We start from the raw sequence: 56,508 nt of genomic DNA, 5'->3' as shown, positions 1-56,508 counted from the left end.
ACCTCGGCAACATGCCGGGCGCCCTGGAGCAGCTCGTCCAGCTGGGCGCGGCGCACCCCTTCATCCTGGTGATCCCCGAGCTGTACCCCGGCGGGGTCAACACCGACTGCACCGACACCCCCCAGCGCAAGGTGGCGAGCTGGCTCGCGCAGGACGTGCCGGACCTCGTCTCCAAGAACTTCCGCACCCTCCCCGAGCCCAAGGGCTGGGGGCTGATGGGCATCTCGACCGGAGCCTTCTGCGCGGCCAAGCTGCCGCTGCAGTACCCGAAGGTGTTCCGCGCGGGCGCGGCCCTGGACCCGGATCCGCTGACCGGGGACCCGGACGTACTGGCCGATCCGCTGCTGCGCGAGCGCAACAGTCCGATGTGGCTGGTCGAGCACGCGAAGAACGCGGACGTCGGCCTGTTCCTGGCCACCTCCGCGCAGGACAAGGACAGCCCGGTGCGCCAGCTGAGCGCCTTCGCCAAGGCGGCCGAGGGCTCCGGGGTCCGGGTCAAGACCCTGATCCGGCCCCAGGGCGGGCACAACTTCCAGACCTGGATCGGGATGTACCCGGACGCCCTGGGCTGGCTGAGCACGGAGATCTCCCCGCCCTCGGCCCCCGGCGCCTGAGCCGACGGCCGCCCTCGCCCCCGCCCTACGCGCTCACTCCCGCACCAGGCGGACCGGCAGCTTCTCGACGCTGTTGCCGATGAAGCTGCGCTGGTGCGGGAGTTCGCCCTCGGGCACGGCCAGGTCGAGGTCCGGGAAGCGGGTGAAGAGGGCTTCCAGGGCGATCGTGGCCTCCAGCCGGGCGAGCGGGGCGCCGACGCAGTAGTGGGCGCCGTGGCCGAAGGAGAGGTTGCGGGCCGCGGTGGGGCGGGTGACGTCGAACCGGTTCGCGTCCGGGCCGTGGAAGGCCTCGTCGCGGCCGGCCGCCGTGTACCCGGCGAGGACCGGGGTGCCCTGCGGGATGACGGTCCCGTCCACGGTCAGGTCCCGGGTCGGGTAGCGGAACGGGAACCAGCTGACGGGGCCGTCGAAGCGCAGGGTCTCGTCGACCACGTCCGACCAGCTCGCCTTCCCCTCCAGGACCAGGGCGAGCTGGTCGCGGTGGGTGCACAGGGCCCGGACCGCGTTGCTGATCAGGTTGAGCGTGGTCTCGTGGCCCGCGACGAGCATCAGCCGCATGGTGCCGATGAGTTCGGCCTCGCTGAGCCGGTCTCCGTCTCCCTCGCGGGCGGCTATCAGCGCGCTCGTCAGGTCCTCGCCCGGGTCCGCCCGGCGGGCGGCGGCGATGGCGCCGAGCAGTTCGACGAGTTCCCGTACGGCCGCCATGACCTCGGCCGGGGTGGTGTCGGTCGCGATGATGACGGTGTTGGACAGGGTGTGCAGCCGTCCCCGGTGCTCGGGATCCACTCCGAGGAGCTCACAGATCACGCTCATCGGGAGCGGCAGCGCGAAGTGCGTGCGCAAGTCGGCCGTCCCGTCCGGGGATTCGGCCGCCGCCCGGTGCAGATCGTCCAGTAGCGCTGCCGTCAGCTCCTCGACGCGGGGGCGCAGCCGCTCCACCTGGCGGGCCGTGAAGGCGTTGCCGACGAGGGAGCGCAGCCGGCGGTGGTCGGCGTCGTCGGCGGTGTGCATGCCCTGGGCGTTGGCGAAGACGCGCAGCGGCCAGTCCTTGGCGATGGTGCCGTCGTGCAGGGCGGGGAAGTGACGGGCGTCCTTGGCCACGTCGGGGTGGGCGAGGAACTCCTTGAGCGCCTCGTGGCCGAGGACGACGGCCCCGGGCACCCCGCCGGGCAGGACCACTTCGGCTACGGCGCCCTGGGCGCGCAGCCGGGCGTTGAGGGCGTGCGGGCAGCCGCCGGCGGGGTCGATGACGTACGCGCTTGCGTGATCGGGGGACAAGCCTGATCTCCTGACGATATGGACGGAACTCGGCCAACAGTGCGGCCTGGGGGGCCCGTTGTTCAAGCCCGCCCACCTCCCGTCTCACCACGGGTCCGGCGCGGCCCGGCCGCGCCGTGTCGGCCCGGCCGCCGCGCGTGCGCCCCGTAGGGTCGGGTCCATGACTCAATCAGGACGCACCCTCGAAGGCAGGGTCGCCCTGGTGGCCGGAGCCACCCGGGGCGCGGGCCGGGGCATCGCGGTGGAGCTGGGGGCCCGGGGCGCGACCGTGTACGTCAGCGGGCGCAGCACGAGGGGCCGGCGCTCCGAGTACGACCGGCCCGAGACGATCGAGGAGACCGCCGAGCTGGTCACGGCGGCGGGCGGACAGGGCATCGCGGTGGTCGCGGACCATCTGGTGCCCGCGCAGGTCCGGGCGCTGGTCGGGCGGATCGACGCGGAGCGGGGCCGCCTCGATGTCCTGGTCAACGACATCTGGGGCGGCGAGCGGCTCTTCGAGTGGGAGAGCACGGTCTGGGAACACGACCTGGACAACGGACTGCGGCTGCTGCGCCTCGCGGTGGAGACCCACGCGGTCACCAGCCACTGCGCGTTGCCGCTGCTGCTGCGCGAACCGGGCGGACTGGTCGTGGAGATGACGGACGGCACGGCGGAGTACAACGCGACCCGCTACCGGAACTCCTTCTTCTACGACATCGCCAAATCGGCCGTGCTGCGCATGGCGTTCGCCCTCGGCCACGAAGTGGGCCCGCGCGGTGCGACGGCGGTGGCCCTGACCCCGGGCTGGCTGCGCTCGGAGATGATGCTCGACGCCTTCGGCGTCGGCGAGGCGAACTGGCGGGACGCGCTGGAGAAGGTCCCGCACTTCTGCATCTCGGAGACCCCGTCCTACGTCGGCCGCGCGGTCGCGGCGCTGGCCGGCGACCCGGAGGTGTCCCGCTGGAACGGGCAGTCGCTCTCCAGCGGACAGCTCGCCGGGGTCTACGGGTTCACGGACCTCGACGGCAGCCGGCCGGACGCCTGGCGCTACATGGTCGAGGTCCAGGACCCGGACCGCCCGGCGGACGCCACCGGCTACCGCTGAGCCCGGCCTACTCCCCCTACTCCCCCTACTCCCCTACTCCCCTACTCCCCCGCTCCCCGATCCGGGCCGGCCCGTCGAGGAGACTCGAGCGGGGCGAAGAACCTGGCCACGTCCTGCTCGGCGACCTCGCCGAGGGTGGCCGGGGACCAGCGCGGGGTGCGGTCCTTGTCCACGACCTGCGCCCGGATGCCCTCCACCAGGTCGGGTGAGGTCAGCGCGTGGCAGGAGACGCGGAACTCCTGGTCCAGCACCGCCTCCAGCTCCCCGAGGGCGGCGGCCCTGCGGACCGCCTCCAGGGTCACCTTGAGGGCCGTCGGGGACTTGGCGAGGATCGTCTCGGCGGCCTCCTTGGCCGCCGGGTCGCCCTGCGCGTGCAGCCGGTCCACGATCTCCTCGACGGTGCCGGCCGCGTAACAGTGGTCGATCCAGCCCCGCCACTCGGCGAGCGGGCCCGGCCCGACGGCGGCGGCGTGGCGCGCCAGCACCTCCTCGGCGGGGGCGTCCGCGAGCTCCGCGGTCAGTGCGGGCAGCCGGTCGGCCGGTACGAAGTGGTCGGCGAGCCCGCACAGCAGCGCGTCGGCGGCGCCCACGGCCGAGCCGGTGAGGGCGAGGTGGGTGCCGAGCAGGCCGGGAGCACGGGCGAGCAGGTGGGTGCCGCCGACGTCCGGGACGAAGCCGATGCCGGTTTCGGGCATGGCGACGCGGGAGCGTTCGGTGACCACGCGGACGCTGCCGTGGGCGGAGACCCCGACCCCGCCGCCCATGACGATGCCGTCCATGAGGGCGACGTAGGGCTTGGGGTAACGGGCGATGTACGCGTTGAGCCGGTACTCGTCGCGCCAGAACTCCGCCGAGGCCCGCGTCCCGGCCTTGGCGTCGTCGTGGATGGCCCGGATGTCCCCTCCGGCGCACAGCCCGCGCTCCCCCGCACCCCGGATGAGCACCTGGTCGACGCCCCGGTCCCGCTCCCAGCCGGCCAGGGCCTCGGCGATGCGCAGCACCATGGGGTGGGTGAGGGCGTTGAGGGCCCTGGGACGGTTGAGGGTGATCACGCCGGTCCGGCCCTGGACGGCGCACAGGACGGTGTCATCAGGGGCGTCGGCGCGGGTGTCGTCTTCGATGTCCACACCGGCCAGTATGGCCCCGGCAAGATCCGGAGGACGCAGCACTAGGACGCGGACAGGGCCCGGAGGTAGTCGGACAGGGCCGCTGCCGTGCCGGTGAGCGGGAAGCGGGCTCCGAGGTAGCCGTCGGGGCGCACGAGGAAGCCGGTCGGGCCGTCGGGGCGGTAGAGCCGGGCGAACTCTCCGGCGGCGTCCCGGTATCCGGGCACGGCCGCGGTGTTGGCCACCGTCTCGCACGCGCCCTCCGGGGCCTCGAGGGCGAGGACGCCGATGGTGTGCAGCCCGAGCCCGAGCCCGGTGGGCGGCCGGTCCGCGGACCGGGTGGCCTCGGCGGCCGCGGCCAGGGCGGCGGGGTCGGCCCCGTACAGGAGCACCACGTGCGCGGTGCGGTCGCGCAGGACGTCGAGCAGGCGCAGCGGGTAGGCGGCGAGCGGCAGGGTCAGCCCGGCGCAGTCGGGGGCCCGGTCGCCGGGCTGGGGCGCGTCGGCCGGGCCGGACGGGGCGCCGGCGAGCGGGCCGCCCCGGTAGGAGATCAGGAGCTGGGCCTCGCGGAGGATCACCGTCCGGGGGTCGTCCGGGTCGCTCTCGATGCCCTGCGTGCTGTGCCGCAGGGTCCGGCCGACGACCTCCTCGCCGACGGGGCGGCGTTCGGCGTCGTAGCCGGCGAGCAGGGCCGGCCCGGCGGCACCCTTCAGGACGAGCGCGAGCTTCCAGGCCAGGTTGCAGGCGTCCTGGATCCCGGTGTTCATGCCCTGGGCGCCGGTGGGCGGGTGGATGTGGGCGGCGTCGCCCGCCACGAAGACCCGGCCCTCCCCGTAGCGGTCGACGATGCGGTGGCTGATGCGGAAGACCGACGACCAGCGCATCGTGGAGACGGTGGCCGGGCGCGGGGCGAGCCGGTCCACGACGGCCTGGACGTGCGACAGTTCGGGAACGCGTCCGTCGCCCTCCGCGATGCCGTGCGCCACACCGTCGCCCCGGGCCGCGCCGTCACCCCGGGCCGCGCCGTCACCCGAGCCGGGTCCGGACGTCGGCGCCGCCTCGGCCGAGAGCTCCGGCGGGACCATCATCGACATGCGGTAGCGGCCCTCGCCCGGCAACGGGACGCAGATCAGCGCGTCGTCGGTGGACCCGTCGGCGGCGAAGTGCGTGGACCGCACGCTGTATTCGTGGGGCAGGTCCCAGTCGGCCACCACGTCGGCCAGCATGAACTCCTCCTGGAAGGCCCCGCCTTCGAAGGTCAGCCCCAGCCCCTTGCGCACGGTGCTGTGCGCTCCGTCGCAGCCGACGAGATAGCCGGTGCGCACCTCCTCCTCGGCGCCGGAGGCCGTGCGCAGCCGGGCGGTGACCCCGTGCTCGTCCTGGGTGAACGACAGCAGTTCCGTGCCGCGTTCGATGACCGTGCCCAGAGCGGCCACGTACTCCTCGATGAGCCGCTCGGTCTCGTACTGCGGCAGCGCGGCGAACCCGTACGGCACCTCGGGCGGCAACTCCATTTCCAACCGCGCGACTTGCCGGCCGTTGACGTAGACCAGCTGGCCGAGCAGCGGAACTGCGGCCTCGAGGACCGTGCGCGCCAGGCCCATCCGGTCCCAGATCTCCAGGGTGCGCGGCTGGATGCCGATGGCCTTCGCGTACGGGAGCCTGGCGGGCAGGCGGTCGATCAGGCGGCAGCTCACACCGTGGCGGCCGAGCTCCGCGGCTGCGCTCAGTCCGACCGGGCCGGCGCCCGTGATCAGTACTTCGGGTGTGCGGGTGTGAGCCACGGGTGCCTCCCAGCGCCTGGCCCCGGAACGGTCTCCTCCACCATCGTCGCCTCTCGGTGGCCGCCCTGCGAGCCGGGTGGCCCGCTGCCCGCGCCGACCCCCTTGGCATGGGCCCCCGGCGTGTGTCCGAAGGCCCGGCGGAAGACGTCGATGAACGCGCTCGCCGAGGACCAGCCGCAGCGGTGCGCGACCGCCGTCACCGGGGTGTCGACGGCCAGCAGCCGCAGCGCGTGGTGCAGCCGCAGCTGGGTCCGCCACTGGGGGAAGGTCATGCCCAGCTCGGACCGGAACAGCCGGCTAAGCGTCCGCTCCCCCGCTCCGGCCCCCGCGTGCGCGGCGAGCTCCGCCAGCCCGCGCGGATCCGCCGGGTCGGCGTGCAGCAGGGCGCACACGGCGGCCAGCCGGGGATCGGCGGGGGCGGGCAGGTGCAGCGGCTGCAGCGGCGAGGCCTTGAGCTGGTCGAGCAGCACCCCGAGCATCCGGCGGCGCTGCGCGCTGCCGTCCTCGGGGGCCCGGGTGTACTCCAGGATCAGCTCGCGCAGCAGGGGGCCCACGGCGAGCACGGCGGGGGCGGTGAGGGAGAGCGGGTTGAGGTGGACCGGCAGGCCCACGCAGTGCAAGTCGGCCCGGCCGAAGGCCCGGTGCTCGTGCACCGTCCCGGCCGGGATCCACAGTGCGCGGGTGGTCGGGGCCACCCAGGTGCCGGCGTCGGTGGTGATGGACAGCACGCCGGAACCGGCGTAGCAGATCTGGTGGTCGTCGTGGCGGTGCGGATCGATGCCCTGGTGGGTGTCGAGTTCGCGGATGCTCGTCGCGGCGCGGGGGGTGTGGCGGATTTTCTGCATCACCCGGCAATTTATCGGAAGCGGGCCGCCCCCGGCGAGAGCGATTCTCAGTCGGTGACCTCGAAGACAGCTCCGCCCCCGCCCCCCGCCCGCTCCCCCGACCAGGCCCCCGTCCGCTCCGCGCCCCGCTCCCCCGCCCGGCTGCGGACGGCCGCCTTCTCCGCGGGCCACTCCTGCGTGGACGTCTACCAGGGCGCCGTGGCCGCGCTCGTCCCCTTCCTCGTCTCCGAGCGCTCGTACGGATACGCGGCCGCCTCCGGCATCGTGCTCGCCGCCTCCCTGCTCTCCTCGGTGGTCCAGCCCCTCTTCGGGGCGCTGACCGACCGGTGGCCGATGCCCTGGCTGATCCCGCTGGCCACCGCGGCCGCCGGGCTGGGCGTGGCCCTGGTCGGGCTCGACGCCGGATACGCGGCCACGCTGGCCGCCGTCGCCCTGTCGGGGCTGGGCGTGGCCGCCTACCACCCGGCGGCGGCCCGGATGGTCCGGGTGACCGGCGGCTCCGGGCACGGCGCGATGAGCTGGTTCGCGCTCGGCGGCAACATCGGCTTCGCCTGCGCGCCGCTGCTGGTGGTCGGCGCCCTGGCCCTGCCCGGACCGGCCGGGTGGTGGCTGCTCGCCCTCCCGGCATCGCTCGGCGTATTCCTCAACTGGCCGCCCGCCGGAGCCCGTTCAGCGTCCGGCCCGAAGCCCGGCTCCGCGCCCGGCGACCGGCCGTCCGACGACTGGCGGGCGTTCCTTCGGCTCTCCCTGGTCGTGGTGGTCCGCTCGGTGGTCTTCATGGGTCTGAGCACCTTCATCGCCCTGTACGTCCGCGAGCGCGGCGGCAGCGCGACCGCGGGCGCCGTGGCCCTGTTCGCGCTCTTCGCGGGCAGCGCCGGCGGCACCCTGCTCGGCGGCCGGCTGGCCACCCGATGGGGGCGGGTCACCACCGTCCACCGCTCCTACGCGGCGGCCGTGCCCGCCATCGCGGGCATCCTCTTCCTGCCGCTGCCCCTGGTCTACGTGTGCTCCGCGCTGGCCGCCGCCGCGCTGTACGTGCCCTTCTCCCTCCAGGTCACCCTGGGCCAGGACTACCTCCCGACGCGGATGGGCACCGCGAGCGGGGTCACCCTGGGCCTGACCGTCAGCGTCGGGGGTCTCGCCAGCCCCCTCATCGGCGCCGCCGCCGACGCCGCCTCCCTGTCCACGGCGCTCCTCCCGCTGGCCGCCCTCCCGCTGCTGGCCTGGCTCCTGGCCCGCGGCCTGCCGGAGCCTGCCGCCGCGAAGGAGATCCCGGCCTGAGGGCCGTGCCGCGGTCCCGGCGGGTGTCCGGCCCGCCGCTGGGCGACCTGGCCTAAGACCCCGCCCGCGCGTGCGCGGCGAGGCGCTTCGGCTCGCGGGGCGGGGCTAACGTCGGGGCGTTCCGTGCCGACCAGCCTCCTCGGAGGGCGCCGTGTCCCACCGCCCAGTCCGCACCCGAGTCCGCGCCCTGGCCGTGGCCGGGCTGCTGTGCGCGCTGACCGCCGCCGCCCCGGCCCGGGGATCCGCCCCGGCCGCCACCGCGGACGCCGCGGGCACCGCTCCCGGACCTCCGCCGGTCACCGTCGTCGCCGCGACGCCCGGGAGCACCACCGCACTGGCCGGCTACGCCGTGCAGTCGACGGCCCGGGTCCCCGAGACGGCGGCGGCCGTCTCCACGCCCGGCTACGGGGCGGGCGGCTGGTACCCGGCCGGGCCGCGTTCGACCGTGCTCGCGGCCCTCCTCACGCACGGCACGTACCCCCATCCCTTCTACTCCACCAACCAACAGAAGATCCCCGCCGCCGAGTTCACCGTGCCGTGGTGGTTCCGGTCCGATTTCACCGTGGCCGACACCGCCGCCCGGACCGCCCTGGACTTCAGCGGGGTGATCTCGTCCGCCGACGTGTTCGTCAACGGCCGGCAGGTCGCCGCCGCGTCCACGGTGACCGGCGCGTACACCCACCACGAGCTGGACGTCACCGCCCTCGTCCGGAAAGGCGCCAACACCGTCGCCTTCCGGATCCGGCCCAACAACCCCCACAAGCACCTCACCACGGGCTGGCTCGACTGGCTGCAGCCCCCCGCCGACGCGAACATGGGGATCGTCCGCGACGTCCTCGTGCGCCGGGGCGGCCCGGTCGCCCTGCGCGATGCCCACGTGGTGACCGGCCTGACCCTGCCGGCCCTCGACTCCGCCGACCTCACCGTCAAGGCGAAGCTGCGCAACGACTCGGCCGCCCAGGTCACCACGACGGTGACCGGCACGCTGACCGGCCCCGCCACCGGCGCCCCGGACCCGGCGTTCGCCCCCTTCCGCCAGGACGTCACGCTGCGCGCGCACGAGACGAAGACCGTCACCTTCGCCCCGGCCGGCCACCCCCAACTCCACCTGAAATCACCCCGTGTGTGGTGGCCGGCCGGCATGGGCGCGCAGGACCTTTACGGCCTGCACCTGACGGCGACGGCGTCCGGCACGCTCTCCGACGCGGCCGACGAGACCTTCGGCATCCGCGAGCTACGGGCCCCGCTCAACTCCGACGGCGCCCGCCAGTACCGGATCAACGGCCGCCCCCTGCTGATCAGGGGCGGCGGCTGGTCGCCGGACGAGTTCCTGCGCTGGGACCGGACGTACGTGGAGGACCGGCTGAAGTACGCCCTCGACCTGGGGCTGAACACCCTGCGCCTGGAAGGGCACCTCGAACCGGACGAGTTCTTCGACCTGACCGACCGCTACGGGATCCTCACGCTGCCGGGCTGGCAGTGCTGCGGAAAGTGGGAGGGGCAGGTCAACGGCACGGAGGCCGGGGAGCTGTGGGAGGAGGACGACTACCGCGTCGCCGCCGCCTCCATGGCCGCCGAGGCCGCCCGCCTGCGCCGCCATCCCAGCGTGGCCTCCTTCCTCATCGGCAGCGACTTCGCGCCGGACGCCGAGATCGAGCGCGGGTACGTGGACGCGCTGCGGGCCGCCGACTGGCCCACGCCGGTGGTGCCGGCGGCCAGCGCAGCTTCGGCGCCGCTGACCGGCGGCTCGGGGATGCGCATGACCGGCCCCTACGACTGGGTGCCGCCCGGCTACTGGTACGACAAGCGCGAGGGCGGGGCCACCGGCTTCAACTCCGAGACCAGCGCCGGGCCTTCCGTACCCACCCTGGACACCCTGCGGCGCATGATGTCCCCCGCCGAGCTGGAAACCCTCTGGCGCGACCCCTCGGCCCGCCAGTACCACCGCTCCCCCTCCAAGACCTTCGCCACGCTGAAGCTGTACGACGAGGCGCTGACCGCCCGCTACGGGGCCGCGAGCTCGCTGGAGGACTACGTCCGCAAGGCGCAGCTCGCCCAGTACGAGAACGTACGGGCCCAGTTCGAGGCGTACGCCCGCAACGCCAAGGACACCAGGGCGCCTTCGACCGGGGTGGTCTACTGGATGTTCAACAGCGGCTGGACCTCCCTCCACTGGCAGCTCCTGGACCGCCATCTCGACCAGGGCGGCGCCTACTTCGGCGCGAAGAAGGCGAACGAGCCGCTGCACGTCCAGTACTCCTACGACGACCGCACGGTGGCCGTGGTCAACCGCCGCCACGAGCCCGCGACGCAACTGACCGCGCGGGTCACGCTGTTCACCCCGGACGGGGTGGCGAAGTACGACCGCACCGCGCGCGGTCTCGCGGTCGGCGGCGACGGCGCGAAGACGACGGCGCTGACCCTGCCCGCCTCGGTGGACGGGCTGCCCACGACCTACCTGGCGCGGCTGGTCCTGAGCGACGGCGAAGGCCGGGAGCTGAGCCGCAACGTGTACTGGCTCTCGACCCGGCCGGACGTCCTCAACTACCCGGCCACCGACTGGTACTACACCCCGACCACCTCCTACGCGGACCTCACGGGCCTGCGCTCGATGCCCGCGACCCGCCCGACCGCGACGGCGTCCACGACGACCCGGGACGCTTCGGCCTCCACGACCACGATCACCCTGCGCCACGCGGGCCCGGGCAGCACCCCGGCCCTCCTCGCGGACGTCCACCTGGTCGACGACAAGGACCGGCCCGTCCTGCCCGTCCGCTGGTCGGACAACCGGGTCAGCCTCTGGCCGGGCGATTCACTCACCCTGACCGCCACCTACCGCACCGCCGACCTGCACGGATCCACCCCGCACCTGAGGATCTCGGGCTGGAACACCCCCACGACCACCATCCCGGCCCCGCAGAACAAGTAAGTCAACCTTGCAAGTTTGCCTGTCTATCCTCTAGGGTCGGAGCATGCCAGCAGAACAGACCGCCGAGGAACTCCAACTCGCCCTCGGCATGCTGCTCCGGCAGGTGCGCAACGCCGTCGGCGGCGGGGTGAGCCTGTCGCAGATGTCCGTACTGAAGCGACTCGACCGCCTCGGCCCGACCACGGCCGCCGATCTGGCCCGCGCCGAGAAGATCCGGCCGCAGTCGGTCATCGCCACCGTCAACGCCCTCCAGAGCGAGGGCTTCGTAGCCCGCACCCCCCACCCCACCGACGGCCGGCAGCTGCTCATCGAGCTGACGCCCCGGGGCCAGAGCCTCGTGCAGGAGCGCCGCAAGGCCGGCCACGACCGCGTCGCGGAGCTCATCTCCGAGCGGCTGACCCCCGCCGAGCAGGAACTACTGGCGGCGGCGGTCCCGCTGCTGCGCCGACTCGCAGAGGACTGACCACCTCACCGAAGGAGCCCCCCATGACCACCAGCCTGAACCTCGACGGCGGCACCGCCCTGGTCCTCATCGACCTCCAGAAGGGGATCCTGGGCCTCCCGACCACCCGGCCGGCCCCCGAGATCCTCAAGAACGCCATCGCGCTCGCCGAGGCCTTCCGCGCCCGCAAACTGCCCGTGGTGCTGGTCAAGGTCGCCTGGTCCCCCGACGGCGGCGACCTCCCCACCACCGACGTCGACCGCCCCGGCCCCGCCGCCGCACCCCCGGCCGCGTTCTCGGAGATCCCCCGGGAGCTGGCCGAGCTCGGCGACGTGGTCGTCACCAAGCGCCACTGGGGCGCCTTCACCGGCACGGAACTCGACCTCCAGCTCCGCCGCCGCGGCATCCACCGCATCGTCCTGGCCGGGATCTCCACGAGCATCGGCGTCGAGTCCACCGCCCGCACCGCCTGGGAGAACAGCTACGAGCTGGTCTTCGCCGAGGACGCCACCACCGACACGGACGCGGACTCCCACGCCCACGCCTTCGGCAAGATCTTCCCCCGCATCGGCAAGGTCTCCACGACCGAGGACATCCTCGAAGCCCTGGACTCCTGACCCCAACTCCTCACCGCCCGGGCACACTCAGCACGTTCCACTGCCGCGCGGTACGAGGACGGCTCCATCGGGCACGGCGAGATGCAGATCGGCGACACGGTCGTGCTCGCCTTCGACCGGCGGGCAAACTGGCCGGCGATGCCTTCGCTGCTGCGGGTCTACGTTCCCGACGCGAACGCCTCCATCGCCGCCGCGGTCGCGCACGGGGCCCGGGTGGTCACGGAGGCCTCCGACAGCGCGTGGGGGGACCGCGGCGGCAGGGTGCGCGACCTCTTCGGGAAGCACGCCCCGGCCCCGCGCTGAGAGTTCGCCGGGAACCGGAAACCGGAACCGGCTCGCGCAGTTCCTCTCCGGCCGAGCGGGGGCTGTCGTCGCCCACGACAGCCCGGGCACGGTCGGGCACAATCGGCCACAGGCACAGGCACAGGCAGGCACCACGACCATCCGGAACGACTTCGTCATCACGGGGGAACGATGGGACGACGCTGGCTGATCACAGGATGCTCCTCCGGACTCGGGCACGCCCTGGCCACCGCCGCGGCCGAGGCCGGTGACGAAGTGGCGGTCACCGCTCGCAAGACCGCCGATCTGGCGGAGCTGGCCGCCGCCTGGCCCGGCCGTATCCTCCCGGTCCCGCTCGAACTGCGCGACGCCGCCTCCTGCGAGGAGGCCGTCCGCACCGCGGCCGGCCGCCTCGGCGGCATCGACGTCCTCGTCAACAACGCCGGCGTCGGCCTGTTCGGCGCGGTCGAGGAGCTCTCGGACGCCGAGGTGCGCGACCAGTTGGAGATCCTGGTCGTGGGCCCCTGGCGGCTCGCCCGTCTCGTGCTGCCGCTGATGCGGGCCCAGGGGCACGGCCACATCCTCAACGTGTCCTCCATCGTCGGCCGGATGGCCTTCCCCGGTCTGGGCGCCTACATCGCCGGAAAGCACGCCCTCGAGGGCATGAGCCAGGCACTGGCCGCCGAGGCCGCCCCGCACAACATCCGCGTCACCGTGCTCGAACCGGGCATGTTCGCCACCCGCTACGGCGCCGCCCTGGCCGAGGCGGACCACCGCATCCCCGCGTACGACGGCACCAACCTCGACACGCTCACCGGCACCCGCGGCCTCGCGGAGAACCCCGAGACGGGCCGCCCCGAGGACTTCGCCGCCCAGGTCCTCGACATCGTCGCCTCCACAACGCCCACCCCCCTGCGGATCCCGATCGGCCACGACGCCTACGGCTACCTGGACCTGGCCGAACAGGCGTCCCGCGAGGACTATGCCGCCGCCCGCGTCCTCACCCAGGCACCGCCCCCGGCCTGACCGCCGTGCCCGCGCGCGGCGGTCCGTGCCCGCGCGGCGCGGTCCCCGACCGCCCCGCGCGGGCACGACGGATCACGTCAGAGCCGAGTGGTCAGCAGCAGTGGCTGCGGAAGCTGCTGGTCCACATAGTTGGCCGAGCCGCTGACGGTCACCTCGCGCCCGGTGACGGAGATCTTCCACGGCGAGTACGACATCCCGTCCGCGTCCGCCGGGAACCCGAGCGACGTCACGCGCGTACCGGACACCTGCAGCGCGTAGCCGCCGTCGTCGTTGGCCACCCGCCCGACGGCGACCACGCCGTCCCGCGTCGCGGCCACGCCCATCATGGCGCCGGCTTCGGCCGGGGCGTCCATGCGCGTCCACTTCCGCCCGTCCCAGTGCATGATCAGCGCGTGGCCGCGGTCCTTGTCGTCCAGGATCGTGCGTCCCGCCACCCACACGTCCTGCGGCCCGTTGGCGACGACATCGTTGAACTCGCCGTACAGACCGCCGTAAGGCGGTGTCGGCATCGCGGTCCAGGAACGCCCGTCGAAGTGCAGGACCACCGGCCGGTCGTCGTCGCCGTAGCCGCTGCCGACCGCCCAGACGTCCCTCGGGCCGGACGCCGAGATCGCGTTGAGCCCCCAGTTCGCGTACATCTTGGGCAGCTTGACGATGTTCCAGGCGTGCCCGTCCCAGTGCTGTACGAGACCCTCCATATGGTCGATGACCTGGGTGGGCCCGCCGTCCGGATCGGGGATCCGCTCGTCGAGGATCTGCGCCCAGCCCGCCGCCCACGTGTTGTTCGGCGCGACCGCCGCGACCCCCAGCAGGCCTCCGCCGAGCGCCTTCTCCGGCATCGGCGCCGGCTCCAGCCGCCACGAACGCCCGTTCCAGTGCTGCGTCATCACCGGTTCGCCCTCCCAGCCGGCGTCACCGACCAGCCACGCGTCCCGGGCCGAGTCCGCCGCGATGGCGTTGATCCGGCCGACGGCCCCGGGTGCGGTCGGGACCTCCTTCCACGGCCCGTCGCTCCGGTCGTCGTGCGTGAAGAGCGCGGGCAGCAACGCGTCGCCCCCACCGTCCTGGGATATCCGGAAGCCGGCCGTCCAAGTGGTGTGCGCGTCGGGTCTGACCGAGCCGCTCAGAACGGTGTCCTCACCCGGCACCTTGGCCTGGTTCCAGCGGGGCGCCGGCGCCTCCGACACGGGATCCGCGGCGGCGGTCGTGGACAGCCCACCACCGAGGACGAGGACGGACGCGGCACTCACCAACATCGATCGGGTTCGAACGCCGACAGCCATGTCGCATTCTCCAGACTCGGGGCGCAGCGCCCCGTCACCCGCATGACGCCCGACCCGTCGCGAAAGGTTTCACCCTGCGGGGGACTTCGTAGCAGATCTAATGCAGCGTCAAAATCCGTCAGAGCAAGCCGAGTTCCCCGACGCGCAGGCCCGCGTGGAAGCGGCTCTTCGCTCCCAGCCGCTCCATCAGCTTGGCGCTGATCCGGCGCGTGGTCCGCAGCGAGACCCCGAGGCGCAACGCCACCGCCTCGTCGGTCAGCCCCTGCGCGAGGAGCTTGAGCACCTCGCGTTCCTGGCGGCCGAGGTCCTCGCCATCCACCGGGACCGACTCCATCAGGGGGGTTCCGGTGACCCACAAGTGGTCGAAGAGCACACACAGTGCGGCGACCGTCCCGGGACCGCGGAGCAGGACCGCGCCCTCCTCGCTCCGCTCGGGGTTGGCCGGCACCAGGGCCGAGGTCCGATCGGTGATGATCATGCGCAGCGGGAGCGCGGCGACGGTCCGGGTCTGCCCGCCCCTCGCGTTGAGCCACCGGGCGTACTCGACGCTCGGTGGATGGCTGCGGACGCTGTCGACGTAGAGGGTGCGCAACCGCACGCCGCGTTCGAGCAGCCGCTCGTCCAACGGCTTGGCCGCTTCCAGGTTCTCCTCCGTCTGCGCCCCGCCGGGAGAGAGCGCCGAGAGCTCCTCGCGGACGTGCTCCACGAGCTCCGCCAGCCGCGTCCGTACGGCTTCGACGCCGATCAGGTGCTCGACGTGGGGGTGTTCGCGCGTGCCGTGCAGATGGGCGAACCGGGCGATCAGCGTGGCCGCGGCGTCCCGGCTGCGCTCGATCTGGTGCTGCCGCTCCAGCAAATCGGCTTGCTGGCGCGCCAGTAGGGCCTCCAGGCCGTACTCGGGGCTGATCACCTGTACCGGACCCGCCGTCAACGGGCGGGCGCAGCAGGGAGAGGGAGGCGAGCCGGTCCATGGCGGCGCGCACTTCGGCGGGGTCGGTTCCCGTCTGGGCGGCGAGCCGGGCCGCTCTCGCCGCCCACGCCCCATCCACCGGCCGCGCACGTCCCGGCTTGGCCCTCGCGGCGACCGCCGGGCCCGTTCCCCGGCGCGTCGCCGCCCTCCTCGGCGAGGGCACCGAGGCCAGGGCAGCCCGGCCCCTCGCCCGACGCGCTGCGGCCGTCGCCCTCGCGGCCTGCCTGGCGCTGGCCACCGAGGTCTTCGACGCCCGTGCCACCAGTGAACACGGCGGATTCAGTGCAGCGTGCCGTCCGCGGCGCGGGGCGGTCCAGGTGCGCGGCCGGTGAGCCGCGGCGCAGCCCCGCGTCAGGCCCCGGCCGCTCTGGCGCCCGCGATCACCTCGGGCCGCAGCAGGGCGGCGAGCCTCTCGGCCGGCAGCAGGCCCCTCTCCAGGACCAGCTCGGCCACACCCCGGCCACTGGCGAGGGCTTCCTTGGCGATGTCGGTGGCGGCCGTGTACCCGATGTGCGGGTTCAGGGCGGTCACCAGGCCGATGGAGTTCTCTACGGTGGCGCGCAGCACCTCGGTGTTGGCGGTGATGCCGGCCACGCAGCGCTCGGCGAGGGTGAGGCAGGCCGCGCGCAGGTGGGTTATGGACTTCGACAGAGAGTGCAGGATGACCGGCTCGAAGGCGTTGAGCTGGAGCTGTCCGGCTTCGGCGGCCATGGTGATGGTGATGTCGTTGCCGATCACCTCGAAGGCGACCTGGTTGACGACCTCGGGGATCACCGGGTTGACCTTGCCGGGCATGATGCTCGAACCCGCCTGCACCGGCGGCAGGTTGATCTCGCCGAAGCCCGCGCGCGGCCCGGAGGACAGCAGGCGCAGGTCGTTGCAGGTCTTGGAGAGCTTGACGGCGATGCGCTTGAGGACGCCGGACATCTGGACGAAGGCGCCGCAGTCCTGGGTGGCTTCGACCAGGTTGGCCGCGGTGACCAGGGGCAGCCCGGTGACGTCGGCAAGGTGACGGCGGGCCGATTCGGCGTATCCGGCGGGGGCGTTGAGACCCGTGCCGATCGCGGTCGCGCCGAGGTTGATCTCAAGGATCAGCTCGACGGCCTCAGCGAGCCGGCTGCGGTCCTCGTCGAGCATGACGGCGAAGGCGGAGAACTCCTGCCCGAGCGTCATCGGCACGGCGTCCTGCAACTGGGTGCGGCCCATCTTCAGAACGTCGCGGAACTCGACGGCCTTGCGGGCGAACGTGTCCTGGAGGACGGCCATGGCTTCGAGCAGGCCGCGCACCGCGGAGACGGTCGCGATCCGAACGGCGGTCGGGTAGACGTCGTTGGTGGACTGGCCGAGGTTGACGTCCTCGTTGGGGTGCAGGTGCCGGTACTCGCCCTTGGCGTGGCCCAGCAGCTCCAGCGCCCGGTTGGCGATGACCTCGTTGGCGTTCATGTTGGTCGAGGTGCCGGCGCCGCCCTGGATGACGTCGACGACGAACTGGTCGTGGAGCTTGCCGCCGCGTATCTCCTGGCAGGCGGCGACGATCACGGCTGCCTTCGCGGGTTCCAGCAGGCCGAGTCCCTCGTTGGCGAGGGCGGCGGCCTCCTTGACAGCGGCGAGGGCGTCGATCAGGTGCGGGTAGGCGGAGATGGGCGTGCCGGTGATGGGGAAGTTCTCGGTGGCCCGCAGGGTGTGGACGCCCCAGTAGGCGTCGGCGGGGACGTCGCGGTCTCCGAGCAGGTCGTGTTCGCTGCGGGTGGCGGCGGTCATGGGTGTGCGGCCCTCTTCCTGAGGTGGGTGGGTCAAGGTGGTGAAAGGGGATGGAGTCAGGCGGTGGCGGGGACGCCGGGCGGGTTCAGCGCCGCCACCGGCCGGATGCCGCCGACGGGCCGGCCGCCGCCGGTCATCTGCTCGCCCTCGAACCCGGCGAGCAGCCGCGGCTCGACTCCCGCCCGGGCGAGGGCTGCGGCCGTCACCGGGATGCGGGCCCGGTCCGCCCCGTCGGCGATCTTCACTGCGACGGCCCGGCCGTCGGGCAGCGCGGCCACCTGGACGCCCTCGAAGCCGTCCTTGGCCAGTAGCCCGGGCACCGCGCGCATCAGCTCGGCCGTGTCCCGCCCCGTGCCGGAGGCCATCTCCGGGTGGACGCGCAGCGCGTCCGCCACCCGGCGCTCGGCGGTGTCCGGAGCGGCGGTGGCGATGCGGGCGGCGGCGCGGGCCAGGCCGTGCAGGGACACTGCGAACAGCGGGGATCCGCAGCCGTCGACGGTGACGTTCGCGATGTGCTGGCCGGTGAGTTCCTCGACGACCTCGGCGATCGCCCTCTGAAGCGGGTGGCCCGGGTCGAGGTAGCTCTCCAAGGGCCAGCCGGCCAGCTTGCACAGGTACAGCATCGCCGCGTGCTTGCCGGAGCAGTTCTGGGCGAGCCGGGAAGGCCCGCGGCCCTCGCGCACCCAGGCATCCCGGACCGCCGGGGCGTACGGCATGTCGGGGACGTTGCGCAGGTCGTCCTCGGTGAGGCCGGCCAGTTCGAGGATCAGCCGGGTACCGGCGAGGTGGCGCTCCTCGCCGGAGTGGCTGCCCATCGAGAGGGAGAGCAGGGCGCCGTCGAGCGGCAGCCCGGCCCGCACCATGGCGAGGGCCTGGACCGGCTTGAGGGCTGAGCGCGGGTAGCACGCGGCTTCGATGTCGCCGAGGCTCAACCGGACTTCGCCCTCACCGTCGAGGACGACGACGGAGCCGTAGTGGACTCCCTCGATCATGCCGCCCCGGGTGACATGGGCGACCGGTGCATGCTGGGGCTCGCGGATCACGGGCGCGTCCGCGAGGAGACTGCTGCGCATCACTGCCTCGTTCGGTGGTGGGTTGCTGCGGACCAGTGGGGCGGACGGCCGGTCCGGCCCGGGGCCGGGGCCGGGCCGGACCGGCGTCCGGCTCAGCCCTCGCTCTTCGCGGCGGCGCGCGCCACGCGGCCGCGGACGGCGTACCAGCCGGCGACCAGCGCCGCGGCGATCAGTGGCACGCACAGCACGGTGGTGCGCGCCGCTCCTCCGTCGGCGTACATGAGGACCAGGACGGAGGCGAGGAAGGCCAGCGTCACGAGTTCGGTCCACGGGGACCCGGGCAGGCGGTAGGAGGGACGGGTCAGTTCGCCGTCACGGGTCTTCCGCCAGAAGAGGAGGTGGCAGAGCATGATCATGCCCCAGGTGGCGAGGATGCCGATGGCGGCCAGGTTGAGCACGATCTCGAACGCGTCCGCCGGAACGACGAAGTTGAGCCCGACGCCGAGGACGCACATGCCGCTGGTGAGCAGGATGCCGCCGTAGGGCACCTGGGTGCGGCTCAGCCGGGCGGTGAAGCTCGGGGCTGAGCCGTTGACGGCCATCGAGCGCAGGATGCGGCCGGTGGAGTAGAGGCCGGAGTTGAGCGAGGACATGGCCGCGGTGAGAACGACCAGATTCATCACGTCACCGGCCGCCGGGATGCCGATGTGGGAGAGCACGGTCACGAACGGGCTCTGGCCGGCGCTGTAGCTGTTCCACGGCATCAGCATCGACAGCAGGACGACCGAGCCGACGTAGAAGAGGCCGACGCGCCACATGATCGAGTTGATCGCCTTCGGCATGATCTCCTCGGGATTCTCGGTCTCACCGGCCGCGACTCCGACCAGCTCGACGGAGGCGTAGGCGAAGACGACGCCCTGGATGATCAGCAGCATGGGCAGCAGGCCGTTGGGGAAGATCCCGCCGTTGTCGGTGATCAGGGACGGACCGGGCACGGCGTCGTCGATGGGGTGCCGGGTCACGAGGAAGAAGATCCCGATGGCCATGAAGACGACCAGCGCGCCGACCTTGACGATGGCGAACCAGAACTCCAGTTCGCCGAAGATCCGCACCGAGATGAGGTTCACGGTGAGGACCACGGCCAGGGCTATGAGCGCGATCACCCACTGCGGGACGTCGGAGAACAGGCGCCAGTAATGGGTGTAGGTGGCGACGGCGGTGATGTCGGCGATGCCGGTGGTCGCCCAGTTGAGGAAGTACATCCAGCCCGCGGTGTACGCGCCCTTCTCCCCGAGGAACTCCCGGGCGTACGAGACGAAGGCGCCGGAGGACGGCCGGTACATGACGAGCTCACCGAGCGCGCGTACGACGAGGAACGCGAAGATCCCGCAGACGGCGTAGGCGACGAACAGTGAGGGGCCGGCGTCGGCGAGGCGTCCGCCCGCGCCGAGGAAGAGCCCGGTGCCGATCGCACCCCCGATGGCGATCATGTTGACGTGCCGGGGTGTCAAGGACTTGCTGTAGCCGGTGTCCCCGGCGTCCACGTGACGGGTCGTGGGGCGCTTCTCGTCTTTGAGGAACTGCTCGCTCACGCCTCGGGTCTGCCTTCCGTGGAGGTGGCCGCGCGCTGGGGGCGCACGATTTCTGTGAGGGTCATCTCGACCCTCAGGAGGTGGTGGGACATGGCCTCCACCGCGTCGTGCTCGGAACCGTCGGCCAGCGCCTCGAGGATCGCCCGGTGCTCGCAGTTGGACTGCTCGCGCCGGCCGCCCAGTTCGTTGAGGAAGGTCGACTGACGCGCCAGTGCGTCGCGGATCTCCTCGATGACGCGGCGGAAGACGGGGTTGCGGGATGCCTCGGCCACCGCCAGGTGGAAGACGGTGTCCATCGCCACCCACGCGGTGGTGTCGGTCTCCTGCTCCATCCGGTCGAGCAGATGGCCCAGATGGTCCAGGTCCTCCGGGGTGCGGCGCAGCGCGGCGTACCCGGCGACCGGGATCTCGACGTGCCGGCGCACCTCCAGCAGGTCGCTGGCGACGTAGTCGCCGAAGGTGGGGTCCTCGACCGTGTTCGCCAGGACGAACGTGCCCTTTCCGCTCTTGGAGGCGGTCAGGCCGATGGCTTGGAGGGCTCGGAGCGCCTCCCGCAGCACGGGCCGGCTGACCTCCAGGGTCCGGCACAACTCGGCTTCGGAGGGGAGCTTGTCGCCCACGACGTACTCACCGCGCTCGATGGCGCTGCGCAGGTGGCCGAAGACCGCTTCCATCGCGCTGACGCGCCGCGGGGCCTGGCCACCTGTCTGGCTGTCTGACAGGTTCACGTTACGATCCTGATGGGTGCGCCGGAGGGTGTCAAGACACCTGTGTCGGGAAAGTCCGGCCCGGCGAGTTTCGTACCGTGCGCACTTTCCGTCCTGCCACCGAAGCCGCCCGATCGGTGTCTGCGGCGGAACCGGCGGCATCCACCAGGGCGTGCACCACCGGCGTGTCGACACCCATCTCCGGATGCCACTGGACGCCCACGGCGAAGCGGTGCCGGGTGCTCTCGATCGCCTCGACGGTGCCATCCGCCGCACGGGCTGCCACGATGAACCCGGAGCCGAGGCGATCCACGGCCTGATGATGGTGCGTGGCGACCTCGCGGGTCCCCGGCAGGAGGGCGCCGATCCGGGTCCCCGGCGCGGTGGTGACGGTGTGGGCACAGAAGTGGCCCCGGTAGGGGTTGTGGCCGTGATGGCCCACCCTGTCGGGCAGGTGCTGGATGAGGGTGCCTCCGGCGTGTACGTTCATCAGCTGCATACCCCGGCACACTCCGAGCACGGGTATGTCGCGGGCGAGACCGGCGGCCAGTACAGCCTGCTCCCACCGGTCGCGCTCGCGGACCGGCGGCCCCGTGCACGGGTGGGGCCGGGCGCCGTACAGGGCGGGATCCACGTCCTCGCCTCCCGTCAGGACGATCGCGTCCAGACGTGCGACCACATCGGCCGCTGCCGACGGGGCATCCGGCGGCAGCAGGACGGCCCGGCCGCCCGCGGCCTGGAGACAGCCGGCGTAGGCCGCAGGCAGCACTGCGGCGGGCAGATCCCACTCGCCCCACCGGGCGTCGGCCAGGTAGGTGGTGAGTCCGATGAGTGGTGGCTGGGGCATACCACTTCCTTTCAGGGCGTGAGGGGTGATCGTCGACGGCCGGGTGCACACCCGCGCCCCGCCGGACGTCCCCGGCCACGGCGGGCTGCGGCAGAAAGGGCGGACGGGGCGGACGGGGCACTGGCGGAGGGCGCCCCGGCGACAAGGTGGAGGGGCGGTCACGATCCGGGAGCGCGGGCTTGCGTTTTTCTTGCCGCGAGCAAGAATCCTGCTGGCGTTCATCCGCAATCACAAGAAAACATATCTTCGCGACAGATAAGTGAGCCTTAACTCCGTGCACGGACTCGACCCCCGCCTGCTCGCCACCCTCGAAGCCGTCGTGCGGCACGGCTCCTTCAACGCCGCCGCACGCGAGCTCGGCTACAGCGCGCCCGCGGTCTCCCAGCAGATCGCCGAACTCGAACGCCGCGCGGGCCTGAGAGTGCTGGAGCGCCGGCCCGTGCGCGCCACACCGGCAGGCGAAGTCCTTCTCGACGCCGAGCAGGGCGTCCGCAACGCGTTGGCGACGGCATCGGTGGAACTCGACGCCATGCGCGCGGGTACGGCCGGACGGATCCGCCTCGGCGCCTTCGCCTCGGCCGCCACCAGCATCGTTCCGCAAGCGCTGGCCCAACTCCACGCGGTCTACCCCGACGTGCAGGTCAGCCTCAGCCAACTGGAACCCGAGGCCTGCTACAACCGGCTCAAGCGGGGGGACATGGACCTGGCCCTCAGCTACGACTACGACTTCATCCCCGTCCCGCCGCCCCGGATGCTGCGCCGGACGCTGGTCGCCCGGGATCCGGTGGTGGCCGTGGTCCCGGCACACCACCGCCTGGCCGACAGGGAGGTCATCGACCTGGCCAGCCTCGCGTCCGAGACATGGATCGCGGCTCCGGAGGCCGCACTGCGCCTGGAACTGCTTTCCCAGATGGCCAAGACGCCTGGCTTCCAGGCCCGCCTGCAATACGAGGGGGACGACTTCAACACCGTGCTCGGCTTCGTGGCCGCAGGCCTGTGCGTGGCCGTCATGCCGCAACTCGCCCTGTCCCGCGGCAGCACCCGGGTCGTGGCCCGCCCCCTGGCCGAGCCGCAGTTGACGCGCTTCATCTACGCCGTCCGCATCGACACCCGGCACGCCCCGCGCGCCGTCCTGGACCTGGAGCAGATGCTCGCCGCGCAAGCGGTGGCCGCGCTCGCGTGAGGCTGTGGCGGGCGGCCACCGGAGCTGAACGGAGCGTGATTCCACGCGAAATGCGCCAAGTTGATGGCGGCCACACGCACGTAGACCGGGTGATGACGCCAGGTCTCCCGGCTTGTCCGACTAACGGACACAGTGGCTGAAAGTTAAACCATTGCGTGACGGGCGCTCTACGTTTGCGGCGGTTGACGTTCCAGCGAGAGGAAACCCCTCACGAGCGCCAGCAACTTCCGTGCGATACCGGGCCGTTTGTCAAGAAGAGCGCCGAACGTCTCGGCGTCGACGGCTAGCGCCTCGACCCGTTCGAGCGCGGTGACGGTGGCCCCACGCGGCCGTCGACTGAGCAGGGCCTACTCACCGACGATGTCCCCGGGTCCTCGAAGCGCGAGGAGCGCCTCGTACCCGTTGGCCGCAGCCGAGGTCACCTTGGCCCAGCCGGAGAGGATGATCAGGACGTGTGTCGAGGGTTCGTGCTCCCGCAGCAGAACCTGCCTCGCGGGGAAGGCGAGGGGATTGCCGCTTCGGAAGAGCTCCTGTCGGTCGTCGGCGTCCAACCGGACCACGAAGGGGACTTGGTCCTCATAGTCCGTCAACTATCCCTCTCTGACTATCTTTTCGGACCGCACGCGATCACGCGATCACGCGATCACGCGATCACGCGATCACGCGATCAGCCGGGAGGTTGGCGCATCCCCGATCCCCTTCCACGTCCTCGCCGCCATCGAGGGCGGCGGGAGTGGGGCAGTCGTGACGGACGGCGATGCTGCAGACCGCCTTCGCGCCAAGCTCCGGCCCATCACCGGCAGAGACATCATTGACGCCCTCGGAGTGGAACCGGCCAGAAGGTGGCCGAGCCATTCCAGGAGGCGGGGAAGATCTACGAGCAAGTTCAGCACCCGCGGGCAGTCAATCGAACGGCTGGCTACGCCGGCGGACTCAACAGCACCGCCTGGCCACCCCGAGGCCTGATGCCTCCGTGAGGACCTCTATTTCATGGGTGGCACGGGGATGCCATCCGCGGGACGCTTGACGGCGAATCCCGCCAGTACTGCCAGTCGGAAGTCTCCGCCGGCCTGCCCTGCCAATCACGATGCATCGCCATGAAGTTGCCACGTCGCTGACGCTTCCGCGGCGCACCTTGACCCGGTCAAAGTGCGCCACGCACCCACCCGGGCGAGCCTGGTCCCCAATTGGTCCCCAGAAACGATCAAGAGGCCGTATCGAATCTCTCCGATACAGCCTCTGACCTGCGACTCTTTCGAGTCGGGACGACAGGATTTGAACCTGCGACCCCTTGACCCCCAGATCGATGGGGCGGAGGAAATTTCGCGACACATACCGCAATCTGCGGGTGCGGAGCGTTCACATACGTACCTGCCGTGCGCCCACCGACGTAGGCGCTGGTCCCCAACTGGTCCCCAAGGGGTGCCACCTGGCCCTCGGGCCCCCGTCGCAGACGGGCGCCGGCGGAAAGCGAGCCATCAGCTGGTGGTCGCGTAGCGCGAACTGCAGCACGACCAGCCGATGCCCACTTTGCTGGGCCGACCCGCCTCACCGTCAGCGGTGTCCACCGCTTCGTACATCGCGCGCCCTGTACGAAGCCCGGCGCGATGAGCAGATCCCCGCACACAGGCTGCGCCTGGCTCTCATCCGCTCCTCCGACCTGGATGCAGGCGGCCGCGGACGACTGCGCCGCAACGAAACGGCCGACCTGGCGGCACTGAAGCCGCCGACCAAAGATGGTCAGCCTGGCACTACGGTGAGACACGAAGACGTCCAGGAGGTGAGCTCCTCGACAGCTCCCACCAAACCGGAGGTCTTCGCCATGTTCAAGACCTGCCGATGTCAACAACACTCGTGATCCATACGCCTAGCACCGTCCATCGTCGGAACGCGGCCCGGCTGTCTTGCCGGTGACAGGCCCGAGGAAGGTGCCGCCCCGGAAGTCAATGTGGTCGCCGCCGTAGGTGGCTTCGGTCGTATGGCCTCGAGAGGGTCCCCTCTCAGGGGTAGAGGAGCCGCCTCGGGGCTGCTGCTTACGCAGGATGGCCTCCGCCACCGCGGCCGCCTGCTTGGCGGCCCACTGCTGGGATCCCGAAGCGTCCGCCTCGTGCTTGTGTGGGTTAGCTCGGTCGCTGATGCCTCGAATCACGAGGACGTCCTGGCCGTTGAGATGGGCGGCGTGGGCGGCGCCGGAGCCTTCCATCTCGATGGCGCAGGCATCGTTGTAATTCTGTCGGATGTACTCGGCGAACGCGGACTGGTCATCAGTCAGGACGATGTCACCACATGCGATGGGCTTGAAGTGGCCGCAGACACCCTCCATGTCCCGCAGTACCGCACGGGCCGTCTGCAGTAGCCGGTAGGAGCCATTCCACGCTTCGGGCCGGGCGAGGAATCCTTGCGTGGTCTGCTTGCCACCGTGGACGGCATACACCTTCGTCCCGACCACAACGTCACCGATCGCAATGTCATCCTTGAGGCCGCCCGCGACCCCCACAAACAGCAGCACTTGCGGGCGAAGCCAGCCGACCACTTGCGTGGTGAGTGCGGCGGCGTTGAGGGCTCCCACGCCCAGCTCGGCGATCGCCACCGTCCAGGGCGTGCCCTCGAGCCTGCCTTGCTCTACCCGGGTCCCGTCGTCGTGTACGAGTTCCTTGGCATCCCTCAGGTGTTCTCGTACGGCCTCGTACTCCACCGCAAGCGCGGTGAGGATCACTGCGATGGGCTGGGTATCAGTCACGGAACTATGATATCGCCGCATCAGCGCCATACGCGGGGCGTTGGACAGGAAGGGTGGGGGCCTGTGTCGGAGCCGGGAGAGGGCGTCAGTGTTGCGCAGCTGCTGCTCGTTGAGTACCAGAGCGTCAAGGACGAGCAGAAGGCGCGTATCGGGTTTCGCGACAACCTGCTCTACGTGACGCTCGCCGTCACCGCCGCGATCATTGCGGCCGTGGCACAGGCCAAGCAGATATCAATGCTCCTTGCCTTGGCGCCTGTGTGCATCGTTCTGGGGTGGACGTATCTGGTCAACGACGAGAAGATCTCGGCGATCGGGCGGTACGTCCACAAGGAGCTTGGCCCCCGTCTGACACAACTAGCAGGTTCCCACGGCGATTTTGCCGCCTTCGGGTGGGAGGAAGCCCATCGTGGCGATGCACGGCGGAGTTCCCGCAAGACGTTCCAGTGTTTGGTGGACCTGACGGCGTTCTGCGTGCTGCCGCTGGCAGGGCTGCTGGTCTTCTGGACCGGCAGGCCGGACGGCGTGCTGCTCGTCGCCCTGTCGGTGCTCGAGGCGCTCGCGGTGGTCGGTCTCGGTGTGCAGATCGTGTTGTACGCCAGGACTGCGCGCAGCACGGTGTGAACCTCTACCGTTGACCTACGGATCCGAGCGGCCGTTGTGCGGGAGAGAGAAGCCGTAGATGAATGAGGCGTTGCCACCGGCATTGCTGGCGGCTTTGGCCGACGGCGCCGGCGGGGAGGCCGGACGCCAGCTCGTGGAGGAACTGGCGCGGGCGCTGACGCAAGACCCGTGTGCCTGCGCAGACGTGCTGGCTGAGGCAGCTGCCCAGCCGGACCGGCAGGATGCAGTGCGTTCCTGGGGCACCCGTGTGGCGGACCTCCTTGTCGCCGATCCGCACACCGCGCAAGCCGTCGGGGAAGCCATGCAGCGGCATACGCCTGGCAGCGCGGGGACCTGGTATCGAGGGGATCACATCGACTTCCGGGGCTCTGTCTTCCTAGGCGATGTGGTCGGCACGCAGGTCGTGTTCCAGCAGAACGGACCCACGGGGCCAGGCCCCTGGATGAAACCCGACGACTACCTCCGCCAGATGAACAGGGGCTCGGTCTACACCCACCGCTGGCAACTCGTCGGACGTGCGCAGACGATGGACAGCCTCGTGCCGTTCGCCAGGAACGGGCAAGGAGGCGTCGCGCTCCTCGTCGGCCGGGGCGGAGTCGGGAAGACGAAGATCCTGACGGCCCTGTGCGAAGCGCTGCACGACGCAGAGCCCGCCGTCGAAGTACGGGTACTCGGCACCGACTCCGACATCAGCTCAGGGGTATTCAGGGAACTGCCGAGCGAGGGCAGTCTGCTGGTGATCGTCGACGACGCACACAACGACACCCTCCCTCTGGACAGGATTGTCTCTGGAGTTCGGAACGCCAACAGCTCCGCCAACGTGCTCCTCTCCCTCAGGCCGTACGGCATTCCCCACGCCCGCCGCGCACTGGCTCGTGCTGGCACGCACGTTAGCGACGCCACTCTGGTCGAGATCGGAGACCTTGAGTTCGACGACGCCCTCTCCCTAGCTGGCGAGATTCTGAACGAAGATGTAAGGCTCCATGCACCGAGGCTCGCCGCATCGGCACGGGATTGCCCACTGCTGATCGTCACCGGCGCGGCGCTGATCAACAGCGGAGAGCTGGATCCCCGAAGGTTCGAAGGTGACGAGCAACTCCACCTGGAACTTACCGACCGGCTCGCTGCAGCGCTGACGGCAGATCCGGCAGCCGGTCAGGTGCCCCGGGAACTACTTTCCGCCCTCGCTGCGTTCCAGCCTGTCCGGCTCACGGAACCAGAGGTCCAAAGCTCAATGGAGGCCCTGACCGGGCTGCCGTTCGACGTCTCAGCCCAGCACTTGGAGACCCTGGAGCAGGCCGGGGTGGTCCTGAGGCACGGCACCACCGTGCGTCTGGTCCCGGACCTGCTGGGTGACGCCCTGCTTGTCAAGGCAGCGCGTCACCGCAGCACAGGGCTGCCCACGGGCTACCTCGCCAAAGCCATGGAAGCCGGCCAAGGCAGCGCACTGGCCAACCTGGTGGTGAACACCGGCCGTGTGGAGTGGCAACAGCAACGGGACCTCGGCTCTGGCGGACTGATCGAGCCCCTGTGGGAGGGGATCACGGCAACCTTCCGCTCCGCGGACGCACGGGGTCGGGTGAGCCTGCTGGAGGTCGTAGCGAAGGTTGCCTTCTTCCAACCGCGGCGGGCTATCGACCTGACTATTTGGGCGGTGGACAACCCCTGTGGCCCCGCAACCGTGGACGTCGGATTCGGACTGACCCACACCTGGACCAACACAGATGTGCGCTACGCACTCGTTGCTGTCCTCCAAGCCGCCGCCCGTTCGCTAGAGTCCCTGCCACAGGCTGCCTCCCTCCTTTGGCGCCTGGGACGCGACGACCAGCGCCCCCCGCCTCAAAACCCCTCGCACCCCTTGCGGGTTCTGGAGGAACTGGCCGGCTATACCCACTGGGGACCCACCAAGTACCAGCAGGTCCTCGTCAGCCAGGTCGAGCGCTGGCTGACCCGCTCACTCGATGCTCCGTCCGTTCATCAGCCGCTGAGCGTGCTGACCCCCTTGCTGGTCACTGAAGGCCACGACGAGTTGTGGACGCCGGCCACGTGGTCCCTGACCTTCCGACCCTACGTGCTGGCCCCGACCAGCGAGGTCCTGGACATGCGCGGCCTGGTGCTGAACCTGGCGTTCGAGGAGCTGGGACACCCGCAACTCGAACGCGCCTCGGCAGCCCGCTCCCTCATCGGTAACGCCTTCAGGCTGCCACATGGCAGTTTCGGATTGTCGGTGACAGACGCCATGCGTCAGCCGTGGATCCCGTACCTCGCCAGCACCGTCGAGCGTCTGCATCTGTTCATCCTGCAACACACCCTGCCACCAGCAATCCTGGTCGCTGTGCGCACCGAGTTGCGCTGGCTCGCGCGACACGGCCCCGACGGCCTTCGTCGCCCCGCCAAGGACCTACTGAGCTCGATCCCTACCTCACCGGACAACGAACTCGCCCGAGCGCTGCATGGCGGACCGGCCGACCCATCCGTCTTTTCCGACGTCTCGGACTGGCGCGCAGCGCAAGACTCTCTGTTTCGGGATGTGATGGCCGCTCTGGCTGACTGGACAGACAATGAGATCGCCACGCGCGTAGATGCTTTGCTGAGCGAGAACGAGAAGGTGTTCGGCCCGGACACCGGCCGGTCCCAACCATTCATCTGGACGCTAGTCACCAATCGTCCGTCCGTCGGTGAAGCCATCTGTGAGCGGGCCATGGATGCGCCCGAACGTCTGCCGGCATCGCTGGTGGCGGTTGCTCTCGCTGCGATGGGGCACGCCGCTGGCGACCGCGCGGTCCACTGGGGCCGAACACTCTTGAACTCAAAGAACACCGAACTCACCCGGGAAGTGGCCCAAGCTTTTGGTAACCAGCGCGGTCGCGGCGATCTGCTAGGTGGCGAGGGCGAGCTGCTGCGGGCACTCGCCACCCACGGGGACAGCATCGTGCGCAGGGCCGCTCTTGGCGCCGTGCCCGCCATCGCCGCGCAGCACAAGGACCTGGCCATCGACCTGCTCACCACATCGCCCGCCGTCGAGAAAGCGGACCTCGGCAGGTTCGCCATGGCCATTGCGGGCCCCCCGTTCAGCGCGCTGTCCTGGTCGGATCTCTCCCAGAGCCAGCAGAAGGCATTCCTCACAGCCCTGGCCACGGCATCGTCCATCGACAGCTACGAAATCGTCCGCTTCCTTGCAGAACTCGTCAGCACCGAACCCCTCACCGTCATCGAGCTGCTCGAATCCAGAGTCGAGTCCTCACCACGCCCAGCGACAGGCACGTACTCCCCCCTGCCCTTCCACTGGGATGTGACGCCACCGTTCCGCGAGCACGACGACTTCCCGGCCCTACTGCGACAAATCCGCGACTGGATCGCCGCCGAACCGGAATCCATCCGCCGGCGCTACCTGGGAGCCGACCTCTTTAAGCTTGTCGCAGGGCCCTACGACGCAAGGGTCACCGAGGTAATCGACGAGTACTTCCACGACAGTGACCCCGTGAAGATCAGGATTGCCGCGGACATGCTGTCCAAGGCCCACAGGACGATTGTCTGGGACGTTGACTTCGTACGCAGCTGCCTGCGTGCTGCGGACCGTCACGGAGACGCCAGCCTGGAGCGAGTGAGGGGCGCTTTGCACGCCGCCAGCATCAGCGGAACGCGTTCCGGGACACCTGGCCAGCCCTACCCCGAGGACGTCGAGCAGCACGTGAAGGCCACGGAATTGGCCGACGAATGCGCCAGAGGTAGCGTCGAGGAGCAGTTCTACCGCGACCTCGCAGCCTCCGCCCTGCACCGTATGCAGCAGGAGACAGACGAGCTCCCTCCGGACGGCCGCGCCTGGTAAGGGCCAGATGAGCGGCCGCCGCGCGTCGTGCATGCGTCTCCCCGAGGACCGCGCGCCTGGGCCGACTTCACACCCTGGGGCAGATCACGCCAGAGTTCCCCGTCCAATCGTTCCTGCTGTCGCTGCGTGGGATTGGGATGCGTCCTCAGGCTGCTCGTAGAGCAACGAAGCGGCTGACGGTGGCGGCACTCACAGACATCAAGTTCGCCCAGGGCATGGAATCATGGGGCGCATAGTGTCGTGCCCGACTCTGGCCGTTGCTCGCGCACAGGATGCGGCAGCTCGAAGCAATGAGCCCGACCGGCTTCGAGTGCGCATGCACGGAGCTGCTGATGTCAAGGGACAGGTTCATCGCGCGCCTTGACCGAGTCAAGGCGCGCTTCAGATCAGTCAAGTGCGCTGGTCCCCAAATGGTCCCCAGGAATGATCAAGGGGCCGTTTTGGATTGCTCCAAAACGGCCCCTGACCTGCGACTCTTTCGAGTCGGGACGACAGGATTTGAACCTGCGACCCCTTGACCCCCAGTCAAGTGCGCTACCAAGCTGCGCCACGTCCCGATGTGCTTCCGACTGGGCTTCCCACTTGGGCTCTCCCCGTCCCGGCGGCACATGCAGAACATTACCCCACGACGAGGGGTGTGCATGCACCGGTAATCGGCGGGAGGGAGGATGAGGGGGTGAACGCAAGAGATCGGGACGGTGAGGGGCGGGCGCGCAGCGCGCGGCCCAGGGACGGGCTGGGACGGCCGCTGCCCTACGGGGCCCAAGGCGTGGATCGGCAGCCCGAGGGGCTGGTCCGGACGCCCGGCGAGACCCTCGCGGAGGCGCAGCGGCTGCTGGACGCCGGCATGCCCTTCCACGCGCACGAGGTCTTCGAGGACGCCTGGAAGTCCGGGCCCGGGGCCGAGGCGGGGCTCTGGCGGGGTCTCGCGCAGCTGGCGGTCGGGCTGACGCACGCGGCGCGGGGCAACGCGGTGGGCGGAGCGCGGCTGCTGCGCCGCGGAGCGGACGTCCTGGCCGGACGGGACGAGGCGGGCGGGGAGGCCGGGGAGACCTGGGCGGCCGGGGCGCGGCCGCCGTACGGGATGGACCTGGACGGGCTCGTGCGCTGGGCCCGGGCGCTGGCGGGGCGGGTGGAGGCCGGTGCTGCCGTCGACGCGGCGGCCGAGTCGCCCCGGCTCACCGCTCGCGGGGGCCCCGCCGGAGGGGCGGCGGCCTAGGCCGCCGGCTGGAGGAGGTCCCAGCGGTTGCCGTAGAGGTCCTGGAAGACCGCGACGGAGCCGTACGGCTCGTGGCGCGGCTCCTCCAGGAAGCGGACGCCTTCGGCCGTCATGCGGGCGTGGTCGGCGGCGAAGTCGTCGGTGTAGAGGAAGAAGCCGACGCGGCCGCCCGTCTGGTCGCCGACCCGGGAGCGCTGGGCGTCGTCCTTGGCGCGGGCCAGCAGGAGCGCGGACTCCTTGGCGCCCGGCGGGCGGACCACCACCCACCGCGAGCCGTCCGGCCGCGCGGTGTCCTCGGCCAGTTCGAAGCCGAGGGCGCGGGTGTAGAAGTCGATGGCCTCGTCGTAGTCGTGGACCACGAGAGCCGTGAGGGCGATGTGTGCGGACATGACGCCTATTGTGCGCCGAGGAGGACGACCTCCAGGGTGCGGGGGCCGTGCACTCCCTCCACCCGGTCCAGTTCGATGTCGCTGGTGGCCGAGGGGCCGGAGATCCAGGTCAGCGGACGGGTGGGGTCCAGGAGAGGCAGGGCTTGCGGAACCGAGTCCACCACCTGGTCCGGGACCCGGACCACGCAGATGTGGTGGTCGGGGATCAGCGTGATCCGGCGCCTGCCCTGGTCGGGGCCGCCGTCGAGGACGATCGTGCCGGTCTCGGCGATGGCCAGGGCGCAGCCGGTCACCACGCTGTCCACGCCTTCCAGTTCGCGTGCGGTGGATGCGGCCCGGTCGTGGATCCGGGTGGGGTCCGCCGCGGAGAGCCAGTGCGGGGGCAGCCCGGGCGGGACGAGCACGGTCCGCGCGCCCCGCGCGGCCAGCAGCCGCATCAGGAGCATCGCGAGGCCGTCCTCGTCGACCCGGTGCACCTTCGCCCGGTACTCGGTCAGGTTCGCGGCGAGCAGGTCCACGGTCTCGTCGGGGGTGCGCGTCCCGTGGACCCACAGGTAGTCCCGGGGGATCTCCGGCTCGGGGGCCGACCCGGGGCCGGGCTCGGGTACGGCCCGGCGGATGCGGGCCAGGATGCGGTCCTTGCTGCTCATGACTGCTCTCCCTGGTCCCGCCGCTGTTCCGGTCCCTGTTCGCTTCCCCGTTCCCGTTCCCGTTCCCGTTCCCGCGCCGCCCACCAGTCGCGGAACGGCTGCGCCGGGAGTTCCGGGAGCTCCCGGCTGTCGGTCCAGGCGCGGCCGGGCCCCGGGAGGCGGCGCGGGCGCAGCCGCCGGGCGCGGCTCAGCAGCCGCTCCCCCGCGCGCAGCGCGCCCGGCCGGTCCAGCAGCAGCCGGGCGGCTCGCATGGCGGCCCGTTCGGCCGCGTGGCCGTGGGCCGGGCGGATGCGGACGCGGATGCCGTCCCGGGTCACCGGGCCGCCCTGGGCCACCCGTTCGCGCAGGTGGACCAGTACCTCGGGGATGTCGATGGCGACCGGGCAGACCTCGTAGCAGGCCCCGCACAGGGTGGAGGCGTAAGGCAGGGAGGCATCGATCTCGCTTGCGGTGCCCCGGAGTTGGGGGCTGAGGATGGCGCCGATGGGGCCGGGGTAGACGGAGCCGTAGGCGTGGCCGCCGGCGCGCTCGTAGACCGGGCAGACGTTCAGGCAGGCGGAGCAGCGGATGCAGCGCAGGGCCTGGCGGCCCACTTCGTCGGCGAGGGTGTCGGTGCGGCCGTTGTCGAGGAGGACGAGGTGGAAGACGGCGGGTCCGTCGCCGTCCGCCCCTTTCGACGGCCCCAGCCCGGTCCACATCGTCGTGTACGGGTTCATCCGCTCGGAGGTCGATGAGCGCGGCAGTGTCTGGAGGAAGACTTCGAGGTCGCGGAAGGAGGGGATGACCTTCTCGATGCCGACCACCGAGATCAGGGTCTCGGGCAGGGTCAGGCACATCCGGCCGTTTCCCTCGGACTCCAGGACGACCATGGTGCCGGTCTCGGCGACCATAAAGTTGGCGCCGGATACGGCGACTTTGGCGCGCAGGAACTTCTCGCGCAGGTGGAGGCGGGCCGCTTCGGCGAGTTCGCGCGGGTCGTCGCCCATGCCGTCCGGCGCGGGCCGTCCCCAACTGCCCATCTCCGAGGCGAAGATGTCGCGGATCTCGGCGCGGTTGCGGTGGATGGCCGGGACCAGGATGTGGGAGGGCCGGTCGTGGCCGAGCTGCACGATGAGCTCGGCGAGGTCGGTTTCGTACGCGGCGATCCCGGCCGCCTCCAGGGCCTCGTTGAGGCCGATCTCCTGGGTGGCCATGGACTTGACCTTGACCACCTCGCGCTCGCCGGTCGCCAGGACCAGTTCCGTGACGATCCGGTTGGCCTCCGCCGCATCGGCCGCCCAGTGGACGGTGCCGCCCGCGGCGGTGACGGAGGCCTCCAACTCCAGTAGGTAGCGGTCGAGATGGCGGAGCGTGTGGTCCTTGATCTCCTTACCGGCGGTGCGCAGCGCGTCCCAGTCCGCGAGCTCGGCGACGGCGCGGGCGCGCTTGTCGCGGATGGTGTGGGTGGCGTGGCGGAGGTTCGCGCGCAGGACCGGGTCCCCGACCGCCTCGTGCGCCGCCACCGGGAAGGCGGGGAAGACCGGGGCGGGCGGAAAGGCCGGCATGCCCAGGTGCGTGCGCGTCATCGCGGGGTGTCCTCCTCGGTGGCGGCCAGGATCTCGGCGAGGTGCAGGGCCCGCAGCGGGGCGCCGGCCCGTCGCAGGATGCCGTCCAGGTGGGCGAGGCAGGAGTTGTCGGCCCCGCACAGCACGTCGGCGCCCGTGGCCACAGCGCTGTCGATCTTGTCGGTTCCCATGGCGGCGGAGACGTCCGGGTTCTTGACGGCGAAGGTCCCGCCGAAGCCGCAGCACTCCTCGGCGCCCGGCAGTTCGCGCAGTTCGAGCCCGCGCACCGCCTCCAGCAGCCGTCGGGGCCGGTCCCCCAGCCCGAGGCCCCGTAGGCCGTGGCAGGACGGGTGGTAGGTGACCGTGTGCGGGAAGTACGCGCCCACGTCCGTCACCCCCAGGACGTCCACCAGGAACTCCGTGAGCTCGTACACCCGCGGTACGAGGTCTTCGGCGAGCGCGGCCAGCGCGGGACCCCGCCCCTCCGCCTCGGCGGCGTGCCCGATCCGGGGGTAGTGGGAGCGGATCATGGCGGCGCAGGAGCCCGACGGGGTGACGACGTACTCGTACCCGGCGAAGGCCCCGGCGGTGCGCCGCAGCAGTGGTTCGGCCTCGCGCCGGTAGCCGGTGTTGTACTGGGGCTGCCCGCAGCAGCTCTGCTCCGCCGGGAAGTCCACGTCCACCCCGAGCCGCTCCAGGAGGCGGACCACGGCGATGCCGGTGCGCGGGTAGAGGGCGTCGTTGACGCAGGTGACGAACAGGGCGACGCGCATGACGGGCAGAATAGCCCGGTGAAGAAGTTCTCAGTGATCGGCATAGGCGCGGGCGACCCGGACCACCTGACCCTCCAGGCGGTCAAGGCGATCGGCGCGGCAGACGCATTCCTCATCCTGGAGAAGGGCGAGGAGAAGGCGGATCTGACCGGGCTGCGGCGCGCGATGCTCGACGAGCACGCCCGCCCCGGCCACCGGCTGGTGGAGGGCCGCGACCCCGACCGCGACCGGACCCCCGCCGACTACACCCCCACCGTGGACGGCTGGCGCAGCGCGCGGGCCGAGCTCTTCGAGCGGTTCATCGCCGAGGACCTCGCGGAGGGCGAGACCGGGGCGTTCCTGGTGTGGGGCGATCCCTCGCTCTACGACTCCACCCTCGCGATCCTCGACGAGGTGCTGGAGAAGGGCCGGGTCGCCTTCGAGCACGAGGTGGTGCCCGGCATCAGCAGCATCTCTTCGCTGCTGGCCCGGCACCGCACGAACCTCAACCGGGTGGGCCGGCCGGTCCAGATCACCACCGGGCGGCGGCTCGCCGAGGGCTGGCCGGCCGATGTGGACGACGTGGTGGTGATGCTGGATGCCCGCCGCGCCTTCACGGCCCACCTCGACCAGGACCTCTTCATCTACTGGGGCGCCTACGTGGGCACCCCCGACGAGATCCTGGTCTCGGGGAAGCTGGCCGAGGTGGCCGGCCGGATCGAGGAACTGCGCGCCGAGGCCCGCGCCCGCAAGGGCTGGATCATGGACACGTACCTGCTCCGGCGCGGCTGAGCCGCCCCGGCCCGTACGAAGGCCTGGGCGCCTGCCCCCTACCCCAGGTAGGCGGGCAGGACCTCGGCGAGGCGCTCGTACTCCTCGGCTCGGTTGTAGACCTGCCCGCACACCCGGATCCCGCCTCCGCCCGCCCACGGCCAGATCAGCACCCGGATTCCCGCCTCCTCCGCGATCCGTTCGCGCAGGACGGTGGCGTCCTCGCGGGTCGCGGCCGTTCCGGCGGGCAGCCGCAGGGCCCGCATGGGCAGGCCCTCGGTGTACGGGAGCGGGGTGAGTCCGGGGATCCGGGCGAGCAGCGCGGCGCCGTGGGCGGCCAGGGCGCTGTTGTGGGCCCGCACCTTGGCGGCGTCGAGCCGCTCCAGGAGGTCCAGGCCCTCGGGGGCGGCGAGCCAACCGGTGTAGTCGACGGTGGCGCGGTACTCGACCGAGCGCGGGAAGCCGTGGTGGTCCTCCCAGGACGGTACGAGGGCGCGGACCCGGTCGCGGTGGCCGGGGGCGACGGCGAGGATCGCGGTGCCCGACGGGGCGTAGCCCCACTTGTGGAGGTTGCCGAACCAGAAGTCGGCGCCGCCGCCGAGCGGGTCGGCGAGCGCGCCGGGCGCGTGCGCGCCGTCCACGACGGTGGTGACGCCCCGGGCCCTGAGGTCGGCGAGCAGCCGGGGCGAGGCGATGACCCGGGCGGTGGGCGAGCTGATGTGGTCGAGCAGGGCCACCTTGGTGCGCGGCGTGAGCCCGGCCAGCACGGTTTCCCGTACGGCGTCCTCGTCGGGGAGGAGCGGATCCAGGGCGACGGTGGTGACGCGGGCGCGGCGTGCGGCGGCGTCGACCACGGTGCCGTAGCCGTGGTCGGTCACCAGGATCTCGTCGCCTTCGGCGAGCGCGATGGCGTCGAGGGCGATGTTGGCGCCTTCGGTGGCGTTGGAGATGAAGGCGAGCCCGTCCGGGTCGGCGCCGCCGAGGCGGGCCGCGATCCGGGTACGGGCGGCGGCCAGGCGGTCGGCGGCGCCGATGAAGAAGGCGTCGGGGTCGGCGTGGGCCTCGGCCGTCAGGGCGGCCTGGAGCTCCCGCACCGGGTGGGGCACCGCGCCGAAGGACCCGTGGTTGAGGTGGGCGACGGCGGGGTCGAGCCCGAACAGGGCCCGGCCGCCGGCGAACTCCGCGGGGCGTATCGACGCGTGGGGCGCGGTCACGTGGACCTCCGTGAAGGTGGGGCGCTGATGTTCCAGTGGATCATCTCCCGGCGCCGCCCGCCCCGGAACCCCGCCACTGGGGGTCAGGCCGTCCCTTTCGGATCCTGCCGGAGCCGGAGCTCCCGTCGGCGGAAGTTCCGCTCGCCGACGGCGCGCCAGACCGCCCGGGGCGGGAGCGGCATCTCGCCGATGATCATCTCCCGCTCCTGTGCGTCCGCGTCCTCGAGGATCATCCCGAGGACGGTGAACAGCTTGCTCTTCGGCACCGCCGTCCTGGCCACCTCGCCCACCATCGCCCATTCCTCCCGCGAGACCACCCCGGGGACCAGCGGCAGCACTTCGCGCTCCTCCTCGTCGAAGTGCGCGTCGACCGACCGCGACACCTCTTCGAGCACGGCGACCAGCTCTCCGCCGTCGCGCTCGTTCACCACGGCGGACCACCGGTCCAGGAGCGCGGCGGCCAGGGCGAGGCGCTCCGCCAGGCCCTCGTGCTGGTCCTCCATCCGGCGCCACAGATCCCCCTGGCCGGGAAGCCGTTCGGTCAGCTTCGGCCACAGCAGCACGTCCTCGCCCGCGTGGTGGTGGTGCAGGGTCTCCAGCAGCAGCATCAGCCGCTCCGCGACCCGTTTGACCTGCCCGCGGCCCCCCTCGGGTGCCCTGCGCACCCGGTCCGCCGCCTCGTGGAACTCCCGCCGGAACATCCGGTGCACCACGACCATGTCGTGCGTGAACGGCCTTGGCTGACTCTCCATCTCCGATGACCCCCGGTCGTGACGGACACGTCCGCCACCAGCGTGACCCACACCGGTCCGCGGACGCCAGGGCGCACGACGGCGCACCGCGGGCGGTCGGGACGCCGGGGCCCCTCGGCCGTCTTTTACACCGCCGTCCGCCCCGGTGGGCGCATCTCCTGGCGGAGCGTGGCCCGGGCGCCCAGGCCGTCGAGCCAGTCGTCCAGTTCCGCCATCGCGGGCGGGTCCAGGAGGGACGGGTCCACGGTGGTGCGGAGCTGGTGGGGCACTCCGGAGCCCAGGAGGAGGCGCAGGCTGCGCTCCGCCGAGGCGGCCGCGTGGCCGATGCCGGTGACCCGCTCGTAACGGCCGGGCGGGGCCTTGACGTCGAAGCCGACCCAGTCCAGCTGGCCCGCGTCCAGCAGCCGGGCGAGGCGCCGGGGGAAGGCTCCGCCGGTGTGCAGCCCGACCTGGAGGCCCAGGGCCCGTGCCTCCCGTACGGCCTGCGCGAGTCCGCGCTGGAGCAGCGGCTCCCCGCCGGAGAAGACGATCCCGTCGAGCAGCCCCGTACGGCGGGCGAGGTGGCCGAGCACCTCGTCCCAGGAGACGGCGGCCGGGGCGCGGGCGGGCAGTAGGCCGGGGTTGTGGCAGTAGCCGCAGCGCCAGGGGCAGCCCTGGCAGAAGACGGTGGTCACGAGCCGGCCCGGCCAGTCGCAGGTGGACAGCCGCGACCAGCCGCCGATCCGGACGACGTCGGCGGGGGCGGCCGCCGGGCCCGGCGGGGGCCCGACGGGGGTCACACGGCCGCCTTGAAGTGGACGCGCTCGGCCTGCTCGCCCTTCTTGCCGATGTTGAAGGAGGACACCGGGCGGTGGTACCCCATGACCCGGGTCCAGACCTCGCACACCGCGCCGCAGTCGGGGCACTCGGGCTGCTCCCCGGCGAGGTAGCCGTGGTCGGCGCAGATGGAGAAGGTCGGGGTGACGGTCAGGTACGGGAGCCGGAAGTTCTCCAGCGATCGCCGGACCAGCTTGCGGCAGGCCTCCGCCGTCGGGATCCGCTCGGGGGTGTACAGGTGCAGGACGGTTCCGCCCGTGTACTTGCCCTGGAGTTCGTCCTGCCGCTCCAGCGCCTCGAAGGGGTCGTCGGTCCATCCGACGGGCAGCTGGGAGGAGTTGGTGTAGTACGGGTTGGCTTCGGTGCCGGCCTGGAGGATCCCGGGGAAGCGGGCCCGGTCCTCCTTCGCGAAGCGGTACGTGGTGCCCTCGGCCGGGGTGGCCTCCAGGTTGTAGAGGTGGCCGGTGCTCTCCTGGAAGTCGACCATCCGGGCCCGGACCCGGTCCAGCAGCCGGACCGCGAGGGCGTGGCCTCCGGGTGCGGTGATGTCGTACGCGTCCCCGCTGAAGTTGCGGATCATCTCGTTGATCCCGTTGACCCCGATGGTGGAGAAGTGGTTGCGCAGGGTGCCCAAGTACCGCTTGGTGTAGGGGAAGAGACCGCCGTCGATCAGCTCCTGGACGGTGGTCCGCTTGAGTTCGAGGCTGTCCTTGGCCAGTGCGCACAGCCGGTCCACCTCGGCCAGCAGCCCCGGTTCGTCACCGGCGTACGAGTGCCCGAGGCGGGCGCAGTTGAGGGTGACCACCCCGAGCGAACCGGTCTGCTCGGCGCTGCCGAAGAGGCCGTTGCCGCGCCTGAGCAACTCGGTCAGGTCGAGTTGGAGGCGGCAGCACATGGAGCGGACCATGTTCGGCTCGAGCTCGGAGTTGATGAAGTTCTGGAAGTACGGGAGCCCGTACTTGGCCGTCATCGCGAAGAGCCGCTCGGCGTTCTCGCTCTCCCAGGGGAAGTCCCGGGTGATGTTGTACGTCGGGATGGGGAAGGTGAACACCCGCCCGGCGGCGTCCCCTTCGGTCATCACCTCGATGTACGCCCGGTTGATCAGGTCCATTTCGGCCTGGAGCTCGCCGTAGGTGAAGGCGACCTCCTCGCCGCCGACGACCGGGATCTGCTCGCGCAGGTCCTCGGGGCAGGTCCAGTCGAAGGTGAGGTTGGTGAAGGGGGTCTGGGTGCCCCAGCGCGAGGGCACGTTCAGATTGTGGACCAGCTCCTGGATGCACTGCCTGACCTGCGGGTACGTCATCGCGTCGAGGCGGACGTAGGGGGCGAGGTACGTGTCGAAGGAGGAGAAGGCCTGGGCGCCCGCCCATTCGTTCTGCAGGGTGCCCAGGAAGTTCACGATCTGGCCCACGGCCGAGGAGAGGTGCCGGGGCGGGGCGGAGTCGATCTGCCCGGGGACCCCGTTGAAGCCCTCGGTCAGCAGGGTGCGCAGGGACCATCCGGCGCAGTAGCCGGAGAGCATGTCCAGGTCGTGGATGTGGAGGTCGCCCTCGCGGTGGGCGCGGGCCACGTCGGCGGGGTAGACCTGCTCCAGCCAGTAGTTCGCGGTGATCTTGCCCGCCGCGTTGAGGATGAGGCCGCCGAGCGAGTAGCCCTGGTTGGCGTTGGCGTTCACCCGCCAGTCCCGGCGGTCCAGGTATTCGGTCACGGTCTCTACGGCATCGACGACAGCAGTCACGGCAGCCCTCCCACGAGGCTCGGCACGGAAGTACGGAACACGGGCCGGCAGGGGTCGGACTCGTCCACCCGAGGTGGACACAACCGTTGCGGGGCAGTCCCGGATTCACACCGGATTCCCTGATGACTCGGTCGGGGCGGACCTGCGCGAACATGCGCGCAAACAAGCAGAGCCCCGCCGAACCGGCAGAGCCAACACTACATATAGATGCCAGCAGTACTTGCAACCACTACATATTGGGTGGCGAAGGTCCCGGGGCAGGGGCCTTCCGACCCTGACGCGGGATCGACTTCGGCCACTGACGGACGGCGGCGACGGGCAGGCGACGGACAGGCGATGCGCAGGCAAATGGACAAAGGCATGCCGTCTGTACAACTGCGGCGATCAAGGGGCGCCGCGGGCCTTTCAGCGGAATAGGGAATTCCCCTGGCCTTCCGGCGGAAGTGGCGCATAATCATCTTCATGCGGCTTGAAACAACCCTCTTGCCGCGTAGGTCACGTATGCATGGGGGGCATCGTGCCGATGAGGAATTCCATGGGCGCCGGCACGTTTCCGGCGACGTCCGCAGAGCTTTCCCGCCTGCTCACCGCCGTACGGCGGGGCAGGGTGGTCACCGTCACCGGACGGCTCCGGGGGCCCCGGAGCCTGCTGGTGCGGGAGATCGGGGAACGGCTCGCGTCCAACTTCTACGACGGGGTGGCCGTGGTCACCCTGGACCACCGCTTCGGGGTCCGCGACCTGACGGCCGCGCTGGGCTGCGTACCGGGCATGCCGTTCCTGCCGTACGGCACGGTGAACGCGGCTTCGTGGCTGGCCGAGCGCGACATGCTGCTCGTCCTCGACGGCTGCGACCACCTCGCGTCCGAGACGCTGGCCTGGCTGCGCGAACTGCTCGGCGCGGCCCCGGGCCTGCGGATCCTGGCGGCCGGACGCCACCCGCTGGGCATGCCTCAGGAGCGGGTCCACCCACTCTGAACCCGCTCCGTCCGGGCGCCCTACGCTGCGGCGGCCCGCCAGTCCTCGACCATCAGCCCCATCACCACCTCGTCCAGGAACTCCCCGCACACCCAGGCCGACCCGCGCAGGGTCCCTTCCAGAGCGAATCCGTTCGCGCTCGCGGCCCGGATCATGGCGGCATTGTCGGCCAGGGTGTCCACCTGGAGCCGGTGCAGCCCGCGCACGGAGAACCCGTAGCGGCACAGCAGCCGCACGACGTCCTCGCCCAGCCCGCGGCCCCGACTGCCGGGGCGCAGGGAAATCCCGAGGTGTGCGGAGCGGTTGTGCGCGTCGATGGACCAGAGCAGCGCCTCGCCCGCCAACTCGCCGGTGGCGCGCTCCACCACGGAGAAGAAGGCGACGTCGTCGGAGGGTTCGCGCGGTTCGTACGGGGAGTGCCCGCTCGCCGCGCCCACCGGCCGCCAGGGCCGGGTGTCGCCGCGCGAACGCGTCACGACGTCCTCGTACAGCTCCGCGTGGAGCACGGGCACGTCGTCGGTGTGCCGGGCACGCAGCTCGGCCAATTCTCCTTGGATCATGGGCTCTTACTAGTCCCCGCGCGGCCGGGTCCACAACCGGGTTTCCACGGCCGGGCACGGGACACGGGTCAGCCCCGGCCGACGACTGCCGACCGGGGCTGACCCGCGGTGCTGTGGAGCGGTGGTGCTGTGGAGCGGTGAACCTCAGCCGAGGAGCGCGAGCGCCTCGTTCAGCGTCGCGGACGGCCGCATGATCGCCGCGGCCTTGGCGGCGTCGGGCTGGTAGTAGCCGCCGATGTCGACCGGGGAGCCCTGGACGGCGATGAGCTCGCCGACGATCTTCTCCTCGGACTCGGCCAGCGACTTGGCCAGCGCGTCGAACGCGGCGGCCAGCTTCGGGTCCTCGGTCTGGCGCGACAGCTCCTGCGCCCAGTACAGGGCGAGGTAGAAGTGGCTGCCGCGGTTGTCGATGCCGCCCAGCTTGCGGCTCGGCGACTTGTCCTCGTTGAGGAAGGTGCCGGTCGCACGGTCCAGGGTGTCCGCGAGGACCTGGGCGCGGGCGTTGCCGGTGGTGGTGGCGAGGTGCTCGAAGGAGACGGCCAGCGCGAGGAACTCGCCGAGCGAGTCCCAGCGGAGGTAGTTCTCCTTGACGAGCTGCTGCACGTGCTTCGGGGCGGAGCCGCCGGCGCCCGTCTCGAAGAGGCCGCCGCCGTTCATCAGCGGGACGACCGACAGCATCTTGGCGCTGGTGCCCAGCTCCAGGATCGGGAAGAGGTCGGTCAGGTAGTCGCGCAGCACGTTGCCGGTCACCGAGATGGTGTCCTCGCCGCGGCGGATGCGCTCCAGGGAGTACGCGGTGGCCTCGACCGGGGACAGGATCTTGATGGTCAGACCGTCGGTGTCGTGGTCCGCGAGGTACGTCTTGACCTTGGCGATCAGCTGCGCGTCGTGCGCGCGGCCCTCGTCGAGCCAGAAGACGGCCGGGACGCCGGTGGCGCGGGCGCGGGTGACGGCGAGCTTGACCCAGTCCTGGATCGGCGCGTCCTTGGTCTGGCAGGCGCGGAAGATGTCGCCGGCGGCGACCTCCTGCTCCAGGACCGTGGTGCCCGAGGCGTCGACGAGGCGGACGATACCGGCGGTGGCCAGCTCGAAGGTCTTGTCGTGGCTGCCGTACTCCTCGGCCTTCTGGGCCATGAGGCCGACGTTCGGCACCGAGCCCATCGTGGACGGGTCGTACGCGCCGTGCGCGCGGCAGTCGTCGATGACGACCTGGTAGACGCCGGCGTAGCTGCTGTCCGGGAGGACGGCGAGGGTGTCGGCCTCGGCGCCGTCCGGGCCCCACATGTGGCCGGAGGTGCGGATCATGGCCGGCATCGAGGCGTCGACGATGACGTCGGACGGGACGTGCAGGTTGGTGATGCCCTTGTCGGAGTCGACCATCGCGAGGGCCGGGCCCTCGGCGATCTCGGCGTCGAACGAGGCCTTGATCGCGTCGGCGTCGGGCAGCGCGCCCAGGCCGTTCAGGATGGTGCCGAGGCCGTCGTTCGGGGAGAGGCCGGCGGCGGCCAGGGTCTCGCCGTAGCGGGAGAAGGTCTTCGGGAAGAAGGCGCGGACCACGTGGCCGAAGATGATCGGGTCGGAGACCTTCATCATCGTGGCCTTGAGGTGCACGGAGAACAGGACGTCCTCGGCCTTGGCGCGCTCGATCTGGGTGTTGAGGAAGGTGCGCAGCTCGTCGACGTGCAGGACGGACGCGTCGACGACCTCACCGGCGAGTACCGGTACGGAGTCGCGCAGCACGGTGACGGCGCCGTCGGCGGCGACGTGCTCGATGCGCAGCGTGCCGGCCTCGGCGATCACGGCGGACTTCTCGGTGGAGCGGAAGTCGTCGGCGCCCATGGTGGCGACGTTCGTCTTCGACTCGGAGGACCAGGCGCCCATGCGGTGCGGGTGCGCCTTGGCGTAGTTCTTGACCGAGGCGGGGGCGCGGCGGTCGGAGTTGCCCTCGCGCAGGACCGGGTTGACGGCGCTGCCCTTGATCTTGTCGTAACGGGCGCGGTTCTCGCGCTCCTCGTCGCTCTTCGGGTCGTCCGGATAGTCCGGGAGCGCGTAGCCCTGGCCCTGGAGCTCGGCGACCGCGGCCTTGAGCTGCGGAATGGAGGCCGAGACGTTGGGCAGCTTGATGATGTTGGCGCCCGGGGTCTTCGCCAGTTCGCCGAGCTCGGCGAGGGCGTCCGCGATGCGCTGGCCCTCTTCCAGGTACTCGGGGAAGCTGGCGATGATCCGACCTGCCAGGGAGATGTCACGGGTCTCGACATTCACACCGGCCGTCGACGCGTATGCCTGGATCACAGGCAGGAACGAATACGTCGCGAGGGCCGGGGCCTCGTCAGTGTGCGTGTAGATGATGGTCGAGTCAGTCACCGGATGCTCCGCTCCACAGTCTGCGTCTCTCGTCTGCAACATTGCTCGACATCAAGATATCTCGTGATCGGGCCGGTCTGGACAGCCCCCTGCTCAAGCCGGGAGGAGACACGTGTCACGTTCCGTGACAGGAGTGCGGATCGGGACCGCGGGACGACCCTCGGGGTCCCCGGAACGGCGAAAGCGCCGCCACCGGCTGTTTTCAGCCAGGGGCGGCGCTTCGGTACTACCGGTCACGGACCTGCTCAGGCGTGGACGGCCTTGGGGCTCGGGCCGTACTGGTTCGGGGTCGGCTGGCCCTCGGTCGCCATGAGGACGATCAGCCAGATGCCGCCGACGAGCGGGACCAGGGCGATGAGCAGCCACCAGCCCGACTTGCCCGTGTCGTGCAGGCGGCGGACGCCGACACCCAGACCCGGCAGGAACACGGCCAGCGCGTAGATCGCGTAGAGCAGCGGGTACGTGCCGATGACGTTGTCGATGATGGCGACGATGATCAGCGCGGCCAGGTTGAACAGGAAGAACATCCAGTACTCCTGGCGGCGCGCGCGGCCGGCGAAGTCGACGTACTTCTTCAGAACATCGGTGTAGTAGTGCATGTGTCCCCCCAAGAGACCGGTTCTCGGCCCGTCCTGATGAAGCAAGCCGGGGCAGAACTTATGCCCCGCTTACGGCGCGGTCAAGCCACTTCACAGGGACGGAGAACGAACCCACTGGAAACACCCGCATCTCTCGACCCACCGTTCCCTGATGTCACCGAAAGTGACGAAATGGCCTGACGGAAGTCTTACGTCAGGGCGTGGGAGCCCCCGTCCCGGCCCCCAAGTCCGTAGCGTCCACGCCATGCGCCTACTCGTCACAGGAGGAGCCGGGTTCATCGGCTCCCACATCGTTACCGCACTGCGTCTTCGCGGCCACGATCCGGTCGTGCTGGACCTGGTGCCCCCGGCGGCCGACGTGGAGTTCGTACGGGCGGACGTGCGCGACCCGGAGGCGGTCCGGGCCGCCTTGCGCGCCGTGGACGCCGTCTGCCACCAGGCCGCGATGGTCGGCCTCGGCAAGGACTTCGCGGACGCCCCCGCGTACGTCTCCCACAACGACCTCGGCACGGCCGTGCTCCTGGCCGCGATGGCCGAGACGGGAGTGCGGGACCTGGTCCTCGCCGGCTCGATGGTGGTCTACGGGGAGGGCCGCTACGAGTGCCCCCGCCACGGTGTCGTCCGGCCGGGCCCGCGCCGCGTGGCGGACCTGGCCGCCGGACGCTTCGAACCCCACTGCCCCGTCTGCGACTCGGAACTGACGCCCGGTCTGGTGGGCGAGGACGCCCCGACCGACCCGCGCAACGTGTACGCGACGACGAAACTGACGCAGGAACACCTGGCGGCCTCGTGGGCCCGGTGCGTGGACGGCCGGGCCGTGTCGCTGCGCTACCACAACGTGTACGGCCCGGGGATGCCGCGCGACACCCCGTACGCGGGGGTGGCCTCCTTCTTCCGCTCCTCGCTGGCCCGGGGCGAGGCGCCTCAGGTGTACGAGGACGGCGGCCAGCGGCGGGACTTCGTCCACGTCGGGGACATCGCCGAGGCCAACGCCCTGGCCCTGGAGGCCCCGACCCCGCTCGGCGCCTGCACCCCCTACAACGCGGGCAGCGGCACCCCGCACACGGTCGGGGAGATGGCCACCACCCTCGCCCGGGCCCACGGCGGCCCGCTCCCGGTGGTCACCGGCGAGTTCCGCCTCGGCGACGTCCGCCACATCACGGCCGACTCCCGGCGGCTGCGCACGGACCTGGGCTGGCGCCCCCGGATCGACTTCACGACGGGCATGACGGAATTCGCCCACGCCGCGCAGCGCGCGGCGGGCTGAGCCGGGGGCCGGACGCCGCCAGGCAATCCAGCCCCGCCGGCGTTTGAGGCGCGGGGGTCCGGGGGCAGCGCCCCCGGCAGCCGGCCCGCACGGGCCCACGACCTCAGGCCGGCTGCCGGGGGCAGCGCCCCCGGCAGCCGGCCCGCACGGGCCCACGCCCTCAGGCCGGCGCCGGCAAGGTCACCTCGAACCGGCATCCCCCCGGGACGTTCCGCACCACCGCATGGCCCGAATGCGCCTCCACGATCCCGCGGACGATCGCCAGGCCCAGACCGGCGCCCGCCGGCGGCACCGGGACCGCCTCGCCCGCCGGAGGAGTCCGCGCCGCGGTGCCCCGCCAGCCCGTGTCGAAGACCCGCGGCAGGTCCTCCGCCGGGATCCCGCCGCAGCCGTCCGTGACGGACACGACCACCGAGTCCGCCTGCCGGGAGGCGGCGATGGCCACCGTCCCGTCCGCGGGCGTGTGCCGGATGGCGTTGATCAGCAGGTTGGCCAGGACCCTCGTCATCTCCTTGCCGTCCACCTCCACCGGCACCCGGTCCACCGCTTCGCCGACCAGCCGCACCCCGTGCTCCCGCGCCAGCGGGTCCACCCCGGACAGCGCGTCGCCCACCAGGTCGTACACGGACATCCGGCTCGGGCTGAGCGCCAGGGCGCCCGCGTGGATGCGGGAGAGTTCGAACAGGTCCCCGACCATGGAGTTCAGCCGGTCCACCTCGGTCCGGATCTGCCGGTGGTAGCGCGCCGGGTCCTCGGCCATGCCGTCCTCCAGCGCCTCCGACATGGCGCGCAGTCCGGCCAGCGGGGTCCGCAGGTCGTGGGAGATCCAGGCCACCAGCTCCCGCCGCGACTTCTCCAGAGCCCGCTCCCGCTCCCGGGACGCGGCCAGCTTCCCGCTCGTGGCCGCCAGCTCCCGGGAGAGTGCGGCCAGTTCGGCCGTGGCCAGCCCCGGCGGCGCCGCGAAGCTGCCGTCCTCGCCGAAGTCCCGCGCGGCCAGCGACAGTTCCCGGCTGCGGGCCACCACCCAGCGCCCGAGCAGCAGCGCCACCGCCAGCGAGACCACCGCCGCCATCGCCAGCACCAGGGTGACCACCCCGAGGTCGTGCCCGGAGAGGAACATCGCCTGGGCCACGGCGAGCGTCCCGGCCAGCATGGCCGTCACCGTCACCGCGGCGATCACCGTCAGGGACACCGCCACGGACCGGTGCCGGACCAGCCTCAGCACGAGGGCGCCGAGCACCCCCGCGCAGACGGCGCCGCCGAGCGCGAACAGCGCGATGAGCAGTATGTCCTTCATGCCGGCTCCCCCGCCCGTTCCCGTGCCGGTTCCCCCGCCGGTTCGAAGCGGTAGCCGACGCCCCACACCGTCTGGATCAGCCGCGGCTGCCCGGGGTCGTCCTCGATCTTGGCGCGCAGGCGGCGTACGTGCACGGTCACCGTCGACAGGTCCCCGAAGTCCCACCCCCACACGTCCCGCATCAGCTCCTCCCGCCCGTGCGCCTGCCCGGGATGCCGCAGGAAGTGCGCCAGCAGATCGAACTCGCGGACGGTGAGCGCGAGTTCACGGCCGTCCTTGGCGGCCCGGTGGGTGGCCGGATCCAGCGTGATCCCGGCGCCCGTCAGCCGGTCCTCCCGTACGCCGCCCAGCGCGCCCCCCGCCGCCGCGGACCCGGAGGCCCCGGCCGCACCGGAAGTGGCCGCCGCGCCGCGCCGCAGCACGGACGAGACCCGCAGGACCAGTTCGCGCGGGCTGAACGGCTTCGTGACGTAGTCGTCGGCGCCCATCTCCAGCCCGGCGATCCGGTCGTCCTCGTCCCCCCGGGCGGTCAGCATGATCACCGGCACCGGGCCGGTCGCACGCAGTCTCCGGCACACCTCCAGCCCGTCGAGGCCCGGCAGCATGAGGTCCAGTACGACCAGGTCCGGCCAGGCCCTCCCGGCGCAGGCCAGGGCGGCGGGACCGTCCGCGGCGGTCTCCACCGTGAAACCGGCGCGCCGCAGGTAGCCCGTGACCACCTCGGCCACGGTCGGGTCGTCGTCGACGACCAGGATCCGGCCGGAGCCCGGGGGCGCTGATTCCATACCGCTGGCGTTCATAGCGCCCAGCCTCCCACCCGCGAGCCCCCGCGCTCCACCGCGGAGGGGGGCCGCAGGGGGGGACGTCCGCGTTTCGTAAGGACTCCACGGCCCTTTTGCGGGGCCGTGGTTCATACGGTGAAACCGTGAGTGAAACCGTGACGGTAGACGTCGTACTCCCCTGTCTGAACGAGGCCGAGGCCTTGCCCTGGGTCCTGGCCCGCATCCCGGCGGGCTGGCGGGCCCTGGTCGTGGACAACGGCTCCACGGACGGCTCCGCCGACCTGGCGCGGTCGCTCGGCGCGACCGTGGTGGAGGAGTCCCGGCGCGGTTTCGGCGCCGCCTGCCACGCCGGACTGCTCGCCTCCGAGGCCGACATCGTCTGCTTCTGCGACTGCGACGCCTCCCTGGATCCCGGACTGCTGGCCGGTTTCGTGGCCGCCGTCGCCGCCGGAGGGACCGATCTGGTGCTCGGCCGCCGCCGCCCGCAGGGCCGCGGCGCCTGGCCCGCGCACGCACGGGCCGGGAACCTGGCGCTGGCCCGGCTGCTGCGGCGGCGGACCGGCCTGCGGCTGCGCGACCTGGGCCCGATGCGGGCCGCGCGCCGGGAAGGGTTGCTGGCACTGGACCTGTCGGACCGGCGCTCCGGCTACCCGCTCCAGATGGTGGTCCGGGCGTCCGACGCGGGCTGGCGGATCCGGGAGGTGGACGTGCCGTACCTGCCCCGGTCGGGGAAGTCGAAGGTGACCGGCACCTGGCGGGGCACCTGGCAGGCGGTGCGCGACATGAGCCGGGTGCTGGCGGAGCCCCCGGCCCGGCCCGCGGCCGGATCACCTGCCGGATCGCCGGCCGGATCGCCCACCGGAACCCCCGCGGGATCCTCCACCGAATCCCCCGCCGCCGGATCCATTGCCGGATCCACTGCCGGCTCCTCCACCGGATCCGCTGCCGGAGGCGCCCGATGAACCCCACCACCGACCCTGCGAGGGGCCGCACGCCCGGGCCCGAGCGGACCACGCTGCTCGTGATCGCGAAGGAACCCGTGCCTGGCCGGGTCAAGACGCGGCTCACCCCGCCCTTCACCCCCGCCGAGGCGGCGGAGCTGGCCGAGGCCGCCCTCGCCGACACCCTCGCCGCCGTGGCCCGCACCCCCGCGGCCCGCCGGGTCCTGGTCCTCGACGGCCGGCCCGGACCGTGGCTGCCGCCCGGCTTCGAGGTGATCCCGCAGCGGCCCGGAACCCTGGACCTGCGGCTCGCCGCCGCCTTCGAGGCGTGCACCGGACCGGCCCTGCTGATCGGCATGGACACCCCGCAGGTCACCCCGGAGCTACTGCAGGTGGACTGGTCGGCCCACGACGCCTGGTTCGGCCCGGCCGTCGACGGCGGGTTCTGGGCGCTCGGGCTGGCCGTCCCCGATCCCGCACTGCTGCGCGGGGTACCGATGTCGGTGCCCGAGACGGGCGCCGTCCAGTACGAGCGGCTGCGCGCGGCCGGGCTCCGCATCGGGCGGCTGCCGGTGCTGCGGGACGTGGACACCGCCGAGGACGCCCGGCTGGTCGCCGCCGAAGCGCCGGAAGGCTCGTTCGCGGCGCGGCTGGCGGTACGCCGATGAGCACGCTCACCCCCGTTACGCAGCCGGGCGCGGCCGCCCCCGCCACCCCGGCCGGGGCCACCGCCGCCAAGGCCTGGTCCGCCGACCCCTACACCGTGGCCCTGCGCAGCGGCCGCGGCCCGCTCTACCTGCGGCGGGGCGACGGCTGGCTGCTCCCGCTGGACGTGGAGCGCTGGTGCGAGGCCCCCGACCGGGCGGACCGTACGGTGCTGCGGCGCTGCCGGGGCGCCGTCATCGACATCGGCTGCGGCCCGGGAAGGCTGGTGTCGGCGCTGGCCGCCCGGGGGCACCGGGCGCTGGGCATCGACGTCAGCCCGGAGGCGGTGGCCCGTACCGCCCGGTCGGGGGGCACGGCACTGCACCGGTCGGTCTTCGACTCCCTGCCGGGCGAGGGGCGTTGGGACACGGGTCTGCTGATCGACGGCAACATCGGCATCGGCGGCGACCCGGCGGCGCTGCTGCGGCGGATGGCCGAGGTACTGGCGGTGACGGGCTGCCTGATCGTGGAGTGCGCCGAGGCGGAGGCGGAGGTCGAGGTGGACGAGCGCTGCGAGGTCCGCGTGGCCGACGGCCGCGGCGGCCTCGGCTCCCCCTTCCCCTGGGCCCGCGTCGGCACCGGGGCCCTGACCCGGCACGCCGCGGCCGCGGGCTGGACCCCCGGCGGGCACTGGACGGCGGCGGGCCGGGCCTTCACGATGCTCGTCCGGCCGGGCGAGGCCTCGTAGAACTTCGCGGCCTTCCCAGCCCGGTGGAGCCCGGTCCGTTCACGGCCTGCGGGCCACCCACACGGTGCGCTGGGCCCTGATGCGGAGGTCGGTGCGGTGCGGGAGGGCCTCGGGGCCCTCGCCGTCGAGGAGCGTGGCGAAGGCGGCCCGGTCCTGCGCGTCGAGGCGGTCGGCGACGTGGTCGCGGACGCGGCGCAGGGTGCTCTGCGCGTACCGGCCGGCGGCCGCGGGCAGCGGGTCCGTCAGCTCCACGGTGAACAGTTCCTCGGCTTCGATGGTGAATCCGGCCCCCGCCAGCAGGGCGCCCCAGTCGGAGCCGAGGTGCGGCACGTCCACGGCCTTGGCGGCATCGATGAGGGCCTGGGCGCGCTCCTCGAGTCCGGGGCGTCCGATGCCGATGTCCTCGGGGAGGAAGCGCGGGAGGGTGTCGAACTCGGCCACCGCGAGGAGGCCGCCGGGGCGCAGCGCGGCGTGGATCTCAGCGAGGGCCCGGCCGGGGTCCGCCATGTGGTGGAGGGAGGTGGAAGCCCACACCAGGTCGGCGGGGCCGACGGCCGGCCAGGCCGCGTCCAGGTCGGCGCGTACCGGGTGGACCCGGTCGGCGAGGCCCAGGGTGCGGGCCTTGTTCCCCAAGTGCTCCAGCATTCCGGCGGAGATGTCGAGGGTGGTCGCCTCGGCCCCTTCGAAGCGCCGCAGGAGGGCGAAGGTGCCCGTACCGGTGCCGCTGCCCACGTCGAGGATCCGGCGGACGGGCGGGTCCCCGGCGGTGAGGCCGTGGATCAGGCCGACGGCTCCGGTGAGGTAGTCGTGCAGGACCTCGGCGTCGAGGTCGAGCATCTCGGCGAGGGCCGCCTCGGTGGCGGGGCCGTGGCCGTGACCGTTCCCCTCCCCGTGCTGGTGGTGCTGGTGGTGCTGGTGCTGCTGGTGCTGGTGCTGGTCCGTGTTCATGTCTTCAACCCTACGAGCGGTTTGCGTCAATCGCATACCATCTTGCGTATGACGCAAGACAGTGAAATCGACGTCCTCGTCCGCAAGCGGATCCGGAGCCTGCGCCTGGCCAAGGGATGGTCGCTCGACGACCTGGCCGCCCGCTGCTACCTCAGCCCGTCCACGCTCAGCCGCATCGAGACCGGCCACCGCCGGATCAGCCTCGACCAGTTGAGCCCCATCGCCCGGGCCCTGGGCGCCACCCTCGACCAGCTGGTGGAGTCCGCCACCGACGAGGACGTGGTGATCAGGCCGCACCGCGACGAGACCCGGGGGGTGACCAGCTGGCTGCTCTCGCGCGACGCCGGTCCGCACGGAACGACCGTGGCCAAGATGCGGCTCACCAAGCCGGCGCCGCCGCGGGACACCGAACCCCTGCGCGTCCATCCCGGCAAGGACTGGTTCACCGTGCTGTCGGGCACCGTCGAACTGCTGCTGGGCGACCGGAACATCCGGGTCGAGGCCGGGGAGGCGGCGGAGTTCTCCACGATGGTCCCGCACGCCTTCGGGGCGATCGGCGGGCCCGCCGAGATCCTGTGCATCCTCGACCACGACGGGCAGCGCACCCACCTGCACCCTTAGGCCGTCTCCTTCGGATCTTGCCCGGCCCGTGCCCGCCCGCGCCGCCCGGCCAGCGCCAGCGCCACCGCGGCCACCGCCACCACGGCGAGCACGATCAGCAGGTTCCGCCCGTACGGCAGCGGCAGCGCCGAGGGGTTCGGCGGCGTTCCCGGCCGCAGCAGCAGGGGCAGGGTGACCAGTACGAGCACACCCGCCGTCAGCAGGGCCCCCCGTACGACGCCCCGCGCGGGCACGGCCGCCACCGCCAGCCCGGCCGCCAGGACTAGCGGCGCGATGATCGCGTCGTGCAGGACGAGCGCGCCGCCCAGCCACACCATGACGTCGAGGGGGTCGGGCAGCACCGACAGCAGCCGGCCGCCGATCGCGATCAGCAGCAGCCCGCATCCGCCCAGGATCCAGCGCATCCACCGCATGGTGTTCACAGCACCTCCAGCAGGGTGACCCACTTGGTCTGCAGGACGCCGGGGCGGTTCGGCGCGATGATGCGCGCCGGGTAGCCGTGGTCGACGGTCAGGACCTGCCCGTTCAGCTCCAGCGCGAGCAGGGTCAGCGGGTCCTCGGCGTAGTCGCGGCCCATCTCCATCACCCGGTACGAGCCCGACGTCTCCAGTGAAGTGACCCGCAGCCCCGCTCCGGGGCGGGCCCCGGCGCGGGCCAGGAGGTCGCTGATCCGGACCCCGCTCCAGGCCGCCTCCACGCTCCAGCCCTCCACGCACGCGATGGGCAGCCGCGCCTGCGCCCGGGGCAGCGCCCGGAGTTGATCGAGCGTCAGGCTGTACGGGACCGGTCCGCGCACCTCCAGCCGCCAGTCCCGTACCGCCCGGTCCGTGACCCCGGCGGCCGCGGCCGTCCGGTTGACCGGGAGCCCCTGCGGTCCGTGGTCGGGGTGCCGCGGCGCGAGCAGGTCGAGGCTCCCCAGCGGGGTGAAGGCCTGGCCGACGGTGGTGAGGGTGACGGCGCCGACGGCCGCGCCGACTCCGAGCATCAGGGAGCGGCGGTCGGGGCCGTCCTGGGCGGGCAGTTCGAGCGTGCCGGGCGAGCGACGACTCCAATGCGCCTTGATCTCGGGGGCCTTGACGGCGATGTGCAGGAGCAGCGAGCCCGTCACCACCCAGGCCAGCGCGAAGTGCGTCTGGATGAAGCCGAAGGGCCACGGGTACCACTCGGCGATGTTGAGGAGCCCGGTGAACACCTCCAGCACGGCGGAGGCCACCAGGACCGCCACCGACAGCCGTTCCAGCGCGTGCAGGACACCGCGCACCGGCGGCCACGCGAACAGCCTCGGGTAGACCGTCCACAGTTTCACGAGCAGCAGCACGATCGCGGCGAGCCCGCTCGCGATGTGCAGGCCCTGGCTGAGCCGGTAGCCCCAGACCGGACGGCTGGGCAGCACATCGGCCGCCCAGCCGGGCGGGTGCTGGAGGTAGTGGCTGATCAGGCCGGTGACGAAGCAGACGAGGAAGGCCACGCCGAGCCAGCGGCCGATGGAGGTGGCGGTGCGGGCGTCGTGGAGGCGTCCGGCGAAGGAGGGCGGCCGGACCGGCGGGAGCGCGAGCCTGCGGCGCGCCTTGACGGTGGCGGGCGGCCCGGGAGTCGCCGGCGGCCCGGGAGTGGCGGGCGGCCCGGGAGTGGCGGGCGGCTCGGGAGGAGGGGACGTCATGCCCTCCATGACAGCGCCGAAGGCCCCCGCGCGGGCGGTTCGACACCTTACGAAACGCGGACGCCGGGCCCGGTCGCACACCCGGCGGCGGTCCGCGCTGCCAGGCTGACCCGTATGAACCGCCCCCGCGCGAACCACCCCCGCGCCCGCGTCGCCCTCACCGTGGTGCTGCTCGCCGCCCTGACGGCCGTGCTCGTACCGGCCGTCCGCGAGGAGGGCTACTTCTCGGATCCGGCCGGGCTCACCTGGTGGTACGCGGCCGCGTGGACGCTGTTCGCCGCGGCCGTGTGGTCGCTGCGCCGGGTGCCGGGCCGGTTCCTGGTCCCGCTCCTGCTGGCGGGTGCGGTGGCCGTCTGCGCCGCGGGGCTGGCCGGGCCGCCACTGACCAGCACCGATTCCTTCCGCTACGCCTGGGACGGGCGGGTGCAGGCCGCGGGGATCTCCCCGTACGACCACGCCCCCGCCGATCCGGCGCTGCGCGCGCTGCGCGACGACTGGCTGTTCCCCCCGGACTCCCGGGGCTCCCGGGGCGCGGCCGCCTGCGACGGCCACCCTGACCTGGTGGCCGTCGAGCCGGGGGTGTGCACCCGGATCAACCGGCCCACCGTGCACACCATCTACCCGCCCGTCGCCGAGGGCTGGTTCGGGCTCGTCCACTTCCTTTCCCCACCGGGCGCGCGCCACAAGGCCTTCCAGGTGGGCGGGGCCCTGCTGGCGCTCGCCGTCACCGGGGCGCTGCTGCTGGTCCAGCGCCGCCGGGGGGCGCAGCTCCGTGACGTCGCGTACTGGGCCTGGTGTCCGGCGGTGGCGGTGGAGGCGGTGAACAACGCGCACGTGGACGTGCTCGCCGTGCTGCTGTCGGTGGCGGCGCTGGGGGTGGTCGTGCGCCGGCGGGCCCTGGGCGGGGCGCTCTTCGGGCTGGCGATCGCGGCGAAGCTGCTGCCCGCGGTGCTGCTGCCGGGCGCGCTGGCCGGCGTACGGCGGTGGCGGGACGCCGCGGCGCTGCTGGTTCCGGCGGCCGCGGTGGTGGGGCTGACGTACCTGCCGTACGTGCTCGCCTCGCGCTCGTCGGTCTTCGGGTACCTGGGCGGCTACGCGCAGGAGGAGGGGTACGAGGATCCGGGCGCGGGCGGCCGGTACGCGCTGCTGCGCCTGGTGCTCCCGGACTCCTGGGCGGTGCCCGCGGTGGCGGTCGGCGTCCTCGCCGTGGTGGCTTACGTGTGGCGGCGCGGCGATCCCGGGCAGCCCTGGAGCGGAGCCCTGCTGGTGACGGGCACGGCGTTCCTGCTGATGACTCCGGGGTACTCCTGGTACGCGCTGCTGCTCATCGCGCTGGTGGCCCTGGACGGGCGCGCGGAGTGGCTCGGGGTGGCGGTGGCGGGCCTGGCGGCGTACGTCTCGGTGCGCGCGCTCGGCGGGCAGACGATCCCGGTGGCGTACGGGCTCGCGGGCGCGGCGGTCCTGGCGGGATGGGCGCTGCGGCGGCGGGCAGGGCGGCGGGCGGCGGCCCGGGGAGGGGAGGGGGTCGTCCCCGGGCCGCCGCACGGATCGGCCGGAGCCGTCAGCCGATGTGGTACGAGTCCCCGTAAACCTTCCAGTCCAGCGGGGTGTTGAGGTTGAAGTTGCCCTTCTTGACCCACACCCGCTGCGCCGTGTCCACGCGGCTGGTGTCGCTGTGCGCCTCCTCCTGCTTCATCGCCCAGACGCGGGCGTCGAGGAAGGCGTTGAGCCAGGTGGTCTCGTTGCCGCCCTGGGACGGGGGCTTGGCCTTGGAGAGGGCGCGCTTGCGGATGTTGCGGAAGCTGGTGGAATCGGTTCCGTCGCCGTGCATGACGATGGCGTCGTAGTAGGCGAACTGCCCGAGCGCGCCCACCCCGTCGGCCTTGCCCTGGCTGACGGCGGGGTTGAAGTAGACCCGGTCGCGCTCGTGGTCCTGGGCCTTCCTGAAGTCGGAGTCGGCGGCCGCCTTCGCCCAGTCCTTGGTGAAGTTGGGGTCGAGGCCGGAGTGCGAGTCGCTGCCGTCGACCTTCTTCAGGGCGGGGAGGTACTTGGCGAGGACGTTGCCCGGCTTGATGCTCGTGTAGTACTGGACGAGCTCGAGCATGTCGTGCGTGCCGGAACAGAATCCGATGATTCCACCCGTGTAGCCGCGGCCGTCGTCTATGTCCTCGATGTACTTGTACTGCGCCTTCCAGTCCAGCGAGGAGTTCTCGGCGCTGGAGACGATCTGCATGGCTATGTCCTTCTTCGCCGGATCGTCGAGCCCGACGGCGGCGGCCACCGAAGCCCCCGTGACGGCCGGAGCCGCGGTGGGGGCGGCGGCGGTCGCGTGGGCGGTGACGGGTACGGCGAGAAGCGCAGTGCCGAGCAGGGCACTGATGGCCAGTCGCTTGCGGTGGGGGGTGAACACGTTACCTCCATGAGGGAGTTGATGCTCGGGCGACTTCGTTAGGAAACTTTACTACCAGATCTCGCGCCGACTCAACCCCCCGGAACCGGCCGTTCGGCTCTTGGAGCATCAACCAGCCCGGCGCCCGCGAAGGGCGAGATTTCCGTATTCGGCACCAATTCCCCGGGGGCCCCGGGCCTTGGTTCACTGGTCGTACACCCACGGCCCCCGGCCTGGCGCTTGCGGCTCTCTCGCCGGCGACCGTGGTGTGAGGGGGAGCCCCTGCGCGCCGATCAGCGGTGTTCGGCGCGCGGGCCCCCGACACATCCGAGCCAAGACCCCCTGGCATATCCGAGCCAGGACGAGGCATCCTTACGCATATGCGGCCCACTTGGGCCGCTGGTTCCACATGTGCGGCAACAGCACGCGTGCGCGTGCGTAAGGGATGGAGTGGCCGATGGCCGTCCTCGTGATCGGAGAAGCGCCCACGGCTGCCATCGAGGCGGTCGGTCTGCGCATCCGCCCGTTCCGGCCCGGCGCCGACGAGCCGCTCCCCGCCACCCTCACCGGCATCGACGCACTGATCCTCTCCCCCACCGCGACCCCCGCCGCGCTCCCCCTCGTCGGCCCGGCACTGGCGGCCGAGGTCCCCGTACTCGCACTCGGGGAGGGCGCCCGACTCCTCGCGGAGGCCGCGGGCTCGGGCGGTACCGGCTGCGGGGCCACCGACCCGCTGCTCGGCGGCGCCGCCGCGCCGCACGGATTCCGCGTCGGGGCCAGCGCATGGGGCCTCCCGGTCCCGGACGAAGCCGACCACGGGGTCCTGCGCCGGTTCGCGGAACTGGTCGCCGGACGGGCCGAAACCACCGCCACCCGGACCTTCTTCACACCCCGGGCCGCCGCCTGGGAGGAGCGCTTCGCCTACCAGACCCCCGCTTACGAGGCGGCCGTCGCCCGGATGCGGCTTCGGCCCGGCCAACGCGCGCTCGATCTGGGCTGTGGCAGCGGCCGAGCCCTGCCCGCACTACGGGC

Annotated in this window: 51 protein-coding genes, 1 tRNA gene, 1 pseudogene and 1 riboswitch (2 of these 54 cut by a window edge); of the genes and pseudogenes, 22 read left to right on the top strand and 31 right to left on the bottom strand. The window is 71.9% G+C overall.

Annotated elements, in window-relative coordinates; all coding sequences use genetic code 11:
- A protein-coding gene (locus tag OG490_RS31550; protein WP_330299670.1) for an alpha/beta hydrolase crosses the window boundary here: on the top strand, positions 1-614 show its 3' portion. It extends 460 nt beyond the left edge of the window; the window shows 614 of its 1,074 coding nt (coding positions 461-1,074); its start codon lies off the left edge, out of view; it ends in the stop codon at positions 612-614.
- Between the two features lie 33 nt (positions 615-647).
- Here OG490_RS31550 and OG490_RS31545 read toward each other — a convergent pair whose 3' ends face one another.
- Positions 648-1,892: a cytochrome P450 family protein gene (locus OG490_RS31545; RefSeq protein WP_330299669.1), complete on the bottom strand. Its 1,245-nt coding sequence runs from the start codon at positions 1,890-1,892 to the stop codon at positions 648-650.
- 160 nt (positions 1,893-2,052) lie between these two features.
- Here OG490_RS31545 and OG490_RS31540 point away from each other — a divergent pair, with 160 nt between their 5' ends.
- Positions 2,053-2,976, top strand: a complete 924-nt coding sequence (locus OG490_RS31540; RefSeq protein ID WP_330299668.1) for an SDR family oxidoreductase — start codon at positions 2,053-2,055, stop codon at positions 2,974-2,976.
- Between the two features lie 41 nt (positions 2,977-3,017).
- Here OG490_RS31540 and OG490_RS31535 read toward each other — a convergent pair whose 3' ends face one another.
- Genes OG490_RS31535 through OG490_RS31525 form a run of 3 tightly spaced genes read right to left on the bottom strand, consistent with a single transcriptional unit; the run spans position 3,018 to position 6,711 of the window.
- Positions 3,018-4,103, bottom strand: coding sequence for an enoyl-CoA hydratase/isomerase family protein (locus OG490_RS31535; RefSeq protein WP_330299667.1), 1,086 nt, complete (start codon positions 4,101-4,103; stop codon positions 3,018-3,020).
- A gap of 41 nt (positions 4,104-4,144) precedes the next feature.
- A complete protein-coding gene (locus tag OG490_RS31530; RefSeq protein WP_330299666.1) occupies positions 4,145-5,866 on the bottom strand; it encodes an FAD-dependent monooxygenase in 1,722 nt (573 codons plus the stop codon).
- Positions 5,836-6,711: an AraC family transcriptional regulator gene (locus tag OG490_RS31525; RefSeq protein WP_330299665.1), complete on the bottom strand. Its 876-nt coding sequence runs from the start codon at positions 6,709-6,711 to the stop codon at positions 5,836-5,838. Before OG490_RS31525 ends, OG490_RS31530 begins: the two co-directional genes overlap by 31 nt.
- Positions 6,712-6,852: 141 nt before the next feature.
- Between OG490_RS31525 and OG490_RS31520 the strand changes: the two genes are divergently transcribed.
- The 6 genes and pseudogenes from OG490_RS31520 (at position 6,853) to OG490_RS31495 (ending at position 13,288) form a co-directional block, all read left to right on the top strand.
- Positions 6,853-7,992, top strand: coding sequence for an MFS transporter (locus OG490_RS31520; RefSeq protein WP_330301141.1), 1,140 nt, complete (start codon positions 6,853-6,855; stop codon positions 7,990-7,992).
- Between the two features lie 151 nt (positions 7,993-8,143).
- Positions 8,144-10,921, top strand: a complete 2,778-nt coding sequence (locus OG490_RS31515; protein ID WP_330299664.1) for a glycoside hydrolase family 2 protein — start codon at positions 8,144-8,146, stop codon at positions 10,919-10,921.
- 43 nt (positions 10,922-10,964) lie between these two features.
- Positions 10,965-11,384 (top strand): MarR family winged helix-turn-helix transcriptional regulator, encoded by a 420-nt coding sequence (locus tag OG490_RS31510; RefSeq protein WP_330299663.1) that lies wholly within the window; start codon positions 10,965-10,967, stop codon positions 11,382-11,384.
- A gap of 23 nt (positions 11,385-11,407) precedes the next feature.
- A complete protein-coding gene (locus OG490_RS31505) occupies positions 11,408-11,980 on the top strand; it encodes a hydrolase (protein WP_330299662.1) in 573 nt (190 codons plus the stop codon).
- Positions 11,981-12,034: 54 nt separating this feature from the next.
- Positions 12,035-12,259: pseudogene (locus tag OG490_RS31500) on the top strand (VOC family protein); the annotation flags it as partial.
- 195 nt (positions 12,260-12,454) lie between these two features.
- Positions 12,455-13,288: an SDR family oxidoreductase gene (locus tag OG490_RS31495; RefSeq protein ID WP_330299661.1), complete on the top strand. Its 834-nt coding sequence runs from the start codon at positions 12,455-12,457 to the stop codon at positions 13,286-13,288.
- A 77-nt stretch (positions 13,289-13,365) separates the two neighbouring features.
- On the opposite strand, the gene OG490_RS31490 is transcribed toward OG490_RS31495, so the two are convergent.
- Complete coding sequence (locus OG490_RS31490) at positions 13,366-14,538, bottom strand: hypothetical protein (RefSeq protein WP_330299660.1); 1,173 nt, start codon at positions 14,536-14,538, stop codon at positions 13,366-13,368.
- 151 nt (positions 14,539-14,689) lie between these two features.
- Positions 14,690-15,481: a helix-turn-helix transcriptional regulator gene (locus OG490_RS31485; RefSeq protein ID WP_330299659.1), complete on the bottom strand. Its 792-nt coding sequence runs from the start codon at positions 15,479-15,481 to the stop codon at positions 14,690-14,692.
- A 59-nt stretch (positions 15,482-15,540) separates the two neighbouring features.
- Here OG490_RS31485 and OG490_RS31480 point away from each other — a divergent pair, with 59 nt between their 5' ends.
- Complete coding sequence (locus OG490_RS31480) at positions 15,541-15,873, top strand: hypothetical protein (protein ID WP_330299658.1); 333 nt, start codon at positions 15,541-15,543, stop codon at positions 15,871-15,873.
- A gap of 19 nt (positions 15,874-15,892) precedes the next feature.
- Here the strand turns inward: OG490_RS31480 and aspA are convergent, their stop codons facing one another.
- From aspA to OG490_RS31455, 5 genes are all read right to left on the bottom strand, one after another.
- Positions 15,893-17,302: an aspartate ammonia-lyase gene (aspA, locus tag OG490_RS31475; RefSeq protein WP_330299657.1), complete on the bottom strand. Its 1,410-nt coding sequence runs from the start codon at positions 17,300-17,302 to the stop codon at positions 15,893-15,895.
- Positions 17,303-17,358: 56 nt separating this feature from the next.
- Positions 17,359-18,375 carry an asparaginase gene (locus tag OG490_RS31470; protein WP_330299656.1) on the bottom strand — a complete coding sequence of 339 codons (1,017 nt, stop codon included), beginning with the start codon at positions 18,373-18,375 and terminating at the stop codon, positions 17,359-17,361.
- 92 nt (positions 18,376-18,467) lie between these two features.
- Positions 18,468-19,907 carry an amino acid permease gene (locus OG490_RS31465; protein WP_257553328.1) on the bottom strand — a complete coding sequence of 480 codons (1,440 nt, stop codon included), beginning with the start codon at positions 19,905-19,907 and terminating at the stop codon, positions 18,468-18,470.
- The gene (locus tag OG490_RS31460) at positions 19,904-20,635 is read right to left on the bottom strand and encodes a FadR/GntR family transcriptional regulator (RefSeq protein ID WP_330299655.1); all 732 of its coding nucleotides are present in this window, start codon (positions 20,633-20,635) and stop codon (positions 19,904-19,906) included. The genes OG490_RS31465 and OG490_RS31460 overlap by 4 nt, the downstream gene beginning before the upstream one ends.
- Before the next feature lie 31 nt (positions 20,636-20,666).
- Positions 20,667-21,461, bottom strand: coding sequence for a gamma-glutamyl-gamma-aminobutyrate hydrolase family protein (locus OG490_RS31455; RefSeq protein WP_330299654.1), 795 nt, complete (start codon positions 21,459-21,461; stop codon positions 20,667-20,669).
- Positions 21,462-21,735: 274 nt separating this feature from the next.
- Between OG490_RS31455 and OG490_RS31450 the strand changes: the two genes are divergently transcribed.
- On the top strand, positions 21,736-22,644 hold the full coding sequence (locus OG490_RS31450; RefSeq protein ID WP_330299653.1) for a LysR family transcriptional regulator: 909 nt from the start codon (positions 21,736-21,738) through the stop codon (positions 22,642-22,644).
- A gap of 347 nt (positions 22,645-22,991) precedes the next feature.
- Here OG490_RS31450 and OG490_RS31445 read toward each other — a convergent pair whose 3' ends face one another.
- Positions 22,992-23,234: a Crp/Fnr family transcriptional regulator gene (locus OG490_RS31445; RefSeq protein WP_443065898.1), complete on the bottom strand. Its 243-nt coding sequence runs from the start codon at positions 23,232-23,234 to the stop codon at positions 22,992-22,994.
- Positions 23,235-24,511: 1,277 nt separating this feature from the next.
- Positions 24,512-25,405, bottom strand: coding sequence for a 5'-methylthioadenosine/S-adenosylhomocysteine nucleosidase (locus OG490_RS31440; RefSeq protein ID WP_443065996.1), 894 nt, complete (start codon positions 25,403-25,405; stop codon positions 24,512-24,514).
- 42 nt (positions 25,406-25,447) lie between these two features.
- On the opposite strand from OG490_RS31440, the gene OG490_RS31435 reads away from it, so the two are divergent.
- Together OG490_RS31435 and OG490_RS31430 are read left to right on the top strand one after the other, a co-directional pair.
- Positions 25,448-26,005, top strand: coding sequence for a hypothetical protein (locus OG490_RS31435; RefSeq protein WP_330299651.1), 558 nt, complete (start codon positions 25,448-25,450; stop codon positions 26,003-26,005).
- Between the two features lie 58 nt (positions 26,006-26,063).
- On the top strand, positions 26,064-29,834 hold the full coding sequence (locus tag OG490_RS31430; RefSeq protein WP_330299650.1) for a P-loop NTPase: 3,771 nt from the start codon (positions 26,064-26,066) through the stop codon (positions 29,832-29,834).
- Positions 29,835-30,317: 483 nt separating this feature from the next.
- Here the strand turns inward: OG490_RS31430 and OG490_RS31425 are convergent.
- Positions 30,318-30,391 (bottom strand) — tRNA-Pro (locus OG490_RS31425).
- 119 nt (positions 30,392-30,510) lie between these two features.
- Between OG490_RS31425 and OG490_RS31420 the strand changes: the two genes are divergently transcribed.
- The gene (locus tag OG490_RS31420) at positions 30,511-31,053 is read left to right on the top strand and encodes a DUF309 domain-containing protein (protein WP_330299649.1); all 543 of its coding nucleotides are present in this window, start codon (positions 30,511-30,513) and stop codon (positions 31,051-31,053) included.
- Here the strand turns inward: OG490_RS31420 and OG490_RS31415 are convergent.
- Genes OG490_RS31415 through OG490_RS31400 form a run of 4 tightly spaced genes read right to left on the bottom strand, consistent with a single transcriptional unit; the run spans position 31,050 to position 34,409 of the window.
- On the bottom strand, positions 31,050-31,442 hold the full coding sequence (locus tag OG490_RS31415; RefSeq protein ID WP_330299648.1) for a VOC family protein: 393 nt from the start codon (positions 31,440-31,442) through the stop codon (positions 31,050-31,052). The genes OG490_RS31420 and OG490_RS31415 overlap by 4 nt on opposite strands.
- A gap of 5 nt (positions 31,443-31,447) precedes the next feature.
- Positions 31,448-32,092, bottom strand: coding sequence for a LutC/YkgG family protein (locus OG490_RS31410; RefSeq protein ID WP_330299647.1), 645 nt, complete (start codon positions 32,090-32,092; stop codon positions 31,448-31,450).
- Complete coding sequence (locus tag OG490_RS31405; protein WP_330299646.1) at positions 32,089-33,657, bottom strand: lactate utilization protein B; 1,569 nt, start codon at positions 33,655-33,657, stop codon at positions 32,089-32,091. The genes OG490_RS31410 and OG490_RS31405 overlap by 4 nt, the downstream gene beginning before the upstream one ends.
- Positions 33,654-34,409, bottom strand: coding sequence for a (Fe-S)-binding protein (locus tag OG490_RS31400; protein WP_330299645.1), 756 nt, complete (start codon positions 34,407-34,409; stop codon positions 33,654-33,656). Before OG490_RS31400 ends, OG490_RS31405 begins: the two co-directional genes overlap by 4 nt.
- Positions 34,410-34,427: 18 nt before the next feature.
- Between OG490_RS31400 and cobF the strand changes: the two genes are divergently transcribed.
- Entirely contained in the window at positions 34,428-35,180 is a 753-nt protein-coding gene (cobF, locus tag OG490_RS31395; RefSeq protein ID WP_330299644.1) for a precorrin-6A synthase (deacetylating), read from the top strand.
- A 38-nt stretch (positions 35,181-35,218) separates the two neighbouring features.
- Here the strand turns inward: cobF and OG490_RS31390 are convergent, their stop codons facing one another.
- The 4 genes from OG490_RS31390 to OG490_RS31375 form a co-directional block, all read right to left on the bottom strand.
- Complete coding sequence (locus OG490_RS31390; RefSeq protein WP_330299643.1) at positions 35,219-36,373, bottom strand: aminotransferase class V-fold PLP-dependent enzyme; 1,155 nt, start codon at positions 36,371-36,373, stop codon at positions 35,219-35,221.
- Between the two features lie 83 nt (positions 36,374-36,456).
- Entirely contained in the window at positions 36,457-37,125 is a 669-nt protein-coding gene (locus OG490_RS31385; protein ID WP_330299642.1) for a hemerythrin domain-containing protein, read from the bottom strand.
- A gap of 125 nt (positions 37,126-37,250) precedes the next feature.
- Positions 37,251-37,904: an anaerobic ribonucleoside-triphosphate reductase activating protein gene (locus tag OG490_RS31380; RefSeq protein WP_330299641.1), complete on the bottom strand. Its 654-nt coding sequence runs from the start codon at positions 37,902-37,904 to the stop codon at positions 37,251-37,253.
- A complete protein-coding gene (locus OG490_RS31375; protein WP_330301140.1) occupies positions 37,901-39,730 on the bottom strand; it encodes a ribonucleoside triphosphate reductase in 1,830 nt (609 codons plus the stop codon). The genes OG490_RS31380 and OG490_RS31375 overlap by 4 nt, the downstream gene beginning before the upstream one ends.
- Positions 39,709-39,840: riboswitch (cobalamin riboswitch) on the bottom strand. (Overlaps the previous gene by 22 nt.)
- A 374-nt stretch (positions 39,841-40,214) precedes the next feature.
- On the opposite strand from OG490_RS31375, the gene OG490_RS31370 reads away from it, so the two are divergent.
- Positions 40,215-40,655: a hypothetical protein gene (locus OG490_RS31370; protein ID WP_330299640.1), complete on the top strand. Its 441-nt coding sequence runs from the start codon at positions 40,215-40,217 to the stop codon at positions 40,653-40,655.
- A gap of 20 nt (positions 40,656-40,675) precedes the next feature.
- Here OG490_RS31370 and OG490_RS31365 read toward each other — a convergent pair whose 3' ends face one another.
- The 3 genes from OG490_RS31365 to OG490_RS31355 all read right to left on the bottom strand — a co-directional run bounded on the left by OG490_RS31365 (position 40,676) and on the right by OG490_RS31355 (position 44,178).
- The gene (locus tag OG490_RS31365; RefSeq protein WP_330299639.1) at positions 40,676-41,215 is read right to left on the bottom strand and encodes a GNAT family N-acetyltransferase; all 540 of its coding nucleotides are present in this window, start codon (positions 41,213-41,215) and stop codon (positions 40,676-40,678) included.
- Between the two features lie 144 nt (positions 41,216-41,359).
- On the bottom strand, positions 41,360-43,579 hold the full coding sequence (locus tag OG490_RS31360; RefSeq protein WP_330299638.1) for an NADP-dependent isocitrate dehydrogenase: 2,220 nt from the start codon (positions 43,577-43,579) through the stop codon (positions 41,360-41,362).
- A 245-nt stretch (positions 43,580-43,824) separates the two neighbouring features.
- A complete protein-coding gene (locus OG490_RS31355) occupies positions 43,825-44,178 on the bottom strand; it encodes a DUF805 domain-containing protein (RefSeq protein ID WP_330299637.1) in 354 nt (117 codons plus the stop codon).
- Between the two features lie 244 nt (positions 44,179-44,422).
- Between OG490_RS31355 and OG490_RS31350 the strand changes: the two genes are divergently transcribed.
- Positions 44,423-45,445 (top strand): NAD-dependent epimerase/dehydratase family protein, encoded by a 1,023-nt coding sequence (locus tag OG490_RS31350; RefSeq protein WP_330299636.1) that lies wholly within the window; start codon positions 44,423-44,425, stop codon positions 45,443-45,445.
- A 160-nt stretch (positions 45,446-45,605) separates the two neighbouring features.
- On the opposite strand, the gene OG490_RS31345 is transcribed toward OG490_RS31350, so the two are convergent.
- Both OG490_RS31345 and OG490_RS31340 read right to left on the bottom strand, forming a co-directional pair.
- Complete coding sequence (locus tag OG490_RS31345; protein WP_330299635.1) at positions 45,606-46,742, bottom strand: sensor histidine kinase; 1,137 nt, start codon at positions 46,740-46,742, stop codon at positions 45,606-45,608.
- Positions 46,739-47,542, bottom strand: a complete 804-nt coding sequence (locus OG490_RS31340; RefSeq protein WP_330299634.1) for a response regulator transcription factor — start codon at positions 47,540-47,542, stop codon at positions 46,739-46,741. The genes OG490_RS31345 and OG490_RS31340 overlap by 4 nt, the downstream gene beginning before the upstream one ends.
- A gap of 125 nt (positions 47,543-47,667) precedes the next feature.
- On the opposite strand from OG490_RS31340, the gene OG490_RS31335 reads away from it, so the two are divergent.
- The 3 genes from OG490_RS31335 to OG490_RS31325 are packed head-to-tail and all read left to right on the top strand — an operon-like array spanning position 47,668 to position 49,858.
- Positions 47,668-48,486, top strand: coding sequence for a glycosyltransferase family 2 protein (locus OG490_RS31335; protein WP_330299633.1), 819 nt, complete (start codon positions 47,668-47,670; stop codon positions 48,484-48,486).
- Positions 48,483-49,133: a TIGR04282 family arsenosugar biosynthesis glycosyltransferase gene (locus OG490_RS31330; RefSeq protein WP_330299632.1), complete on the top strand. Its 651-nt coding sequence runs from the start codon at positions 48,483-48,485 to the stop codon at positions 49,131-49,133. Before OG490_RS31335 ends, OG490_RS31330 begins: the two co-directional genes overlap by 4 nt.
- Positions 49,130-49,858 (top strand): class I SAM-dependent methyltransferase, encoded by a 729-nt coding sequence (locus OG490_RS31325; protein ID WP_330299631.1) that lies wholly within the window; start codon positions 49,130-49,132, stop codon positions 49,856-49,858. The genes OG490_RS31330 and OG490_RS31325 overlap by 4 nt, the downstream gene beginning before the upstream one ends.
- 39 nt (positions 49,859-49,897) lie before the next feature.
- Here the strand turns inward: OG490_RS31325 and OG490_RS31320 are convergent, their stop codons facing one another.
- Positions 49,898-50,806 carry a class I SAM-dependent methyltransferase gene (locus OG490_RS31320; RefSeq protein WP_330299630.1) on the bottom strand — a complete coding sequence of 303 codons (909 nt, stop codon included), beginning with the start codon at positions 50,804-50,806 and terminating at the stop codon, positions 49,898-49,900.
- A 48-nt stretch (positions 50,807-50,854) separates the two neighbouring features.
- On the opposite strand from OG490_RS31320, the gene OG490_RS31315 reads away from it, so the two are divergent.
- Positions 50,855-51,427: a helix-turn-helix transcriptional regulator gene (locus tag OG490_RS31315; RefSeq protein ID WP_330299629.1), complete on the top strand. Its 573-nt coding sequence runs from the start codon at positions 50,855-50,857 to the stop codon at positions 51,425-51,427.
- Here the strand turns inward: OG490_RS31315 and OG490_RS31310 are convergent.
- On the bottom strand, positions 51,424-51,840 hold the full coding sequence (locus OG490_RS31310) for a hypothetical protein (RefSeq protein ID WP_330301139.1): 417 nt from the start codon (positions 51,838-51,840) through the stop codon (positions 51,424-51,426). The genes OG490_RS31315 and OG490_RS31310 overlap by 4 nt on opposite strands.
- Positions 51,841-51,845: 5 nt before the next feature.
- Positions 51,846-53,087 (bottom strand): molybdopterin-dependent oxidoreductase, encoded by a 1,242-nt coding sequence (locus tag OG490_RS31305; protein ID WP_330299628.1) that lies wholly within the window; start codon positions 53,085-53,087, stop codon positions 51,846-51,848.
- A gap of 114 nt (positions 53,088-53,201) precedes the next feature.
- On the opposite strand from OG490_RS31305, the gene OG490_RS31300 reads away from it, so the two are divergent.
- A complete protein-coding gene (locus OG490_RS31300) occupies positions 53,202-54,701 on the top strand; it encodes a glycosyltransferase family 87 protein (RefSeq protein WP_330299627.1) in 1,500 nt (499 codons plus the stop codon).
- Here the strand turns inward: OG490_RS31300 and OG490_RS31295 are convergent.
- Positions 54,649-55,497: a chitosanase gene (locus OG490_RS31295; protein WP_330299626.1), complete on the bottom strand. Its 849-nt coding sequence runs from the start codon at positions 55,495-55,497 to the stop codon at positions 54,649-54,651. The genes OG490_RS31300 and OG490_RS31295 overlap by 53 nt on opposite strands.
- Before the next feature lie 436 nt (positions 55,498-55,933).
- Here OG490_RS31295 and OG490_RS31290 point away from each other — a divergent pair, with 436 nt between their 5' ends.
- Positions 55,934-56,508: the 5' portion of a class I SAM-dependent methyltransferase gene (locus OG490_RS31290; protein ID WP_330299625.1), read on the top strand. The gene runs 415 nt beyond the window's last position; 575 of the gene's 990 nt are visible here — the first part of the coding sequence; the start codon lies at positions 55,934-55,936; its stop codon lies beyond the right edge, outside the window.

Origin of the sequence: Streptomyces sp. NBC_00503, from assembly GCF_036346895.1 — a bacterium.
Taxonomy (GTDB): domain Bacteria; phylum Actinomycetota; class Actinomycetes; order Streptomycetales; family Streptomycetaceae; genus Streptomyces.
The sequence above is the reverse complement of the archived record's forward strand: the minus strand, read 5'-3'. Positions and strand labels throughout refer to the sequence as shown.

What these genes read in the sequence shown, in the direction of transcription:
- OG490_RS31315 (WP_330299629.1), top strand. Translation starts at nt 50,855, where the DNA reads ATGACGCAAGACAGTGAAATCGACGTCCTCGTCCGCAAGCGGATCCGG.
- OG490_RS31350 (WP_330299636.1), top strand. Translation starts at nt 44,423, where the DNA reads ATGCGCCTACTCGTCACAGGAGGAGCCGGGTTCATCGGCTCCCACATC.
- OG490_RS31345 (WP_330299635.1), bottom strand. Translation starts at nt 46,742, where the DNA reads ATGAAGGACATACTGCTCATCGCGCTGTTCGCGCTCGGCGGCGCCGTC.
- OG490_RS31355 (WP_330299637.1), bottom strand. Translation starts at nt 44,178, where the DNA reads ATGCACTACTACACCGATGTTCTGAAGAAGTACGTCGACTTCGCCGGC.
- OG490_RS31540 (WP_330299668.1), top strand. Translation starts at nt 2,053, where the DNA reads ATGACTCAATCAGGACGCACCCTCGAAGGCAGGGTCGCCCTGGTGGCC.
- OG490_RS31480 (WP_330299658.1), top strand. Translation starts at nt 15,541, where the DNA reads ATGGCGGCGCGCACTTCGGCGGGGTCGGTTCCCGTCTGGGCGGCGAGC.
- OG490_RS31525 (WP_330299665.1), bottom strand. Translation starts at nt 6,711, where the DNA reads ATGCAGAAAATCCGCCACACCCCCCGCGCCGCGACGAGCATCCGCGAA.
- aspA (WP_330299657.1), bottom strand. Translation starts at nt 17,302, where the DNA reads ATGACCGCCGCCACCCGCAGCGAACACGACCTGCTCGGAGACCGCGAC.
- OG490_RS31310 (WP_330301139.1), bottom strand. Translation starts at nt 51,840, where the DNA reads ATGCGGTGGATGCGCTGGATCCTGGGCGGATGCGGGCTGCTGCTGATC.
- OG490_RS31440 (WP_443065996.1), bottom strand. Translation starts at nt 25,405, where the DNA reads ATGCGGCGATATCATAGTTCCGTGACTGATACCCAGCCCATCGCAGTG.
- OG490_RS31415 (WP_330299648.1), bottom strand. Translation starts at nt 31,442, where the DNA reads ATGTCCGCACACATCGCCCTCACGGCTCTCGTGGTCCACGACTACGAC.
- OG490_RS31505 (WP_330299662.1), top strand. Translation starts at nt 11,408, where the DNA reads ATGACCACCAGCCTGAACCTCGACGGCGGCACCGCCCTGGTCCTCATC.
- OG490_RS31430 (WP_330299650.1), top strand. Translation starts at nt 26,064, where the DNA reads ATGAATGAGGCGTTGCCACCGGCATTGCTGGCGGCTTTGGCCGACGGC.
- OG490_RS31370 (WP_330299640.1), top strand. Translation starts at nt 40,215, where the DNA reads ATGGGCGCCGGCACGTTTCCGGCGACGTCCGCAGAGCTTTCCCGCCTG.
- OG490_RS31410 (WP_330299647.1), bottom strand. Translation starts at nt 32,092, where the DNA reads ATGAGCAGCAAGGACCGCATCCTGGCCCGCATCCGCCGGGCCGTACCC.
- OG490_RS31455 (WP_330299654.1), bottom strand. Translation starts at nt 21,461, where the DNA reads ATGCCCCAGCCACCACTCATCGGACTCACCACCTACCTGGCCGACGCC.
- OG490_RS31320 (WP_330299630.1), bottom strand. Translation starts at nt 50,806, where the DNA reads ATGAACACGGACCAGCACCAGCACCAGCAGCACCAGCACCACCAGCAC.
- OG490_RS31510 (WP_330299663.1), top strand. Translation starts at nt 10,965, where the DNA reads ATGCCAGCAGAACAGACCGCCGAGGAACTCCAACTCGCCCTCGGCATG.
- OG490_RS31325 (WP_330299631.1), top strand. Translation starts at nt 49,130, where the DNA reads ATGAGCACGCTCACCCCCGTTACGCAGCCGGGCGCGGCCGCCCCCGCC.
- OG490_RS31300 (WP_330299627.1), top strand. Translation starts at nt 53,202, where the DNA reads ATGAACCGCCCCCGCGCGAACCACCCCCGCGCCCGCGTCGCCCTCACC.
- OG490_RS31495 (WP_330299661.1), top strand. Translation starts at nt 12,455, where the DNA reads ATGGGACGACGCTGGCTGATCACAGGATGCTCCTCCGGACTCGGGCAC.
- OG490_RS31305 (WP_330299628.1), bottom strand. Translation starts at nt 53,087, where the DNA reads ATGACGTCCCCTCCTCCCGAGCCGCCCGCCACTCCCGGGCCGCCCGCC.
- OG490_RS31385 (WP_330299642.1), bottom strand. Translation starts at nt 37,125, where the DNA reads ATGGAGAGTCAGCCAAGGCCGTTCACGCACGACATGGTCGTGGTGCAC.
- OG490_RS31330 (WP_330299632.1), top strand. Translation starts at nt 48,483, where the DNA reads ATGAACCCCACCACCGACCCTGCGAGGGGCCGCACGCCCGGGCCCGAG.
- OG490_RS31470 (WP_330299656.1), bottom strand. Translation starts at nt 18,375, where the DNA reads ATGCGCAGCAGTCTCCTCGCGGACGCGCCCGTGATCCGCGAGCCCCAG.
- OG490_RS31365 (WP_330299639.1), bottom strand. Translation starts at nt 41,215, where the DNA reads ATGATCCAAGGAGAATTGGCCGAGCTGCGTGCCCGGCACACCGACGAC.
- OG490_RS31340 (WP_330299634.1), bottom strand. Translation starts at nt 47,542, where the DNA reads ATGAACGCCAGCGGTATGGAATCAGCGCCCCCGGGCTCCGGCCGGATC.
- OG490_RS31400 (WP_330299645.1), bottom strand. Translation starts at nt 34,409, where the DNA reads ATGCGCGTCGCCCTGTTCGTCACCTGCGTCAACGACGCCCTCTACCCG.
- OG490_RS31405 (WP_330299646.1), bottom strand. Translation starts at nt 33,657, where the DNA reads ATGACGCGCACGCACCTGGGCATGCCGGCCTTTCCGCCCGCCCCGGTC.